Source organism: Klebsiella sp. 2019SCSN059, assembly GCF_021739525.1.
Classification (GTDB): Bacteria; Pseudomonadota; Gammaproteobacteria; order Enterobacterales; family Enterobacteriaceae; genus Klebsiella; species Klebsiella quasipneumoniae.
In genome coordinates this window covers 224,657-269,302 of record NZ_JAKKOM010000005.1, presented here as the reverse complement: position 1 = coordinate 269,302, position 44,646 = coordinate 224,657, and the positions used below count along the sequence as shown (strand labels likewise).

Genomic DNA, 44,646 nt, shown 5'->3' with positions numbered 1-44,646 from the left:
CGGCTCACCCCTTCGGGGCCAGCGCGACACGCGCGCTGTTCAACGCCTGCGGCGTTAGTCCGAGTCCGGGCACCACTATTTAAAGAACCTGCCCAATCTTGTGAACCTGCTGTGTATCAACAGAAATTTTGAATACATCCATTGGTATGCCTCATGACGAGTATCCCAACGCAGTATGGTTAGCGATAAGACACCACCGGTCCGCGCCGATTTCAGGTACATGGCCGTGTTCCTCAGCCACCTTCAAACATGAGAGTAGCGTGTCAAGGGAAACGGCGAAATGATCACGACCATTATCAAGCACATAAACTGTACAACTGTCATCATCAGTATGCATAAGCATTACAGCAGGAATGTTTTAACCGCCATATGCATTTTAATCACCGAACTGGCACGCCATGGATAGAGTAAATTAATTCACCAAATTAGCAGGGAGATTTATGAGGACCGAACGGTGCTCCCTGTCGCCAGCTACTACCCTAAGCACGGCTTCTCCAAGGCATCTTCCAACCTCTTCATGATCTACAGTAAAAAGACAGGTTGAAGACATTATCCGCGAAGAAAAATCACTGCTCGCAGTGGCACATATCATGGACTGGTCATCAAGGCTACCCACATTAAGCGATCGCAGATAATGGCTAGCCCCCATCAATAAAAAGTCATTGATGAAAATGATAAAGTCCGGCTTTATTTCTTGCAGCATGAATTGCTGCACAGCTTTCTCCCCGGACAATTCATCGACTGTTCCAAAGAAAACTAATCCTTTACCCGGTGTTAGTCCACATTCGCGCATTTCATGTAAACAGCCATCCAGAAACTGTTGGCCGTGCATACTATCAGGACCCAGCGTGGCAATAGCGATACGCTTCGCGCCCTGACATAGAGCAAAACGAACGCACTGACGCCCCATATCTTCATGATAAAAATCGACCCAGTTGAACAGCCCGTTCATTGCTCGACTCTGCCCCATTGTAACAAACGGGAACTGGAGGTCATTTAGTAGCAGAATACGTTCATCGACAATTCGCGTATCAGTGAGAATTACGGCATCTGCGCGGTTTTGTTCAACAATCTTACGTAACAACTGATGTTCACCTTGCCGATCGGTAGTGACATGAATAACAGGATCAATACCACTGTCTTTAAGGCTGGCCTGAAGACCTCTGGCAATACGCATAAAGAACGAAGCAGTATGCACGTTACCATCCTTCGCTACAGGTAGAAGCAAGGCGACAACGCCCACTTTACCACTCCTTAAATGCCGGGCAGAAGCATTGGGCCTGTAACCTAGCGTTTCTGCTGCCTTAAGCACCTTCTCACGAGTATGACTACTTATATCGCTTTTATTGTTTAACGCTTTCGAGACCGTGGCTGTTGATAGGTTTAGGTACTCCGCCAATTCTTTAATATTCATTTTTCGTTATGGATTAAATGGCTTCCTGTAAGGATATTATTGCTACTTTAAACCTTTATTTTCCTTGTGACAATATAAAAACCCTTACCCCATCATTTCATTGTGCGACATCGATCACATACAGAATAAAAAGCCTATTGCGTAACTTATTTTAAAGATCAAGAATGAAAAATACGAAATCGATTAAGTATTATTTTTTAAAAAATATTTCACATAACAATCTGGATAAGGGTACTTTCTCATGCAATTAGATAGAGTCATGCCTGCCTCTGTATCAAGAGGTAAAAAAAGGCCACAAATAATCTGGATATGTCTTCTGGCAGCACTTGCAGGTTTACTATTTGGGTTAGATATCGGTGTCATCTCAGGCGCATTACCCCTTATCGCCAAAGAATACAATCTTATCGATAGTCAGCAGGAATGGATTGTCAGTTCAATGATGGTAGGTGCTGCTGCAGCCACATTGTGCAGCGGCGTTCTGGCATATCGTCTGGGCCGCAAATATGCGTTACTGATTGCCGCAGCCTCCTTTAGCCTGGGAGCAATATTTTGCACGTTTGCTACTAACGTCGAGATGTTGATTATTGGTCGGCTTATTCTCGGTGTCGGACTCGGCGTCGCTTCCTACGCCACACCGCTTTATCTCTCTGAAATTACGCCCAAGAGTATTCGGGGAGCAATGATTTCTGCCTATCAGTTGATGATTGCCCTGGGAATTTTAATCGTATTCCTCACCAATACTGCTTTCAGCTATAGCGGCAACTGGCGAGGAATGCTGCTCGTCGTGGCAATACCTTCCCTGATTTTTCTGTTTGGCGCATTGTTTTTGCCTCGCAGCCCACGCTGGCTCATGATGCATGGTCGGGAAGAAGCAGCTTATGAAGTGCTCATGCGATTACGAAGTAGTCATGCAGAGGTAGAAAGTGAATTACGGGAAATAAAAGAACAACTCAGGATAAAGCAACAGGGATGGCATTTATTCCTGGAAAACAAAAATTTTCGCCGCACTGTTGGTTTAGGCATTGTTTTGCAAATCATGCAACAATTCTCTGGCGTCAACGTTATGATGTATTACGCCCCACGTATTTTCCATGAAATAGGTTTTACTTCCACATCAGACCAAATGTGGGGCACTGTCATCGTAGGTGTTGTTATGACCATTGCGACATTTATTGCCGTTGGTTTCGTGGACAGATGGGGTCGCAAGCCCATGCTGTATATAGGTTTTCTTACCATGAGTCTCGCAATGGGGGTGGTCGGGGCACTACTCGGTGGCGAAGTATTATCCGTGCCAGGAAAAATTGTCACTGTTGCCATGCTGCTGATATTTATCGTTGGTTTTTCAATGTCCGCCGGTCCGCTCATCTGGCTGTTGTGTTCTGAAATTCAACCACTTAAAGGGCGTGAGTTTGGTATCACCTGCTCGACTTTTACCTGCCATATAGCCGGAATGATTGTCAGTGCGACGTTCCTGTCACTTCTGAACTCATTAGGAAGCGCTCATACATTTTATTTATATGCGTTACTGAACGTCGTAGCCATTGTTATTATTAATCGCTTCGTTCCTGAAACGAAAAACATATCTCTGGAACAGATTGAACAGAATCTGATGGCTGGTAATAAATTACGCAATATTGGACGATGATAGACAGAGGTATCGCACATGGGTTTTTTAGAGTTTAAAGAAGAAGGTTTTTATATTTCCTTTTCGCTGAATGAAGAAGGAGTTATCTATATTGACCAATTTTCCACTACGGATCATGGTGAGTCACACGGTGAGTTTCCATTGATTCAGGTTCATGCCAGCGGATATAATCAAAATGATCATCATGCACGTAAACATACTGGCTGCGAACCAGGGTCATCTTTACGCTATAAGACGCACCGGTGTTACGATAATGACCTTGGAAAGAAACTTGAAGTCGCGCTAACCGGGGACGTCATATCTGCATATTGGCATCTCCAGCATTTTCAACACCTGAAAACAGCCAGAATATGGTGTGAAATTCATAATCACAGCCAGGAGTCTATTGGGCTTGAATATGTCAGTTCCCTGACACTGTTTGCCATTAGTAGCCTTCCGTGGGAAAAGAACAGCGTTCTTCATCTTCCACATAATAACTGGTATGGCGAAGCGCAATGGAAGAGGGCGACACTTCCTGAGCTTGGGCTTGATAAGGTAAACCGCTTCTCTTTGGATAGATTTTCCATAGAAAATACCGGGACCTGGTCAAGCATCGGCTACCTGCCTTGCGCTGCTTTTGAAGATTTAGCCGCAGGTACTACTTTGTTATGGCAGATTGAGCATAATGGCTCATGGCAGTGGGAGATTGGCGACTTCCGTGAGCATCTTTACTTACAAATCAGCGGTCCTACTGAAAACGAAAATCACTGGTGGAAACAGCTCATGCCTGGTGAAACGTTCACCTCTGTCCCGGTAGCCGTATCGCTGGTTCAGGGTGGACTGCAAGAAGCGCTACAGGAAATCACCCGTTACCGCCGCCGGATCCTCCGGCCTTCTCAGGATAATATTGTTTTACCGGTCATTTTTAATGATTATATGAACTGTCTCTTTGGTGATCCTACGACAGAAAAACTGTTGCCGCTCATCGATATTGCAGCAGTTGCAGGTTGCGAATACTTCTGTATCGACTGCGGCTGGTATTCAGACGGTGAATGGTGGGATGGTGTCGGAGAATGGCAACCTTCAGTTACGCGCTTTCCACGCGGGATAAGAGAGCCCATCGATTATATTGCTGCAAAAGGCATGAAACCAGGCCTGTGGCTGGAGCTTGAGGTCATAGGTATTACGTGCACTCTGGCACAGAAACTTCCTGATGAATGCTTTTTCCAGCGCCATGGTAAACGAGTTATTGACCATCAGCGTTATCAGCTTGATTTCCGCCATCCCCTGGTTCAGGAACACGCCGATCGGGTTATTGCCCGGTTGGTTGATGAATACGGTATTAGTTATATTAAAATGGATTACAACATTAATGCCGGTAGTGGTACCGACTATCAGGCCGACAGCACAGGTGACGGACTGTTGCAGCATAACCGCGCCTACCTTTCCTGGCTGATTAAAACAATGAATCGTTATCCACACCTGGTGATAGAAAACTGCGGAAGCGGTGGACTCAGGATGGATTATGCTTTGCTGCAACATCACAGCATCCAGTCTGTTACCGATCAAACAGACTATCGTTTAATGGCTGTTATCGCATCGTCTGCTGCTTCTGCTGTTACGCCGGAACAGGCTGCTATCTGGTCTTATCCGCTGCGTGAGGGTGACCGGGAAGAAGTAGTGATGAATATGATTAATTCGATGTTATTACGCATACACCAAAGTGGCCATCTTGCGGAGCTTAGCGAGGAACGCTTTTTACTGGTTAAAGAAGGTATCGCACTATATAAAACCTTCCGCGAAAAGATCCCCCACATGACACCTTTCTGGCCGTTGGGAATGCCATCAATGTCATCGCCATGGCTTGCCTTCGGGCTTTACGATGATAATGATATATGGCTTGCGGTTTGGCGAATGGACAGCACTGAAGATACTATTTCACTCCCTCTCCCCATTCCTGAAGCAGAATACTTAAAAGTGAATTACGCTTACCCTCATTTTGATAAAAGTGAATACGCTTCCATTCGGGAAAATAACAGAGTGGAAATAACACTTCATAAAAAGTTCATGGCGAGGCTATTACACTGCCACCATTAAAAAACAACAGGAAAAATTAACATAAGAAATATATTCTTTTGTGACTTACATGTCACAAAAGAATGTTACCACTGCCACAACCCTTAATTAAAAGCTGTCAATTACTTTTATCTTAATCTTACATCTTATCTTTAAGAGGTTAAAATGAATTTCCTAAAAAAAACGTTCTACATTGCAGCATTGTTTTGTATGGCATTCTCCATTCCGGCATTGAGTGCCGGCCCCTGGATCGAAGCGCGTGATGGATACGAAACAGCCTATAATCGTCATGAACTAGCCTTTCGGGGAGGATATGATTTCAATAATGGTGCAGGTGTCATGTTAACCAATGCCTATAATTTAGAGGCATATGAACAACTCAAACATAGCTGGAATGAACTTGAAGGTTGGTATCCATTTTTATCTCTTTCTGAATTGACAATTTTTGTTGGTGCTATTGTCAATGAAAATACAGAGGGTTCAGGTGGGGCAGGATATTTTGACTTCAGATATACAGTTGCCCCTTCTCTAAGCTTTACGCTACGAACTCGTTATAATTATCGTAATTATGATTCTGTAAATTACCTTGGGAAAAAAGATTCCGATAATAACATGGAAACTCATATAGGAATGAATTATGTAATTAACAATGAATGGAATTATTACCTGGAGCCTGCTTATTATAGTCATTTTAATGACTTTCATGCCAGCAATGATAAAAACTATCACTGGGAAGTTGATAATGTTTTTACGTACACGGGGTTCAAGCATGCACAGCCATATTTTTCGGCAGCCTATATGGATCGCGTAACGGCGAAGCATGACGATAACTATCGAATTCGAATTGGTTTACGCTATAATTTCTGAACGAAAACATCCTGAATTTCCTCTACGAGGAATTCAGGATACCGTGACTACCACTGTTCAATATGATCGGTTGTGTGGTGAATCGTACTACACACATGGTCTACCACCCCGTATCCTCTGTATCTTTAAGCTCCGTCTCCCATAGAATCTTTTCGCAAATACATTGCCAGATATCAGATAACACGCTGATTAAAATCGCCTTTTTGTCGCCAAAAGCGGCTAAAAACGCCCTTTTCTGGCAATCGATCCGCCCAGGCGGCTACCCTGCTTTCCCTCCGGATGGCTGAACAGCATCTTATATTCCATTTTGCGCTAAATGACAGAGAAATATTCTTTAAATAACCGATTTCACAGACCTACCATGCAAAAATATCTTAAACGAGTGGGTAAATGGTTATGTCACTGTTTCATTCCGTGAGCGACCTGATCGGTCATACTCCCCTGCTCCAGTTGCACAAACTGGATACCGGCCCCTGCAGTCTGTTTTTAAAACTGGAAAATCAGAACCCGGGCGGCTCAATTAAAGATCGGGTTGCGCTGTCGATGATTAACGAAGCCGAGCGCCAGGGAAAACTGGCGCCCGGCGGGACAATTATCGAAGCCACCGCCGGCAATACCGGCCTCGGCCTGGCGCTGATTGCGGCGCAGAAAAATTACCGCCTGATCCTGGTGGTGCCGGACAAAATGAGCCGCGAGAAAATCTTTCACCTGCGGGCGCTGGGCGCGACGGTGCTGCTCACCCGCTCCGACGTCAATAAAGGCCACCCGGCCTACTACCAGGATTATGCCCGCCGCCTTGCCGATGAAACGCCGGGGGCTTTTTACATCGACCAGTTTAACAACGACGCTAATCCGCTGGCGCACGCTACCTCCACCGCGCCGGAACTTTTCCAGCAGCTGGAGGGCGACATAGACGCCATCGTCGTCGGCGTTGGCTCCGGCGGCACGCTGGGCGGGCTTCAGGCCTGGTTTGCAGAACATTCGCCGAAAACGGAATTTATCCTCGCCGATCCGGCGGGCTCGATCCTTGCCGATCAGGTTGATACCGGACGCTACGGCGAAACGGGATCCTGGCTGGTCGAAGGGATTGGAGAAGATTTCATCCCGCCGCTGGCCAGGCTGGAAGGGGTGCATACCGCCTATCGCGTCAGCGACCGCGAAGCGTTCCACACCGCGCGCCAGCTGCTGCAGGTCGAAGGCGTGCTGGCCGGCTCCTCCACCGGCACCCTGCTCAGCGCCGCGCTGCGCTACTGCCGGGCGCAAAGCCGTCCGAAGCGGGTGGTGACCTTCGCCTGCGACAGCGGCAATAAATACCTGTCAAAAATGTTCAACGACGACTGGATGCGCCAGCAGGGGCTGATCGCCCGCCCCGAACAGGGCGATCTCAGTGATTTTATCGCCCTGCGCCATGACGAAGGCGCCACCGTCACGGCCGCGCCGGACGACACCCTGGCCGCAGTCTTTACCCGCATGCGGCTGTATGACATCTCCCAGCTGCCGGTGCTGGAGGATGGCCGCGTGGTCGGCATCGTCGATGAGTGGGATTTGATCCGCCACGTAAGGGGCGATCGCCAACGCTTCTCTCTGCCGGTCAGCGAAGCGATGAGCCGCCATGTTGAAACTCTCGATAAGCGTGCGCCAGAGAGCGAACTGCAGGCCATTCTCGATCGCGGTCTGGTGGCGGTGATCGCTGACAACGCGCGTTTTCTTGGCCTGGTCACCCGCAGCGATGTACTGACCGCCTGGCGTAACCGAGTCGCACAATAAGGAATTTTTTATGTCATCTATCCACACCCTGAGCGTACATAGCGGAACCTTCACCGACAGCCACGGCGCAGTGATGCCGCCGATTTACGCCACCTCCACTTTTGCTCAGCCGGCGCCGGGGCAGCATACCGGCTATGAATATTCCCGTAGCGGGAACCCTACCCGCCACGCGCTGGAGACGGCGATCGCCGACCTGGAAAACGGCACGCGCGGCTACGCGTTCGCCTCCGGGCTGGCCGCCATCTCCACCGTGCTGGAGCTGCTGGATAAGGACAGCCACCTGGTGGCGGTCGATGATGTGTATGGCGGCACTTACCGCCTGCTGGAAAACGTTCGCCGCCGTAGCGCTGGTCTGCAGGTGAGCTGGGTGAAACCCGACGACCTGGCGGGGATTGAAGCGGCGATCCGCCCCGATACGCGCATGATATGGGTGGAGACGCCCACCAACCCGCTGCTGAAGCTGGCGGATCTCAGCGCCATCGCCGCCATCGCGCGCCGCCATAACCTGATCAGCGTCGCCGATAACACTTTCGCCTCGCCGGCGATCCATCGCCCGCTGGAGCATGGGTTTGATATTGTGATCCACTCCGCGACCAAGTACCTCAACGGCCATTCCGATGTCGTCGCCGGCCTGGCGGTGGTTGGCGATAACGCTGAGCTCGCGGAAAAGCTTGGCTACCTGCAGAATGCGGTAGGCGGTGTACTCGACCCGTTCAGCAGCTTCCTGACGCTACGCGGCATCCGCACCCTGGCGCTGCGGATGGAGCGACACAGCGCGAACGCGCTGCAGCTCGCCGAATGGCTGGAACAGCAGCCGGAGGTGGAGCGAGTCTGGTTCCCCTGGCTGGCCTCGCACCCGCACCATCAGCTGGCGCGCCAGCAAATGGCCCTGCCCGGCGGCATGATTTCCGTCGTGGTGAAGGGCGATGACGGTTACGCCGAACGCATTATCAACAAGTTGCGCTGGTTCACCCTTGCGGAGAGTCTGGGCGGCGTGGAGAGCCTGGTAAGCCAGCCCTTCAGCATGACCCACGCCTCGATCCCGCTGGAGAAGCGCCTGGCGAACGGCATCACGCCGCAGCTGATCCGCCTGTCGGTCGGGATCGAAGATCCTCACGATCTGATTGCCGACTGGCAGCAGGCGCTACGGGAGGAGTGATTATTCCGACGCGCGGGTCATCGCCAGCGCGTCGGCCATTCCCTGCTGAAGGTGGGCGATAAACTGCGTCAGCTTCGGCAGGGGCCGGCGATCCTGGCGCCAGAGCAGATGCACGGGCCTCGGCTGTGGGGTCCACGCGTCCAGCACCCGCATCAGGCTGCCGCTGGCCAGCGCATCGGCCAGCAGCACCTCCGGCTGCATCAGCAGCCCGGCCCCGGCGATCGCCGCCTGGCGCAGCGCATAGCCATCGTTGCAGCGCAAAACCGCATCGCGCTTCCAGCGCACTTCCCCCTCCATGCCCGGCAGCCGCCACTCGTTGCGCGCGGTCCAGACCGTATGGGACAGGCAGAGATGATCGGCGAGATCTTCCGGCGTCCCTGGCGTTCCGTAACGCGCCAGATAAGCCGGCGCGGCGCAGATCACCATCCGATAGGGCGCCAGATAGCGGGCCACCAGATCCTCCTGATGGATCTCGCCAATGCGGATCGCCAGATCGAAACCTTCATCCACCAGATCGACCATCCGGTTGGTCAGATCCAGTTCAACCCGAACCGCTGGCCAGGCCTGCAGAAAGGTGGCGGTCAGAGGCGCGATCACGCTGGCGCCGAACGAGGTGGGCGCGCTCACCCGCAGGGTGCCGGCGGGCGCCAGCCGCAGCCGCTCAACGGCGCTTTCGGCGATGGAGACCTGCTCCATCACCCGTTTCGCTTCGTCAAAATAGACCCGCCCGGCGTCGGTAAGGCTCTGGCGTCGGGTGTTACGCTCCAGCAGACGCGTCGCCAGCTGGGTTTCCAGCTGGGCGATGTATTTCCCGACCATTACCGCCGACAGCCCCAGGCGCGACGCCGCCCCGGTAAAGCTGCCGCACTCCACCACGGCAATAAACGTCTCCATCCCTCGCAGCTTATCCATATTGCTAACCTCTGGTTAGTAATGTTCTAACTTTTAGCCAGTTTATCCGATATCCGTTTTATTAAAGAATAGGCTTTCACCTCACCAGGAGTCAGCCATGAAAATTATCGTTATCGGTGCCAGCGGCACCATTGGTCGCGCGGTCAGCGAAGAACTGGGCCAGAGACATGACGTTATCCGCGTCGGCCGCACCCGGGGGGATTATCAGGTGGATATTACCTCCCAGGGGAGCGTCGAGGCGCTGTTTGCGCAGACCGGCGAAGTAGACGCCATCGTCTCCACTACCGGCAATCTGCACTTTGGGCCGTTAAGCACCATGACCGATAGCCAGTTCAACCTCGGTCTGCAGGACAAGCTGCTGGGGCAAATTCGCCTGGCGCTGATCGGCCAGCATTTCCTGCGCGACGGCGGGTCGATTACTCTGGTCAGCGGCATTGTCGCGCAGGAGCCGATTGCTCAGGGCGTCAATGCCACGACGGTTAACGCCGGTCTGGAAGGCTTTGTGCGCGCCGCCGCCTGCGAACTACCGCGCGGGATCCGCATTAATCTCATCAGCCCCACCGTGCTCAGCGAGTCGCTGGCGGCCTACGGCGACTTTTTCCCGGGCTTTGCCAGCGTCCCCGCCGCCGCCGTGGCGCAGGCCTATCGCCGCAGCATTGAAGGGGTGCAGACCGGCTGCATCTACCCGGTCGGCTACTAGCCTCTGCCGGCCCGCCGGGGCCGGCGCTTACATCCTGACGTCGTTGCAGGTACACTGACGGCTGAATGTCTCCGGCCTAAAAACTGATGTTGAAAAAATTACCCTTTATTATCCCGCTGCTGGCGCTTACCGCGCTGCTGCTCTGGTGGTTCACCCCCCATTACACAGAGGAAGACGAAGCTTACTACCGGGCGGTATTTTGCGTGATCGATCATGACGACAGCCGCCAGTTCCTCGACGATATGCAAAACATCGTCGAGGGGGGGAATTCTGACTACGCGCTGCATAAAGCGCATTACCTGCCGGCGCTGGGGCAGCGGATGCTGGACACCTGGCATCAGCTCAGCCCGCAGGAACAGCAGACGCTGCGTCAGGACCGGCAGCGCTGCGGCGAGATATTACGGGCAAAACAGCAGGGTGAATAATCCCGGCGGGCTGGCGAAACAGCAGCCCGTCCCAGCGTCCGATAAGATCCCGCTGTTGATGAGCCGATCGCTGTCACAAAATCCTCCTCTATCGCCGAGCCACGGGATGACGTTTTTTTCTGCGGTCGCATACGATAAAAAGTAGTTGATCTGGTACGAACTAACTCTTATTTTGCTTATCAGTTTTCAAAATGAGATAAAACTGATGCCTGTCATTATTGCCAGTAGTGTTAAAGAAGCCAAAGCGTTAATTAACGGTGGGGAATACAGGGAAATTATTCTTAACTTCGATATTGATGCCGATGACTTTTTCTCTCTCGCCAGCCATTCGACTGGGACAAAAATCTCCATCTCCGACCGAAACGATCGCTCTCCGGTAAAATCAGCAAAATAATTAACCCGTGAGGGACATCTATGTGGTTGTTTATTGGTACCTTTGCGGTGGCTTTTCTCGCAGCGCTGATGTTGGTCTGGCTGGATGATCGCATCGCCGATACGGAGTGACCCCAGCGCTGAACGCTAGCGTCACCCCCTCTCGCTACTGAGGCGAAGAGGGTGCGCCGCCGCTAAGCGGCGCACTGCAGGGTCGTTACAGGGAGGCCGCCAGCCGCTCAACGGCGGTCAGCAGCCCCGCTTCCGACACGGTGGAGTAGGAAAGGCGCAGGGTACGGGTATCCGGATTATCGTGATAGAACGCTTCCCCCGGGACGTACACAACGCCGTTTTCCAGCGTTTTCTTCATCCATGCCATGGTATCGAACGGATAGCGGAAACGCGCCCACAGGAACATCCCACCCTGTGGGCGGCTGAATTCCAGATGCTCGCCAAGGCGACTCTCCAGCGCGTCGGCCAGCGCCACGCACTTCTTGCGATAGTCTTCGCGAATCAACGCAATCTGATTTTGCAGCCGGTTCAGGCTGAGGTATTCCGCGGTGATCACCTGCGACAGCATATTGGTATGCAGATCCGCCGCCTGCTTAACGATCACCGTCTGCTGCGCCAGCCAGTCCGGCATGACGATCCAGCCGATACGCATCCCCGGCGCGAGGATCTTTGAAAACGTCGAGGTGTAAACCACCTGATCTTCACAGCCCAGCTCAACGGCGTGCTGATAGAGCGGACGTCGCACGGCGTCAGTAAAGCTAATTTCACCGTAGGGATCGTCTTCCAGAATGACGAAGTCATATTTTTTCGCCAGCTCGACCAGCCGGCGACGACGCGCCTCGCTCAGCGTTTTACCGCCGGGGTTGCCGAACGTCGGCACCAGGTAGACAGCTTTGACGCGGGTGGTCTCCAGCAGGTCGGCCAGTTGCTCCACCAGCATCCCGTCATCATCGGTATCGACGCTGAGGATATTGGCCTGCGCCAGCTGAAACACCTGCAGCGCCGCCAGATAGGTGGGTCGCTCAACGACGATAGTATCGCCTGGATCGAGCAGCGTGCGGGCAACGATATCCAGCGATTGCTGGGAGCCGGAGGTAATATAGACCTGAGCGGCTGAACAGGTCACGCCACGGGCGTGGCAGATTTCACTCACCGCCTGACGCAGCGGCGGGTAGCCTTCGGTCAGACCGTACTGAAATGCGTCATGAAAACGCTCGCTCATCACCTTCTGCACCGCCAGCTCCAGGCCTTCGGTATCAAACAGTTCCGGGGCCGGAATGCCGCCGCCAAGCGAGATCACGCCCGGCAGTTTACTGTGTTTGAGAAGTTCGCGGACGGCGGAGGGCTTGAGTTCACCCGCGCGGGCGGCGAGACGCCGATCGTGCATACTATTTTCCTTTTCTGTCTTGTTGTTGTGTTAATTATCTTGGCTTTGTTGCAGGTGGTCCCCGGCGGCGCTTACCAGACCGGGCTATCCTGGTTCGTGTCTCTGCGCTCTCCCCGGACAGGGCGCGAGCCGCTATCCGGGGTCAGCACATCACGCTTTATCTTTCAATACGATCAGCGGCTCTATGTCGCTCTCTTTTTTCACCACCAGCGACGAATCGCCGCGCAGGCAGGTACCGCCGTAGTTACCGCCGACGGTAAAGGTGCACACCTGGATATACTTGCCATCCACTTTCGGCAGGCACCACAGCTGCTGGTAGATATTCTTACGATCGACAAACTGGCCGCTGGTCTGATCCAGAACCTCATCCTGCGGCCCGATCAGGTCGATATTGTTCCCGCAGCGTCCGGAAATGGGCTTCACGGCATAACCGGTTTTCGCCAGCTCGTCGTTAACCACGAAATCGGTATCCAGCAGATAGCGATGATGCGGGAACAGCGACCACAGCACCGGCAGGATCGCTTTGTTGCCCGGGATCACCGTCCACAGGGGTTCGAATACCAATACTTCAGGACGCAGCAGGACGTCAATCAGTCGCACCTCATTCTGCGGATGTCCGGTACGAATCGGCACCGCCGCGTACTCATCGGCACTGACTTCGCGCACCTGCTCAATGGCGGTTTCCCATGCCCAGGTTTTCCAGACGCAGTTGACCAGCCGCCCGTCGGCGTCGATCAGCTGGCCGGCGGCATCCCAGCGCAGTTCATCGAGGCCAAAGAGAATTTTGCTCTCAAAACCGGCCTGGGTCAGCGAACGCTGGATAAACTTCGCGTGGTAATTCTCTTCCAGATCCTTGTCCTGCATGATGTGCACGAAAGGCCGCGCCCGGCTGTGTTTCCACGCCCCCGCCAGCTCATCGAGCAGACCTTCGGCCGGATTGTGACCCGTGCCGTAGTAGCCCTGCTTCAGCCACTGCTCGAGGATCAGCCCGCCTTCGGTATGGCAGGAGGCGGAGTCGGCATTGTACTCGTACACCTTCAGCCCGCGCTCGTCCATGCAAAAATCCATGCGCCCGGTGATCATATGATGACGCCGGCGCTGCCACGAGAGACGCAGACGCGGCCAGAGGATTTTCGGGATATCAAACAGCGCCAGCAGGTTATCATCCTTCATTACCTTATCGGTGGCGTGCAGATACATCAGGTGCAGCTCGTTGGTGGCTTTAATCAGCTCCTGTTCGGCGCTTTCGCTGATGGTGAAATACTGATAGGGATCCTGATTGATAAAATGGCCGTTGGCCGCCACGTAGGCTTTCTGCAGCGGATCTTTCTCGTTCAGCCATTTGCCGCGGAACTGGCCGTTGTTCGGCAGCCGCGCGCCCTTGATCGCCATCGCCTCGCCCGGCAGTACCGGCTGCGGCAGGCTGTGTTCGGTATCGGCGGTCTGGATCATCCAGCCTAAAATTTCGGTATCGGCAAAGGTATCTTTGATGGTGTACCGGCCGGCGTTGACCTCGAGGGTCAGCTCGCGGGTCCACTGCTGGCCCTGCGGCAGCGGCGAGTGAATGACGTTCTGCTCGGCGATACGCACCTTATTGCCGACAAGCTGGGTGATCACCGCGACGTGGCCGGTGTGCTTAAACTCGCCGCCCTTCTGCCAGATCAGCAGCGAACCGGCGATCGGCGGACGACGGGCGCCGTTGGCGAAGGCCTGCAGCGGGAGAATATTGTCATTGACCACTTCGCGCAGAAAGCGCAGGGAGAAGATTTCATAGGCCATCCCCACATCGGTAAAGACAAACCCGTAGGTCAGGAACAGAAAGCGGCGCGCAAATTCAACGCACTGCCATTTATGCCCCATATACTCATTGCCGATGTAGCTGCGAAACGTCGCATCATCCGGATAGTCCTGCGGATTTAAGCTACTGTAATTCGATGAATAAATTGCCACGCCGCCGGGCGCGTAGCCTAACAATGTCCCAAACGGGGCGTCACTGCTTGTCGATCCTTTGCTCATTTAGCCTGACCTCAAATAAATGCAGCCCGGGCAGTTGGCGAAACAAAACTCCCTCTTCTTATCCTGCCGCAGGCACTTACCAGACAGAGGTGTAACGATGATACCACTCATTCGTTTCGCTAATCGTGCCGTTAAGGAAAATAACCCTGCAGCCGAAAGCAGAAGTGATATCGTTATCGGTGATATAACAAAAAAACAACGCAACATCAGGAGTCGACAATGAGCACACCCTCGCATCTGAATGCCCAACCGCTGGTCTGGGGACACGGCCCGCGGACGTTTGAGGTGTTCCTTGAGCCCACCTGCCCCTACTCTGTCCGCGCGTTTAATAAACTCGACGATCTGCTCGATGAGGTCGGCGCCGATAACGTAACCATCAAGATACGGCTGCAGTCGCAGCCGTGGCATCTGTTCTCCGGGGTGATTGTCCGCTGCATCCTCGCCGCGTCCACCCTGCCGCATGGCAGAGAGCAGGCGCATAAGGTGATGCAGGCCGTGGCAGACCATCGGGAAGAGTTTGAATTTACCGATCACTGCAGCGGGCCGAACATGAACGCCACGCCGCAGCAAATCATTGAACGCATTGAGCGCTACAGTCACGTCCTGCTGGGGGCCGCCTTTGCCCGCCCGGAGCTGCAGGACGTGATCAAGTGGCACAGCAAATATGCCCGCCAGAACGGCATCCATGTCTCGCCGACCTTTATGGTCAATGGTCTGGTGCAGCCGGATCTGGGCAGCGGCGATGATGTCAGCGTGTGGGCCGCGCGGATTATGGCCTGAGGTCACCTGCTACACTTTTTGTACATCCACGAAAAAGGCAAACCAGCATGTCAGAGCAAAACTACCAGCCACCAAAAGTGTGGGAATGGAAGCAAAACAGCGGCGGCGCGTTCGCCAACATCAACCGTCCCGTTTCCGGCGCGACTCATGAACGCGTCCTGCCGGTGGGAACCCATCCGCTCCAGCTATACTCACTTGGCACGCCCAACGGCCAGAAGGTGACGATCATGCTGGAGGAGCTGCTGGCGCTGGGCGTCAGCGGCGCGGAGTACGACGCCTGGCTGATACGCATTGGCGAAGGCGATCAGTTTTCCAGCGGCTTTGTCGACATCAACCCGAACTCGAAGATCCCGGCGCTAAGCGATCACTCCACCACGCCGCCCACCCGAGTATTCGAATCCGGCAACATTCTTCTCTATCTGGCGGAAAAATTTGGCTTCTTCCTGCCGAAGGATCCCGCTGGCCGCACTGAAACCCTTAACTGGCTGTTCTGGCTGCAGGGCGCCGCGCCCTTCCTCGGCGGCGGCTTCGGCCACTTCTATAACTATGCGCCGGTGAAGATCGAGTACGCGATCGATCGCTTTACCATGGAAGCCAAACGCCAGCTCGACGTGCTGGACAAACAGCTCGCCCGCGGTCGCTATGTGGCCGGCGAGGAGTATACCATCGCCGATATGGCGGTCTGGCCATGGTATGGCAACGTAGTGCTGGGCAACGTCTATAACGCGGCGGAGTTCCTCGACGCCGGGAGCTACACCAACGTGCTGCGCTGGGCGCAGGATGTCGGCAACCGCCCCGCCGTCAAGCGCGGACGTATCGTTAACCGCACCAACGGCCCGCTCAATGAGCAACTGCATGAGCGCCACGACGCCCGCGACTTTGACACCCAAACGGAAGATAAGCGCCAGGCGTAGCGCGCTGACCCACCGGAGGCGCCCGCCTCCGGTTTTTAGCTTTCCAGCCGATAGCCTGCCATAAGCGAGCGGTAGCGCTATTTATGACGTTTGCGCTAGCGTAAATACTTCTCAAACCATGCCAGCGTGCGTTGCCAGGCCAGGTCCGCCGCAGCCCGATCGTAGCGCGGCGTGGAATCATTATGAAAGCCGTGATTCACGCCCTGATAGAGATAGGCCTCATAGACTTTATGGTGTTCCTTCAACGCCTGTTCATAGGCGGGCCAGCCTTCATTAATGCCGCTATCGAGTCCGGCGTAATGCAGCAGCAGCGGCGCTTTAATTTTATCGACCTCCTTCAGCGGCGGCTGGCGGCCGTAAAACGGCACCGCGCAGGCCAGCTCCGGAATGGCGACCGCCGCCGCGTTGCTGACGCCGCCGCCGTAACAAAAACCGGTGATACCAACCTTCCCCGTCGCCTGCGGATGCTTCGCCATAAACGCGACCGCGGCAAAAAAGTCATTCATCAGCTTCACGGGATCGACTTTCTGCTGCAGCGCGCGGCCTTCATCATCATTCCCCGGATAGCCGCCGACGGAGCTCAGGCCATCCGGCGCCAGCGCGATATACCCCGCTTTCGCCACCCGCCGGGCGACGTCTTCAATATAGGGATTCAGGCCGCGGTTCTCATGCACCACCACCACGGCGGGCGCTTTGTCGGCTATTTTCGTCGGCGTCACCAGGTAAGCCCGCACTTCGCCGTGGCCGTCAGGAGAGGGATAATGAATATACTCCGGGCGGATATCCGGGTCGGTGAACGGTACCTGCTCTGCCAGGGCATAGTCGGGCTTCAGCAGATTAAATAGCGCCAGCGCGGTCATCCCGCCGACGGTATATTTCCCCGCCAGCTGGAGAAACTCGCGTTTGCTGATTTTACCGTGGGCATAGTAGTCATAATACTCGAGCAGCTGCTGCGGGAAATCTTTGGCCGTTAATCGCGTCATCACCCTGCCTCCGTTGTTAAGCGCCCTTTAAGCAAAGCAGAAGCCCGGACATACGCCAGCCCAGAACAGCAGAAACGGGGAGAAACAGCCCAGCGGCTAACGCCGCCGGGAGAGAAAGGATCAGTGTTTCACTTTGGTCAGACGATCGAGGTAGCCCATCACAAAGGCCGACAGCACAAAGGTCAGATGGATGATGACATACCACATCAGCTTATTGTCCGGGACGTTTTTCGCATCCATAAACACCCGCAGCAGGTGAATAGAGGAGATCGCCACGATGGAGGCGGCAACCTTATTTTTCAGCGACGTCGCGTCCATTTTGCCCAGCCAGCTGAGTTTTTCTTTACCCTCGTTAATATCCAGCTGCGAGACAAAATTTTCATACCCGGAGAACATCACCATCACCAGCAAACCGCCCACCAGGGTCATATCCACCAGCGACAGCAGGGTCAGAATCATATCCGACTCACTGACGCTAAAAATATGCGGCAGTATGTGGAAGATCTCCTGAAAAAATTTGATGGTCAGCGCAATCAGACCGAGCGAGAGGCCAAAATAAACCGGCGCCAGCAGCCAGCGCGAGGCGTACATAGCATTTTCCAGAAAGCGTTCCATAAGATCCTGTCAGTTAACAAAAAGAAGCGACATTATATCTCAGACAGATAACGTGATGGCAACGCCAGGCCAACACTTCGCTGGCAGAGGACAATAAAAAAGGCCGGCGCGCGGCCAGCCTTTTCAGGAAAAGCATCGGGTTATTTGGCTTTGACGGTCTCTTCGCCCACCAGCCCGATCTTGAGATAGCCCGCCTGATGCAGGGTATCCATCACTTTCATCATCGTCTCGTAATCGACGGTTTTATCCGCGCGGAAGAAGACGGTGGTATCTTTTTTGCCGGCGGTCAGGCTATCCAGGGCGTTAATCATATTCGCTTCGGTCACCGGGTCGTTGCCGAGGAACATGCTCTTATCCGCCTTCACCGACAGGTAGATAGGTTTTTCCGGTCGCGGTTGCGGCTGGCTGGAGGAGGCCGGCAGATTCACCTTCACGTCGACCGTCGCCAGCGGCGCGGCTACCATGAAGATAATCAGCAGAACCAGCATGACGTCGATAAACGGCGTCACGTTGATCTCATGCATTTCGCCGTTATCGTCCAGATTTTCATTAAGACGCATCGCCATAGCCGATCAACCTACCCGTAATTTCTGCGCGCTGCGCACCGGCTTCACGCCGCTGGCGCTGAGGTCCAGGTCGCGGCTTTGCAGCAGGAGGACCTGAGCGGCGACGTCGCCAAGCGAGGCCTTATAGCTGCCTATCATGCGGGCGAAGATGTTATAGATGACCACCGCCGGGATGGCGGCGAACAGACCGATAGCTGTCGCCAGCAGCGCTTCCGCGATGCCCGGCGCCACCACCGCAAGGTTGGTGGTCTGGGTCTGGGCGATGCCGATAAAGCTGTTCATGATGCCCCAGACGGTCCCGAACAGGCCCACGAACGGCGAAATGGCGCCGATGGTGGCCAGATAGCCGTTGCCGCGCCCCATATGGCGACCGACGGCCGCGACGCGGCGCTCAAGGCGGAAACCGGTTCGCTCCTTGATGCCTTCATTGTCTTCGGCACCGGCGGAGAGTTCGAGTTCGTTCTGCGCTTCATTGATAAGCTGGGTGGTGAGGCTTTTCGCCTCAAAGGCGCTGGCGATATCGCTGGCCTGATCGAGAGAGCGGGCTTCCGCCAGCTGCTGCTGTTCACGTTTGAGGCGACGCTTGCTGGCGAGGATTTCCGCCCCTTTACCGAAGAAGATGGCCCAGGTGACGACCGACGCCAGAATCAGGCCTATCATCACCACCTTAACGACAATATCGGCATGATGATACATACCCCAAACGGAGAGATCCGCCTGCATCAAATTATTACCCACGCTCTATCTCCACGACGATAATCACAAAATCTGCCCACAATAATATCAAAACGACATCGAATTGATAGTGGTTCTCATTAGTATTTACACTGTGCAGCAAATCACGTTTATTTTCCTTGCGCTTACGCAGTAAAAAAGTGGCTAACCGCGGGCCTGGTAAAATTTTCGCCTGTATCGGCAGCGCGCTGGTACAGAAAAGAAGATTCATGCTAGTTTAGACGTCCAGACGTATAAAAACAGGTTCATCAACATGGCTGATAAACATCTTGATACCGCGCTGGTCAACGCCGGGCGGAGCAAAAAATATACCCAGGGCTCAGTGAACAGCGTGATCCAGCGCGCGTCATCGCTGGTTTTCGACACCGTAGAGGCCAAAAAGCACGCCACCCGCAATCGGGCCAACGGCGAGCTGTTCTACGGGCGTCGCGGCACCCTGACCCACTTCTCGCTGCAGGAAGCGATGTGCGAGCTGGAGGGCGGCGCCGGCTGCGCCCTCTTCCCCTGCGGCGCCGCCGCGGTGGCCAACACTATCCTGGCGTTTGTCGAGCAGGGCGACCATGTGCTGATGACCAATACCGCCTATGAGCCAAGCCAGGATTTTTGTACCAAAATTCTCGCCAAACTCGGCGTGACCACCAGCTGGTTCGATCCCTTAATCGGCGCCGATATTGCCCGTCTGGTTCGCCCTGAGACCCGCGTGGTGTTCCTGGAATCGCCCGGCTCCATCACCATGGAAGTGCACGATGTGCCGGCGATTGTCGCCGCCGTGCGTCAGGTCGCCCCGGAAGCGATTATCATGATCGATAACACCTGGGCGGCGGGGATCCTGTTCAAAGCGCTGGATTTTGGCATTGATATTTCTATTCAGGCAGGCACCAAATACCTGATCGGCCACTCCGACGCCATGGTCGGCACCGCGGTGGCGAACGCGCGCTGCTGGCCGCAGCTGCGTGAGAATGCCTATCTGATGGGGCAAATGCTGGACGCCGATACCGCCTATATGACCAGCCGCGGCCTGCGCACGCTGGGCGTCCGCCTGCGTCAGCATCATGAAAGCAGCCTGCGCATCGCCGAGTGGCTGGCGCAGCATCCGCAGGTGGCGCGGGTCAACCACCCCGCTCTGCCCGGCAGTAAAGGCCATGAGTTCTGGAAGCGCGATTTTACCGGCAGCAGCGGGCTGTTCTCTTTTGTGCTCAACAAGCGTCTCAACGACGCTGAGCTGGCAGCGTATCTCGACAACTTCAGCCTCTTCAGCATGGCCTACTCGTGGGGCGGCTTTGAATCGCTGATTCTGGCCAATCAGCCGGAGCAAATCGCTCACATCCGACCGGATGCGGAAGTCGACTTCAGCGGCACGCTGATCCGTTTGCACATCGGTCTCGAAAATGTTGACGATCTGCAGGCGGATTTAGCAGCGGGCTTCGCGCGTATCGTGTAAAGTGACAGTCAGTGGCAACAATAGCGGACGCTTTTTATCGGAGCGGCCGCTTTTGTTGCGCCCGGGATCAAGGTGCTCGGGTCTCTTCAGGAGTACACTAGTCAACAATACGGTACCACTTAGGAAAGTCCATGGTTGTCATTCAAGAGATTGTCGCCGCGCTGTGGCAACATGATTTTGCCGCACTGGCGAACCCTCATGTTGTGGGCGTTGTATATCTGGTTATGTTCGCGACCCTGTTTCTGGAAAACGGGCTGCTGCCTGCCTCCTTTTTACCTGGAGACAGCCTGCTGCTGCTCGCCGGCGCGCTGATTGCTAAAGGCGTCATGGACTTTGTGCCCACTATCGCCATTCTGACCGCCGCCGCCAGCCTCGGCTGCTGGTTGAGCTATGTACAGGGGCGCTGGCTGGGCAATACGCAAACGGTGAAAGGCTGGCTGGCGCACCTGCCGCATAAGTACCATCAGCGCGCCACCTGCATGTTTGACCGCCACGGTCTGCTGGCGCTGCTCGCGGGCCGCTTTCTGGCATTTGTCCGTACCCTGCTGCCAACCATGGCGGGGATTTCCGGTCTGCCGAACCGCCGCTTCCAGTTCTTCAACTGGCTGAGCGCCCTGCTGTGGGTCGGCGTGGTCACGGGCCTCGGCTATGCGCTGAGCATGATCCCATTCGTGAAGCGTCATGAAGATCAGGTGATGACCTGCCTGATGATCCTGCCGATTGCCCTGCTGCTGGCTGGCCTGCTCGGCACGCTGTTCGTGGTGATCAAAAAGAAATACTGCAGCGCCTGATGTCGACTGCCGGGGGGCTGCGCCCGCCCGGCCTGCTCCCTCCCCGGTATTACATTCCCTGCATCGTACGAATACGCGCGGCGTCTTCCCCGGGCGTCATCCCGAAGTAGCGCTTAAACTCACGACTGAACTGGGAAGGGCTTTCATAGCCCACCTGTATCGCCGCCGCGCTGGCCTTCATCCCGTCATGGATCATCAGCATGCGCGCCTTGTGCAGACGGTAGGTTTTCAGATACTGCAGCGGCGAAGTACTGGTCACCGATTTAAAATTATGGTGAAACGCCGATACGCTCATATTCGCTTCCGCCGCCAGCCGATCGACGCTGAGGTTTTCGGTGTATTGACTCTCGATATGCTTGAGTACGCGGCTAATCAGGCTGAAGTGGGTCTGCCGGCTGACCAGCGCCAGCAGCGCGCCGCCGCAGGGTCCCGTCAGCACATAGTAGAGGATTTCGCGGACGATCTGCTTGCCAAGGATCCGCGCGTCCAGCGGCCGCTCCATCACGTCGAGCAGCCGTTCAGCAGCGCACAAGATATCCTCCGAGAGCACTGCGGAGTTTATCCCGCTGGAGGCGACGGCGGGCTGAAACAGCGGATCCTCGCCAATATCCATCAGCAGCTCCTGCAGCTGCAGGATATCGACGTTCAGGCGCATGCCGGCCAGGGGCACCTCCGGGGTGGCAAAGGTTTCGCATTCGAAAGGCAGCGGTACGGTCAGCAGCAGATATTCGTTTGTATCGTAGCGAAACGTCCGCTCATTGATATAACCAATTTTATGGCCAGAAAAGAGAAAAACGATCCCCGGCTGGTACATCACCGGCATCCGCGGTCCCGGCTGCGTCCCGTACAGCAGGCGGACGTCGGGTAGTAGCGAACTTAACATTTCGTGCTTATCTTTCAGCTGGTTAACCTTTTCTGTCAGAGTCTGACATATCTCTGCGTGTTGCATTGCCACCGTCTCTCCCGATGTTTCTTCACCCGTACATTGTGCGCAGGCCGCCGCGAATTCTCCAGCCATATGGAGAAATAGGCAAGACATAGGCAGAAATGTGCATTGAGGGGCAACGGCGCCAGGACCACAATAACCGTCATCGGGCAGCGGTATCGTCCCTGTCGGCGGTTTTACTCTTTTGAGGACTCAAGCAATGAATAATTTTGACCTGCATACCCCAACCCGCATTCTGTTTGGCAAAGGCGCGATTGAAAAACTGCGTGAACAGATCCCGGCGGAAGCTCGCGTACTGATCACCTACGGCGGCGGCAGCGTGAAAAAAACGGGCGTCCTGGATCAGGTACTGACCGCCCTGAATGGCCTGGACGTCCTTGAATTTGGCGGCATCGAGCCGAACCCGTCTTACGAAACCCTGATGAACGCGGTGAAGCTCGCCCGCGAAGAGAAGGTCACCTTCCTGCTGGCGGTCGGGGGCGGTTCGGTGCTGGATGGCACCAAATTTATCGCGGCAGCAGCCCACTATGACGCCAACATCGATCCGTGGGAAATTCTGGAAACCTATGGCAGTAAGATCGCCAGCGCCATTCCAATGGGCTCGGTTCTCACCCTGCCGGCGACCGGTTCTGAATCAAACAAAGGGGCGGTGATTTCGCGGAAAACTACCGGCGACAAACGCGCGTTTATGTCTTCCCATGTTCAGCCGCAGTTCGCGATCCTCGATCCGGTCTACACCTATACCCTGCCGCCGCGCCAGGTCGCCAACGGCGTGGTTGACGCCTTCGTCCATACCGTCGAACAGTACGTCACCTACCCGGTTGACGGTAAAATTCAGGACCGCTTCGCCGAAGGCATTCTCCTGACCCTGATCGAGGATGGCCCGAAAGCGCTGCAGGAGCCGGAAAACTATAACGTGCGCGCCAACATTATGTGGGCCGCGACCCAGGCGCTGAACGGCCTGATCGGCGCAGGCGTGCCGCAGGACTGGGCAACGCATATGCTTGGTCACGAACTGACGGCGATGCATGGTCTCGATCACGCCCAGACGCTGGCTATCGTTCTGCCGGCGCTGTGGAATGAGAAGCGTGATACCAAGCGCGAGAAGCTGCTGCAATATGCGGAGCGCGTGTGGCATATCACCGAGGGCTCAGACGACCAGCGCATCGATGCCGCCATCGCCGCGACGCGCCAGTTCTTCGAGCAGATGGGCGTGCCGACCCGCCTCTCCGATTACGGTCTCGACGGTAGCTCCATCCCGGCGCTGCTGGCGAAACTGGAAGAGCACGGCATGACCAAGCTGGGCGAGCACCAGGATATCACCCTGGACGTCAGCCGTCGTATCTACGAGGCTGCCCGCTAAGTTACCCTGCCTGATTCACCTCCCCTTACGTTAAACAAACGTCGGGGAGAGGTGTTTTTACTACCGTTTTTAGCTATTTCGTCCAGACTTAATGCTACCCCTCGGCGGATCCTGCTTCGCCGAGTTCATTAACAGGAGGAAGGCATGACACATCCAACCGTTATAAAACTACACGACGGCAACCTGATGCCGCAGCTGGGTCTCGGCGTGTGGAAAGCTGGCAACGAGGAAGTCGTCTCCGCCATTCATAAGGCGCTGGAAGTCGGTTATCGCTCTTTTGACACCGCCGCCGCGTACCAAAATGAGGCTGGCGTCGGCAACGCCCTGCAAAGCGCTGGCGTCAATCGCGATGAGCTATTCATCACCACCAAGCTGTGGAACGACGATCAAAAACGGCCGCACGAGGCGCTGAAAGAGAGTCTCAGCAAGCTGAAGCTGGACTATGTGGATCTCTATTTAATCCACTGGCCGGTGCCGGCGATCGGCCATTATGTCGAGGCCTGGCAGGCGCTGATTGAGCTGCAGCAGCAGGGGCTGGCGAAGAGCATCGGCGTGTGTAATTTCCAGGTGCCGCATCTGCAGAAGCTGATTGATGAAACCGGCGTCGCGCCGGTGATCAACCAGATAGAGCTGCATCCGCTGCTGCAGCAGCGGCAGCTGCACGCCTGGAACGCCACCCACAAGATCCAGACCGAATCCTGGAGCCCGCTGGCCCAGGGCGGTAAGGGCGTCTTCGATCAGAAAGTTATCCATCAGCTGGCTGATAAATATGGCAAAACGCCGGCGCAGATTGTCATCCGCTGGCATCTCGACAGCGGTCTGGTGGTGATCCCCAAATCCGTCACGCCGTCGCGCATCGCCGAAAACTTTAACGTCTGGGATTTCCGCCTGGATAAAGAAGAATTGGGGGAGATTGCCAGGCTGGATCAGGGCAAGCGTCTGGGGCCCGACCCGGATCAGTTCGGCGGATAACAGGTAAAAAAGCCGGGCAGCGCTGACGCGTGTCCGGCTTGAGAAACCGCTCGGCCAGCGAAACGCTGCCGGGCGCAAAGTCAGGCTTAACGCCCGGCGACTTTACCCCGTTTAACGGGCTTTTTCGCCGTTGCGCCACCGTTAGAACGCTGATGCACAATCGGCGTGTGCTTGGTCAGCGCCGGGCGGGTATGACGGTGCTGGCGACGCGCTTCGCGCATCTCATCGAGAGTCGGCGCCGGCACCAGGCAGTCGCGACGTGAGCCAATCAGGTGTTTCTTGCCCATCGCCTCCAGCGCCTGACGGATCAGCGGCCAGTTGGCCGGATCGTGATAGCGCAGCAGCGCTTTGTGCAGACGGCGCTGTTTATCGCCCTTCGGCACCACCACCTCTTCACTCTTATAGCCGATCTTGCCCAGCGGGTTTTTGCCGGTGTAATACATGGTGGTCGAGTTCGCCAGCGGCGACGGATAGAAGTTCTGCACCTGGTCGAGACGGAAGCGGTGCTTCTTCAGCCACAGCGCCAGGTTCACCATGTCTTCATCACGGGTCCCCGGGTGGGCGGAGATAAAGTACGGGATCAGATACTGCTCTTTACCCGCCTGCTTCGAATAGGTGTCGAACAGCTCTTTAAAGCGGTCGTAGCTGCCCATTCCCGGCTTCATCATCTTCGACAGCGGGCCCTCTTCGGTATGCTCCGGCGCGATCTTCAGATAGCCGCCGACGTGGTGGGTCGCCAGCTCTTTGATATAGCGCGGATCTTCTACCGCGATGTCATAGCGTACCCCGGAGGCGATAAGGATCTTCTTGATGCCCTTCAGCTCGCGGGCGCGACGGTAAAGGTTGATCGTCGGCTCATGGTTGGTATCCATGTGCGGGCAGATATCCGGGTAGACGCAGGAGAGTCGGCGGCAGGTCTGCTCGGCGCGTGGCGATTTGCAGCGCAGCATATACATGTTGGCGGTGGGTCCGCCGAGATCGGAGATCACGCCGGTAAAGCCCGGCACCGTGTCGCGAATGGCTTCGATCTCATTGATGATCGAATCCTCTGAACGGCTCTGGATAATGCGTCCTTCGTGCTCGGTGATCGAGCAGAACGAACACCCGCCGAAGCAGCCGCGCATGATGTTGATCGAGAAACGGATCATCTCATACGCCGGGATGCGCGCATCGCCATAGGAAGGATGCGGCACGCGCTTGTAAGGCAGGGCGAAGACGCTGTCCATTTCTTCAGTGGAGAGCGGGATTGCCGGCGGGTTGATCCAGATGTAGCGCTCGCCGTGCTTTTGCATCAGCGCCCGGGCGCAGCCGGGGTTGGTTTCATGGTGCAGAATGCGCGAGGCGTGTGCGTACAGGACCTTATCGCCTTTCACCTTCTCGAAAGAAGGCAGCAGCACATAGGTTTTTTCCCACGGTTTTGGCCGCGGCGGCTGCACAGTGATGCTTTTCGCTTCCTGTTTCTTCGGCGCGACCGGTTTGTTATCGGCGCACGGCAGATCTTCACCATACGGGTGCGGGATGGGGTCGATTTTGCCCGGGGTATCCAGACGGGTGGAGTCTACGCCGCTCCAGCCCGGGAGAGCCTCTTTCACCATGATGGCGGTATTACGCACATCGCGGATCTGGTCGATGGTTTCGCCCATCGCCAGGCGATGAGCCACTTCCACCAGCGGACGCTCGCCGTTGCCGAACATCAGCATATCGGCCTTGGAGTCCACCAGCACCGAGCGGCGCACGGTATCGGACCAATAATCATAATGCGCGGTACGGCGCAGGCTGGCTTCGATACCGCCGAGGATCACGGGCACATCTTTCCACGCCTCTTTACAGCGCTGGGTATACACCAGGGTGGCGCGGTCCGGGCGCTTGCCCGCCACGTTGCCGGCGGTGTAAGCGTCGTCATGGCGCAGCTTACGGTCGGCGGTGTAGCGGTTGATCATCGAGTCCATGTTGCCGGCGGTCACCCCGAAGAACAGGTTCGGTTTGCCCAGACGCATGAAGTCGTCTTTGGTGTTCCAGTCCGGCTGGGAGATGATCCCCACGCGGAACCCCTGCGCTTCCAGCATGCGGCCGCAGATAGCCATCCCGAAGCTCGGGTGGTCGACGTAGGCGTCGCCGGTTACCAGAATAATGTCGCAGCTATCCCAGCCAAGTTGATCCATCTCTTCACGCGACATCGGTAAAAATGGCGCAGGGCCAAAACAGGCAGCCCAGTATTGCGGCCAGGAAAAAAGGTCACGATCCGGTTGGATCAGGGATATTGCGCTCATATTGCTTCCGGGGAAATGATAAAAAAATAACCAAAAGGGCGTGGATTATAAGCCGGAATGATAGTGGAAATGAAGGAGGATTTTCTCAAACCCTGACCGTATGCCGGCCAGGGTCGAACAGTTTACGGTGCGGGATTCACCAGCATCTGGCCAATCGAACCGCGGTCGGCCAGCTCCAGCGTCTGGCTCAGATACTGGAACGGGAAGTGCGGCCACGACGGCTGGGCGTAGTAGACCAGCAGTTCGACCTGCCCGTCGACCCACACGGTGTCCTTCCAGCCGCGGTCTTCCGGGAAAGGGGTCGAGCCGTTGACGTTACGGATCTGGAACATCACCCCTTCAATATGGAACGACTGCGGGCGGTCGGCGCGCACCGTCCAGCGCTCCCAGGTCCCCTGCTGCGCCGTGATATCGATACGCTGCGGATCCCACAGCTGGCCGTTAATCCCCGGATCGTCGCCGAGCGTGATATCCCGGCTGCGGATCGGCGTGCCGGAGAGCAGCTCAGTCGGCAGCAGACGCGCCGGCAGGCTGTCGGTGACCAGCGGCAGCAGCCCGGTCGGGCGCAGGGTCAGCACCAGCGTGGAGACCAGAATGCTGGACGGTTCAAAAAAGCCGCGGATACGGTCGACGATGCTCGCCGCTTCACCGCAGGTAATGGACACTTCATCGCCGTTGGTCATATCGACCAGAATTTCACGCCGTTCCCCCGGCGCCAGCGACAGCTGCTTGAGCGAAACCGGCGCCGGCAGGAACCCCTGGTCGCCGGAAATGACATGCAGCAGTCGGCCATCGCTCATCTGTAGCTGATAGCGCCGGGAGTTGGAAGCGTTCAGCAGGCGCAGACGCACCCAGCCGCGGGACACTTCGACATAGGGGCTCTGCACGCCATTGACCAGCAGCGTATCGCCGACGAAGCCGCCGCTGCCCGGTTCGCTATATTCCGGCGTGCCGAAGTTATCCAGCCGTTTGTCCTGAATTATCACCGGGAAGTCATCGACGCCATAGTGGTTAGGGATCGGCAGGTTCTTGCTCACCTCATCCTCCACCAGCCACATGCCGGCCAGACCGTTATAGACCTGCTTCGCCATCCGGTTCGGCGTATTGGCCTGGTACCACAGCGTCGCCGCACTCTGACGGATCGGCAGCACCGGCGCCCAGTCGGCGTTCGGCGACATCATGCGCGCCGCGCCGCCGATCAGCGGGCCAGGCACCTGCAGGCCGCGGATGGTCATCGCGACGTTCTCCGTCAGACGGTTGCTGTAAATAAGCTTGACGTCGTCCCCGCTCCAGACGCGGATCGTCGGCCCCATATAGCGGCCATTGATCCCCCAGACGGGGGCGCGGGTGCCTGGCGTAAACGACCAGTGCGAACGCTGCAGCGTCAGAAACAGCGGCTGACCGCGACGGGACTCCAGCAGCGGCGGAACCGGCAGCGCAGGCTGCTGGCCGGCGGCATGGGCCTTCAGCGGCGCGGCGCCAGCGCACAGCGCTACGCCGGAAGCCTTAATAAACTGACGCCGACTGAGTGACATATTAACTCCATGACATACTGACAAATGAAAAAGGGAATTCGTTTCCCGCCAGCAATACGCGCGCGTTGGCGGCGTTTCCTGTCTTATTGCTTACCGGCCGCTTCGCGCTCGGCCACTTCGTTGTCCAGCTCAGCGATTTTGGCGGCCATCAGCTCGCGGCAATGCGTCGCCAGCGCGCGCACGTTGTCTTTACCGAACTGGCTGGTATCCACCGGCGGCAGCATTTCCACAATCACCAGACCGTTGTTCCAGCGATTGAGCTTTATTTTATTCGATGTATTCGAGACACACACCGGAATAATCGGCACGCCGGCGGCAATAGCCGCGTGGAAGGCGCCGGTTTTAAACGGCAGCAGACCGCGACCGCGGCTGCGGGTCCCTTCCGGGAACATCCAGAACGAAATTTTACGCTTTTTAAAGGCGTTGACGACCTCGGCAATGGTGCCGTGCGCTTTGGTTCGGTTATTGCGGTCAATCAGCAGATTACCGGTCAGCCAGTACAGCTGGCCAAAGAACGGGATCCACAACAGGCTCTTTTTCCCCACGGTGACCGTCGGGGCCTGCACGATGTTAGATGCCGTCACCATATCATAGTTGTTCTGGTGGTTAGCGATGTAGATCGCATTGCCATAGCTTTCCGCATCGGCAGGTTTGCGCAGCTCCACCTTCAGACCAAACACCGGGGATAAGCGGCCAAACAGATGGCCGAAAGTGGCAACGTGTTTTGGATTACGCGGGCTGAACAAGCAGTACAGACAGCCAAGTATGCACACTACGATGCAATAAATGACCACGAAAATTACTCGAAAAATGAATAGCATAGCTACCTCTAAAACCCAAACCGCTTAGAATTATTCGCTGCTGGCAGAAGGCAGGCTCACAAGTTCTGCGCAGGCCGGGACCGTTCTTCCTGGGCCCCTGATGATGGACATTGTTAATCGCAACGCCTGAATAAACAACGATTTTGCGGCTTTTTTTCGCCTCCTCCCGTCAAAGACGGGAGGAGAAGCGCTTACTCTTCGCTATCGCCTGCCGCGGCGCGGCGCGGCGAGTCAATTTCAACACGGTCAATCTTCTGCAGACCGCGCATCAGCGAACCGCGGCGGCCGCGCTCGCCGGTGACTTTTTGCAGCTCTTCCGGACGCAGTTTGATCTTCCGTTTGCCGACATGAATGGTCAGCGTACTCTGCGGCGGCAGGACAAACAGATGTGCGAGACCGTCCTGGCCGGCGGCGGCTTCCGCCGCAGGAATGTTGATGATTTTGTTGCCCTTGCCTTTCGACAGCTGCGGCAGATCGCTGACCGGGAACATCAGCATTCGCCCGGCGGCGGTGATGGCCAGCAGCATATCGGACTCGTCCTCAATGACCAGCGGCGGCATCACATGCGCGTTGTCAGGCAGGGTGATCAACGCTTTGCCGGCGCGGTTGCGCGCCACCAGATCGTTGAAGGTGCAGACAAAACCGTAGCCGGCGTCGGAGGCCATCAGCAGTTTCTGATCGTCGCCTTCCATCAGCATATGTTCCACGGTCGCGCCCGGCGGCAGCGTCAGCTTGCCGGTCAGCGGCTCACCCTGGCCACGCGCCGAGGGCAGGGTAATCGGATCGATGGCATAGCTGCGCCCGGTGGTATCGATAAACACCACCGGCTGGTTGCTCTTGCCCTTCGCCGAAGCTTTCCAGCTGTCGCCCGCTTTATAGCTCAGCCCCTGGGCGTCGATGTCGTGCCCTTTGGCGCTGCGCACCCAGCCCATCTGCGACAGAACGATGGTGACCGGCTCAGACGGCAGCATATCATGCTCGCTCATCGCTTTCGCTTCTTCACGCTCGTGAAGCGGCGAGCGGCGATCGTCGCCGAAAGCATCGGCATCGGCCTGCAGCTCTTTCTTCAGCAGGTTGTTCATCTTACGTTCAGAGGCCAGAATCGCCTGCAGCTGATCGCGCTCTTTTTCCAGCTCGTTCTGCTCGCCGCGGATCTTCATCTCTTCCAGTTTGGCGAGATGGCGCAGTTTCAGTTCCAGAATCGCTTCCGCCTGGGTTTCGCTGATGGCAAAGCGCGACATCAGGGCTGGCTTCGGCTCATCTTCCGTGCGGATGATCTCGATGACTTCATCAATATTGAGGAACGCCACCAGCAAACCTTCAAGGATGTGCAGGCGTTTAAGGACCTTCTCTAACCGGTGGTTCAGACGGCGACGTACGGTATCGCGACGGAACACCAGCCATTCGCTGAGGATCTCCAGCAGGTTTTTTACCGCCGGGCGGCCGTCGAGACCGATCATATTGAGGTTGATGCGGTAGCTCTTCTCCAGATCGGTGGTGGCGAACAGGTGGTTCATCACCTGCTCCATATCCACCCGGTTGGAGCGCGGGACGATCACCAGGCGGGTCGGATTTTCGTGGTCCGATTCGTCGCGCAGGTCGTCCACCATCGGCAGCTTTTTATTGCGCATCTGCGCGGCAATCTGCTCCAGTACTTTGGCGCCGGAGACCTGGTGCGGCAGCGCGCTGATCACTACCGCGCCGTCCTCTTTGCTCCATACCGCGCGCATGCGCACCGAGCCGCGTCCGTTCTGGTAGATTTTGCGAATTTCCGCCCGCGAAGTGATGATCTCCGCCTCGGTCGGGAAATCCGGTCCCTGCACGATATCCAGCAGTTCGTCGAGGGTCGTTTTCGGCTGCTCAATCAGCGTAATCGCCGCTTTCGCCACTTCACGCAGGTTGTGAGGCGGAATATCGGTCGCCATGCCCACCGCGATGCCGGTGGTGCCGTTGAGCAGGATGTTTGGCAGGCGCGCCGGCAGCATTTTCGGCTCCTGCAGCGTGCCGTCAAAGTTTGGCACCCAGTCGACCGTCCCCTGCCCCAGCTCGCTGAGCAGCAGCTCGGCATACTTCGACAGGCGGGATTCGGTGTAACGCATGGCGGCGAAGGATTTCGGATCGTCCGGCGCCCCCCAGTTCCCCTGGCCATCCACCAGCGGATAGCGATAGGAGAAGGGTTGCGCCATCAGCACCATCGCTTCATAGCAGGCGCTGTCGCCGTGTGGGTGATATTTACCCAGCACGTCGCCGACGGTGCGGGCGGACTTTTTGAATTTGGCGCTGGCGTTCAGCCCCAGTTCGGACATCGCATAGACGATGCGACGCTGGACCGGTTTTAAGCCATCGCCAATAAACGGTAATGCCCTGTCCATGATCACGTACATGGAGTAGTTCAGGTAAGCATTTTCCGTAAATTCATGCAGCGCAAGGCGCTCTGCCATATCGCTCATTAATCGTGGATCCTCAATCTGGGTACCGACCGTTCGGACGGCAAAACTACCCGCGATAATACCCGATCTCACGCCCTGAGTCACAGGCCGTGAGATCGGTTGAGGATTCCGTCACCTTAATCAGGCCAGCGGCAGATAAATATCGGTTTGCAGCTCATGTTCAGCCACCTGGTGGACAAAATTGTGGTAACGGAAGTAGACCGGAAAATCCCGTAACGTCTCGCCTGAAGCGGGTAACCAGTCGCGATAGAGATACCAAACGCTGTTCGCCAGGGTGTCCAGCGAGCCGTGATGGCGCACGACGGCGCAGCGTCCGCCGGGGATTTCGCCATTAATCACGCCAAAGGCGTTTTCACCAACCGGCCGTTCGACCGTACCGCAGAGATCAAAACGAAATGCCTCCTGCGGGGTAGTCTGCGGATCGTCCCAGGCGATCCCCCAGGTTTCGCTGGTGGCAACGGGCGATAATCCGCTCGTCTTACGCCAGGTGATAAAACGCGCGGCGGTGGCGTTGACAAGGTCCGGGCTGCCACGATGTTGCAGGACGGCTACCCGGGTGGTGGGGAACGAAATGATATTGACGTCCATCGACGTTTGCTCCTGTAGCGTATGTTTCGGTACGCGTCGATGCCACTCGGCCCAGTCCGGTTGCTGACGGAACTGGGTCGGGCTTTGGTCAAACGCGGTACGGAAGGCACGGCTGAACGACTCCGCATTCTGAAATCCGGCATCAAGGGCAATGTCGATGATTTTATCGCGGGGGTTGAACGCCAGGCGCCAACAGGCGCGTCGCAGACGTAACCACTGAATATACCGGTACAAGGGAATGCCGGTATACGCGCTAAATTGCCGGTGAAAATGGTAAGGCGAACTGTGCGCTATCGCGCTCAGCGCCTCCAGCGACAGCGGCTCATCAAGATGACGCGCAATGTATCTACAGACGCGCTGGAAGCGCCCGGCATACGCCGGGCTGGCCTTAATATCGTTCATCGTCTCCTCCTCGCGACATACTCTGACAGAGCGAGGATAGCGATTCCTGACCGATCTTGCGCTTATCCGCCGGAGACTTATGGCGTGATTTTACGGATCTGTTTAACGTCGATCTCCACCGAGTTCCAGTCCTTATCGACTTCCCCCTGAATTTCTACCGTGTCCTGCGGGCCGACGGTGACGCCGTTCCAGCGTTTGTGGTCGATATCGACATTGATCACCCCGGTAGCATCCTGGAACTTATACAGATCGTCGGACACGCGCTCGGTAATTTTGCCCCGCAGGGTCACCCAGGTATCGTCCCGCAGCGATTTGACATTGGTGACGGTGGTGACCGCGCCGCTCGGGCCGGTAAATCCGCCGCCCTGGGTGGTCGAACTTGCCGGCGAGGTCGCAGAAGGACCGGTATACCCGCCCTGTCCGGCAGCCAGCACCGGCATGGAAACCAGGGCAACGATCGCGGTCATCGCAGCAATTTTCTTCATGATGTGTTCTCCCTTCGTGTTGATATGGCTCCTATTACGCCCGACAAAACTTAACGACTTCTTAAGGGGAAAAAAGAAATTTTAATGCTGTACAACCCCGGTCGCAACGCGGTTTACTGCGCAGAGCAGCCGGGTTGGCAGGAGGGAAAATGCGCATATTATTGGTGGAAGATGACAAGTTAATCGGCGATGGCGTCAAGGCCGGGCTGAGCAAAATGGGCTTCAGCATCGACTGGTTTACCGCCGGGCTGGAGGGCAAAAACGCCTTATACAGCGCCCCCTACGACGCGGCAATTCTTGATCTCACCCTTCCCGGCATCGATGGCCTCGATATTCTGCGCGAGTGGCGCGACAAAGGCCGCCATGAGCCGGTGCTGATCCTCACCGCCCGCGATGCGCTCAGCCAGCGGGTGGAGGGACTGCGCCTGGGCGCCGATGATTATCTGTGCAAACCTTTCGCCCTGATTGAGGTAGCGGCCCGCCTCGAAGCATTGATCCGCCGCGCCCACGGCCAGAGCAGCAGCGAGCTGCGCCACGGCAAGGTGAGCCTTGACCCGAACCGCTTAACCGCCAGCCTCGACGGCGAAAGCCTGACGCTGAAGCCGAAGGAGTTCGCCCTGCTGGAACTGCTGCTGCGTAACGCCGGGCGCGTACTGCCGCGTAAGCTTATTGAAGAAAAGCTCTACACCTGGGACGACGAGGTCTCCAGCAACGCCGTGGAAGTTCACGTCCATCATCTGCGCCGCAAACTCGGCAGTGAATTTATCCGCACCGTCCACGGCATCGGCTATACCCTGGGTGACGCATGAAACGACTTGCCCGCCTGAGCCTGCGCCTGCGTCTGACGCTGCTGTTTGCCGTGCTGACCGCCGCCGCCTGGGGGGTGGCCAGCGTGATCGCCTGGCAGCAGACCAGTAAAAAGCTGGATAAGCTGTTTGATACCCAGCAGCTGCTGTTCGCCCGCCGCCTGAGCGTCATGAATTTCGAAGAGCTCCGCGCCCCGCCGACATCGCTCGGGGAAAAGAAAAAGGTGCGCCACGGGCATATCGACGACGATGCGCTGGCGTTCGCCATCTTCACCCGCGACGGCAAAATGGTGCTTAACGACGGCGAAAACGGGGAGGATATTCAATGGCACTCGCAGCGCGAGGGCTTCAGCGATGGCTACCTGCGCGGCGATGATGACGAGTGGCGCTTCCTGTGGTTAACCACCGCCGATGGCCGCCACCGTATCGCCGTCGGCCAGGAGTGGGATTATCGCCGCGAAATGGCGATGGACATTGTTACCTCGCAGCTAACGCCGTGGATGATCGCCCTGCCGCTGATGTTCGTGCTGCTCATCGTGCTGTTAAGCCGCGAACTGGCGCCGTTGAAACATCTGGCGCGCATGCTGCGCCTGCGCGCGCCGGACTCGGCGGAATCGCTCAGCGTGGAGAAGATCCCCACTGAAGTCCGCCCGCTGGTCGAGTCGCTGAATCAGCTGTTCCAGCGCACCCACGACGTCATGCTGCGCGAGCGTCGGTTTACCTCTGATGCCGCCCACGAGCTGCGCAGCCCGCTGGCGGCGCTGAAGGTGCAGACTGAAGTCGCCCAGCTCTCTCTGGACGATCCACAAGGGCGTGAGAAAGCCCTGGCTCAGCTCCATCAGGGGATCGATCGCGCCACCCGTCTGGTGGATCAGCTGCTGACGCTGTCGCGGCTGGACTCGCTCGCCCAGCTGGACGACGTGCAGCCGGTCGCCATCGACGATCTGCTGCAGTCGGCGGTAATGGAGATGTACCACCCGGCGCAGCAGGCCGGGATTGAGCTGCGCCTGCATCTTAATGTCTCTGGCATCTCCCGCACCGGCCAGCCGCTGCTCCTTAGCCTGCTGGTGCGCAATCTGCTGGATAACGCGGTGCGCTACAGCCCGCGCGGCAGTCAGGTCGATATCACCCTCAACGCCCGCGAGTTTCGGGTACGCGATAACGGCCCCGGCATCAGCCCGCAGGCGCTGGCGCGCATCGGCGAGCGTTTCTACCGCCCGCCGGGTCAGGATGCTACGGGCAGCGGCCTGGGCTTGTCGATCGTCCGGCGCATCGCCTCGCTGCACGGCATGCGCGTCGAGTTTGCCAATGCCCGCGACGGCGGCTTCGAAGCCCGCGTTGACTGGTAGCGATATTATTGCTCATTTAGCAAAAGACTTTGCACATTTTGCTCATTTTACTGCCCCGCTTCGCGGGGTAAGATCGTCGGCAAATTTTCAAGATTGAGGACAAATGATGAGCAACATCCTGATTATCAATGGCGCAAAAAAATTCGCGCACTCGAATGGCCAGCTGAACGACACCCTGACCGAGGTCGCGGAGAGTTATCTGCGCGACGCCGGACACGATGTTAAAAGCGTTCGCGCCGACAGCGAGTACGACGTAAAAGCCGAAGTGCAGAATTTCCTCTGGGCCGATGTGGTGATCTGGCAGATGCCGGGCTGGTGGATGGGCGCCCCGTGGACGGTGAAAAAATATATGGATGACGTCTTTACCGAAGGCCACGGCTCACTGTACGCCAGCGACGGCCGTACCCGCTCCGACGCCAGCAAAAAATATGGCTCCGGCGGCCTGGTGCAAGGGAAAAAATATATGCTCTCCCTGACCTGGAACGCGCCGATGGAAGCCTTCACCGACGAAGAACAGTTCTTCCACGGCGTCGGCGTTGACGGCGTTTACCTGCCGTTCCATAAAGCCAACCAGTTCCTGGGTATGGAGGCGCTGCCAACCTTTATCGCCAACGACGTGATTAAAATGCCTGATGTCCCACGGTATATCGCAGAATATCGCAAGCATCTGGCGGAAATTTTTGGTTAACTAGGGGTCTATGCTCTACATATTTCGAGTTATTCGAACCTGGAGTATGACAAGATCCACACAGAAGGAGTTGAGTTAACCATGTTAACAGTGATTGCAGAAATCCGTACCCGCCCGGGCCAGCACCACCGCCAGGCGGTTCTCGATCAGTTCGCGAAAATTATTCCGACCGTTTTGCAGGAAGCCGGCTGCCACGGCTATGCGCCCATGGTGGATCATGCCGCTGGCGTCAGCTTCCAGACCACCGCTCCTGACTCTATCGTCATGGTGGAGCAGTGGGAAAGCGTCGCGCATCTTGAAGCGCACCTGCAGACCCCGCACATGAAAGCCTGGTCGGAAGCGGTCAAAGGCGATGTGCTGGAGACCAACATCCGTATCCTGCAGGCCGGCGTCTAAGCCCGCTGACGCAGAAACGAAATAAGAAAAGGGAGCCTGAGGCTCCCTTTTACGTCTGGCGCAGCGCGCGGTCTTACACTTCCAGGTCCGCCATATCGCCCTTCTCCTGCAGCCAGTTGCGACGATCTTCGGAACGCTTCTTGGCCAGCAGCATATCCATCATCGCCGTGGTCTGCTGCTCATCCTCATCGCTGATCACCAGCTGCACCAGGCGGCGGGTATTCGGGTCGAGGGTGGTTTCCCGCAGCTGCATCGGGTTCATCTCGCCGAGACCTTTAAAGCGCTGGACGTTTGGCTTGCCCTTCTTACGCTTCAGCTGCTCCAGCACGCCGGTTTTTTCTTCTTCCGTCAGCGCGTAGTAGACCTCTTTGCCGAGGTCGATACGGTACAGCGGCGGCAGCGCCACGTAGACGTGCCCCTCTTTCACCAGGGTACGGAAATGTCTCACAAACAGCGCGCACAGCAGCGTGGCGATGTGCAGACCATCGGAGTCCGCATCCGCCAGAATACAAATTTTGCCGTAGCGCAGCTGGCTTAAATCATCGCTATCCGGGTCAATCCCGATCGCCACCGAAATGTCGTGTACTTCTTGCGAAGCTAACACTTCATCGGAAGAGACTTCCCAGGTATTCAGGATCTTGCCTTTCAGCGGCATGATCGCCTGATATTCACGATCGCGCGCCTGCTTGGCTGAACCGCCCGCCGAATCCCCTTCGACGAGGAACAGCTCGGTACGGTTCAGATCCTGGGCGGTGCAGTCGGCCAGCTTACCCGGCAGCGCCGGACCGCTGGTCAGCTTTTTGCGCACCACTTTCTTGGCGGCGCGCAGACGGCGCTGGGCGCTGGAAATGGCCATCTCCGCCAGCAGCTCCGCGGCCTGCACGTTCTGGTTCAGCCACAGGCTGAAGGCGTCTTTCACCACGCCGGAGACGAACGCCGCGCACTGGCGCGACGACAGGCGCTCTTTGGTTTGCCCGGCGAACTGCGGATCCTGCATCTTCACCGACAGCACGTAGGCGCAGCGATCCCAGATATCTTCCGCCGACAGTTTCACACCGCGCGGCAGGATATTACGGTACTCGCAGAACTCACGCATCGCGTCCAGCAGCCCCTGACGCAGGCCGTTGACGTGCGTCCCGCCCTGCATGGTCGGGATCAGGTTGACGTAGCTCTCGGTCAGCAGCTCGCCGCCTTCCGGCAGCCACAGCAGTGCCCAGTCCACCGCTTCCGTCTCACCGGAGAAGGTGCCGACGAAGGGTTTTTCCGGCAGCAGCGGCAGGCCGTTCACCGCTTCGCTCAGATAGTCGTTAAGGCCATCGGCATAGCACCAGCTCTGCTCGCTGTTGTTGACCTGGTCGCGGAAAACAATTTCCACGCCCGGGCACAGCACCGCTTTCGCTTTTAACAAGTGGGTCAAACGCGAAACGGAGAAGCGCGGGCTATCGAAGAAGCTTTCGTCCGGCCAGAAATGGACGCTGGTCCCGGTGTTGCGTTTACCGCAGGTGCCGGTGACGTGCAGGTCCTCTACTTTCTCACCATTCTCAAAGGCGATGCTGTAGACCTGACCGTCGCGACGCACGTTGACCTCCACGCGTTTTGACAGGGCGTTGACCACCGAAATCCCCACCCCGTGCAGACCGCCGGAAAACTGGTAATTTTTGTTGGAAAACTTACCGCCCGCGTGCAGCCGGCAGAGGATCAGTTCAACCGCCGGCACCCCCTCTTCCGGGTGAATGTCGACCGGCATCCCGCGCCCGTCGTCAATCACCTCAAGGGACTGGTCGGCGTGCAGGATCACTTCCACGCGTTTGGCATGGCCTGCCAGCGCTTCGTCCACACTGTTATCAATCACTTCCTGACCAAGATGGTTAGGACGGGTGGTGTCGGTATACATGCCCGGACGGCGGCGCACCGGCTCTAGCCCGGTGAGTACCTCAATGGCATCAGCGTTATATGAAGATTGCGTCATGGTGTGTATTCGTAGGTCGTTCAGGGCCGTTTAGCGCAGGCCGAGAAATTCGATAATCTGAGTGAAATGATCGTCAAAGCCGACAAATGCGTGATTACCGCCCTCCTCCACCGTCTGCCGGCAGGAGGCGTAGTAATGAACGGCCTGGCGGTAATCAAGCACTTCATCCCCGGTCTGCTGCAGCAGCCAGAGTAAATCCGGCGCTTCGAGCGGGTCGATTTGCATGACTTTGAGATCGTAAATATGGCGAGACTCTAGCACATATTGCTGCCCGGTGTACGGATTCTCATTGTGGCCGAGAAAATTGTTCAGCAGCTCAAACGGCCGCACCGCCGGGTTAACCACTACCGCTGGCAGCATAAAGCACTGCGACAGCCAGGTGGCGTAGTAGCCGCCCAGCGACGACCCTACGACCCCCAGCGGCTCGCCGCCGTGCTCCAGCACGATGGACTCCAGCAGGTCCGCCGTTTCCGCCGGGTAAGGCGGCAGCTCCGGCACCACCATGGCGATCTCAGGATAGTGCTGCGCCAGCCAGGTCTTTAACGCCGTCGCCTTCGCCGAGCGTGGAGAACTGTTAAAGCCGTGCAGATAAAGGAGCGTCGCCATCAGTAGCCTTCTGAAGCAATATCCGGATGAAACGCCGCGCCTTCCAGGCGGCACACTTCGGTGGTCAGCGTTCCGTCAGGGTGAAGCTCCAGCCAGCGCCAGCCCGGCGACACCGTATCGAGGGTGAAATTGGCGCAGTGCGGTTTGAACTGAACGCAAGTCGACGGCGTCGCCATCATACGTCGGCCATTCCAGTCGAGATCCAGCTCCTGATGAATATGGCCGCACAGCAGATGCTTCACCCGCGGCCAGGCGCTCAGCGCGCTGTCCAGCGCGCCGGCGTTGCGCAGACTGTGTTGATCCAGCCAGCTGCAGCCGGCCGGCAGCGGATGATGATGCAGCAGGAGTAAGGTATAACGCTCCGGCGCCTCCGCCAGCTTATGTTCGAGCCATTCCAGCTGGAAGTCGCTCAGCTCGCCATGGGGAACGCCAAACACCTGGCTGTCCAGCAGCAGGATCTGCCAGTGGTCGCCGAGAAACACGCGCTTGGCGGGGGAAATGCCCGACTCCTGCAGGGTGCTGTACATCGCCGGCTGGAAATCATGGTTGCCCGGTAGCCAGACGCAGGGTGCAGCGAAACTCGCGATGCCCTCAGCAAAATGCTGGTAGGCCGCGGAGGAGTGATCCTGCGCCAAATCGCCTGTTGCGACAATCAAATCGCATGGACGCTGTGAGGCATGAATGGCCGACAGTACGGCCTGATAGCTTTCCCAGGTATTGATGCCTAACAACGTTTCATGTTTTTCAGCAAACAGGTGAGTATCAGTAATTTGTAAGATCCTGACTCTGGCCTCACCAGCCAGAGGTAGGTTTAACAGGCTTTCCAAATGGTGTCCTTAGGTTTAACGACGCTAACAAACCGGAATCGCCATCGCTCCATGTGCTAAACAGTAACGCAGCCAGTCGGCCAGAAACTGGTTAATTTGATGCTTTTCGTCGCGTTGATGCAACTTTTTATTAGGATAATCATATCGCGCTTTGAAGCGAAAGATCTGCTGACTCGAACACACTTCGGCCACCATGGCGTCATGGTAGAGGCGAACGGTCATCGACGGCAGACTCCAGTAGCTCACCGCTGGCAGAGTCTGCTCTATCGCCACCAGAGTAGTGTAGCGGGTTGATTCCGTTATCGTTAACCGATATTGCGCGCTTCCCACCTGATAGCTCACCTTCTCACCCGCTGCATCCGTTCGCGGCAACAGGCGGCGCAACTGGGCGAAATTGGTCTCGCACAGGCGCATCATCTCAGGGAAGTCAGGTGTATAACGCTTCATTTTGTCCACTCGTTTCGTAAATTGTGATAATGCAATTGCAGCCATTGCAAGGCGATGACAGAGGCTGCGTTGTCGATTTTCCCCTCTTCTACCCACTGGTAAGCCTGCTCCCGGCTCACCACATGCACCCGAATATCCTCATTTTCCTCGGCCAGGCCGTGAATGCCTTTTGCCGTCGATGCATCAACTTCGCCCACCAGGATCGATAACCGTTCGCTGGTGCCGCCAGGACTGGCCAGATAGCTTAATATTGGTTTCGTCCGCCCAACTTCAAGGCCGGCCTCCTCCAGCGCTTCCCGACGGGCGACATCTTCTACCGTCTCACCCGCCTCGATCATGCCGGCGACCATTTCCAGCAGCCAAGGGCTCTCGCTGGTATCATAGGCGGCGATACGGATTTGTTCGACCAGCACCACTTCGTCCCGCACCGGGTCAAAGGGTAGCAAGACGGCGGCATGCCCGCGCTCAAAAATTTCACGGGTGACTTCGCCGCTCATGCCGCCGTTAAACAGACGGTGGCGAAAACGGTATAAATCGAGCGAAAAAAAACCACGATACAGCGTTTCGCGTGCAATAATTTCTACATCATTTTTGGAGAAGGTAATTCCCTGGTGAATGGGTTTGCTCATTGTCATGTCCTGCTAATCCGAAATGAGGGATTTCCAGACCGTTTGGCTACCGTTTTACGGTCCGTATGTTAGATTGGTGCAAATTACCGCCGGATGGCACGTAACGCCAACTTTTTACGGCGGCAGAATCGATACAATCAGCGGAATTTTTCTTAGAATTAGACCAGCGCTAAATGCTTCACAACAAGGAATGCAAATGAAGAAATTGCTCCCCATTCTTATCGGCCTGAGCCTGACCGGGTTCAGCGCCATGAGCCAGGCGGAAAACCTGCTTCAGGTTTACCAGCAGGCGCGCATCAGCAACCCCGATCTGCGTAAATCGGCAGCCGATCGTGACGCCGCGTTCGAAAAGATCAACGAAGCGCGCAGTCCATTACTGCCTCAGCTCGGGCTGGGAGCGGATTATACCTATACCAGCGGCTTCCGTGATTATAAAGACCAGAATTCTAACGTCACCAGCGGCTCGCTGCAGTTAACGCAGGTTCTGTTTGATATGTCGAAATGGCGCGCCCTGACGCTGCAGGAAAAAACGGCAGGCATTCAGGATGTCACGTATCAGACCGATCAGCAAACGCTGATTCTGAATACCGCGACGGCCTACTTCAAAGTGCTGGCCGCCATCGACACGCTCTCTTATACCGAAGCGCAGAAACAGGCTATTTACCGCCAGTTGGATCAAACCACCCAACGCTTTAACGTCGGTCTGGTGGCGATCACCGACGTGCAGAACGCCCGTTCACAATACGACGCCGTGCTGGCGAACGAAGTGACCGCGCGTAACGATCTCGACAACGCCGTGGAAGAGCTGCGCCAGGTTACCGGCAACTACTACCCGGAGCTGGCCTCCCTGAACGTAGACGGCTTCAAAACCAGCAAACCGCAGGCGGTGAACGCCCTGCTGAAGGAAGCGGAGAACCGCAACCTGTCGCTGCTGCAGGCGCGTCTGAGCCAGGATCTGGCCCGCGAGCAGATTCGCCAGGCGCAGGACGGCCATTTGCCGACCCTGGATTTGAACGCCTCGTCGGGCGTTTCCAACAACCGCTACAGCGGCTCAAACAGCATCGCGCAAGATGCTGATATCGGTCAGAACAAAATCGGCCTGAGCTTCTCCATGCCGCTGTATCAGGGCGGGATGGTTAACTCGCAGGTTAAACAGGCGCAGTACAACTTCGTCGGCGCCAGCGAGCAGCTGGAAAGCGCTCACCGCAGCGTGGTCCAGACCGTGCGTTCTTCGTTTAACAACGTGAATGCCTCTATCAGCAGCATCAACGCCTACAAACAGGCGGTGGTCTCTGCGCAAAGTTCCCTGGATGCGATGGAAGCTGGCTACTCGGTGGGTACCCGTACTATCGTTGACGTCCTCGACGCCACCACCACGCTGTACAACGCCAAACAGCAGCTCTCGAATGCGCGCTACAACTACCTGATCAACGAGCTGAACATCAAGTCGGCGTTAGGTACGCTGAACGAGCAGGATCTGGTCGCCCTGAACAACACCCTGGGCAAACCGATCTCCACCTCCGCGGACAGCGTCGCGCCGGAAAATCCGCAGCAGGATGCCACTGCCGACGGTTACGGCAACACGACCGCGGCCGTGAAGCCGGCGTCTGCACGGACGACGACCCAAAGCAGCGGCAGCAATCCGTTCCGTCAGTAATTCTCATACTGTGACGCGCATCGCCTGTCCGCCGGACAGGCGATGCGTTAAACGTAAGGCAACGTAAAGATCCCCCGCTTAGCGCCCCTCTTCGCTTCATTTTCCACCACTCATCCTCTATCCTGAGCGTTAACACACGCCATACCACTGGGTCCTGGAAGACAAATATGAAACGGACAAAAAATATTAATCATTCGTCGTTCCGCAAAAGCTGGAGCGCACGCCACCTGACGCCGGTCGCCCTGGCCGTCACCGCGGTCTTTATGCTTGCCGGTTGTGAAAAAAGCGACGAAACGGTCTCGCTGTACCAGAACGCCGATGACTGCTCCGCCGCCAACCCGGGCAAAGCAGCCGAATGCACCACGGCCTACACCAACGCGGTAAAAGAGGCAGAGCGCACCGCGCCGAAATATGCCACCCGCGAAGACTGCGTCGCCGAGTTTGGCGAAGGCCAGTGCCAGCAAACGCCTGCCCAGGCGGGCGTCGCCCCGGAAAACCAGGCGCAGGCGCAAAGCAGCGGCAGCTTCTGGATGCCGCTGATGGCCGGCTACATGATGGGCCGCCTGATGGGCGGCGGCATGGCGCAACAGCAGCCGCTGTTCAGCTCCAAAAACCCGGCCAGCCCGGCCTACGGTCAGTACACTGACGCCAGCGGCAAGAGCTATGGCGCCGCCCAGCCGGGCCGCACCATGAACGTGCCGAAAACCGCGATGGCGCCGAAGCCAGCGACCACCACCACCGTCACCCGCGGGGGCTTCGGCGAGTCGGTGGCGAAGCAGTCGACCATGCAGCGTAGCGCCGCAGGCTCCACCTCCTCTTCTCGCTCAATGGGCGGCTAAGCAACATGGAAAGAGTCAGCATTACCGAGCGCCCGGACTGGCGCGAGAAAGCGACCGAATACGGCTTCAACTTCCACACCATGTACGGCGAGCCCTACTGGAGCGAAGAGGCTTATTACAAGCTGAGCCTCGCTCAGGTGGAAAAGCTGGAGGAGGTCACCGCCGAGCTGCATCAGATGTGTCTTCAGGTGGTGGAAAAAGTGATCGCCAGCGATGAGCTGATGGCCAAATTCCGCATCCCTAAACACACCTGGGGCTTTGTGCGCCAGTCGTGGAAAACCAACCAGCCGTCACTCTACTCACGTCTCGACCTGGCCTGGGATGGCGTCGGCGAGCCGAAGCTGCTGGAGAACAATGCCGACACGCCGACCTCGCTGTATGAAGCGGCCTTCTTCCAGTGGATCTGGCTGGAAGACCAGCTCAACGCCGGCAAGCTGCCGGCGGGCAGCGATCAGTTCAACAGCCTGCAGGAAAAGCTAATCGATCGCTTCGGTGAGCTGCGCGAGCAGTTTGGCTTCCAGCTGCTGCATATGGCCTGCTGCCGCGATACCGTTGAAGATCGCGGCACCGTGCAATATCTGCAGGACTGCGCCGCCGAGGCGGGGCTGGCGACGGAATTCCTCTACATCGAAGATATTGGTCTGGGTGAAAAAGGCCAGTTTACCGATCTCCAGGATCAGGTGATTGGCAACCTGTTCAAGCTCTATCCGTGGGAGTTTATGCTGCGGGAGATGTTTTCCACCAAGCTGGAAGACGCCGGCGTCCGCTGGCTGGAGCCGGCGTGGAAGAGCATCATCTCCAACAAAGCGCTGCTGCCGATGCTGTGGGAAATGTTCCCTAATCATCCGAATCTGCTGGCGGCTTACTTCAGCGAAGATGCCCATCCGGAGATGGAGAAGTACGTCATTAAGCCAATCTTCTCCCGCGAAGGCGCCAACGTGTCGATCGTTGAGAATGGCAAAGTTTTGGAAGCCGTGGAAGGCCCGTACGGAGAAGAAGGCACAATCGTGCAGGAATTTTACCCGCTGCCGAAGTTTGGTGACAG

General features: G+C 56.8%; 41 protein-coding genes and 1 pseudogene (1 of these 42 running past the window's edge). 21 read left to right on the top strand and 21 right to left on the bottom strand.

Features of this window, described 5'->3' with window-relative positions; genetic code table 11:
• Positions 1 to 412: 412 nt before the first annotated feature.
• Positions 413 to 1,414, bottom strand: coding sequence for a LacI family DNA-binding transcriptional regulator (locus L2I46_RS09085; protein ID WP_032454055.1), 1,002 nt, complete (start codon positions 1,412 to 1,414; stop codon positions 413 to 415).
• Between the two features lie 259 nt (positions 1,415 to 1,673).
• Between L2I46_RS09085 and L2I46_RS09080 the strand changes: the two genes are divergently transcribed.
• From L2I46_RS09080 to L2I46_RS09060, 5 genes are all read left to right on the top strand, one after another.
• A complete protein-coding gene (locus L2I46_RS09080; RefSeq protein ID WP_032454077.1) occupies positions 1,674 to 3,059 on the top strand; it encodes a sugar porter family MFS transporter in 1,386 nt (461 codons plus the stop codon).
• Positions 3,060 to 3,077: 18 nt separating this feature from the next.
• On the top strand, positions 3,078 to 5,135 hold the full coding sequence (locus L2I46_RS09075) for a glycoside hydrolase family 36 protein (RefSeq protein ID WP_085551367.1): 2,058 nt from the start codon (positions 3,078 to 3,080) through the stop codon (positions 5,133 to 5,135).
• Positions 5,136 to 5,324: 189 nt separating this feature from the next.
• Positions 5,325 to 5,981 carry an oligogalacturonate-specific porin KdgM family protein gene (locus L2I46_RS09070; RefSeq protein ID WP_158238854.1) on the top strand — a complete coding sequence of 219 codons (657 nt, stop codon included), beginning with the start codon at positions 5,325 to 5,327 and terminating at the stop codon, positions 5,979 to 5,981.
• Between the two features lie 390 nt (positions 5,982 to 6,371).
• Positions 6,372 to 7,748 carry a pyridoxal-phosphate dependent enzyme gene (locus L2I46_RS09065; RefSeq protein ID WP_072096605.1) on the top strand — a complete coding sequence of 459 codons (1,377 nt, stop codon included), beginning with the start codon at positions 6,372 to 6,374 and terminating at the stop codon, positions 7,746 to 7,748.
• A gap of 10 nt (positions 7,749 to 7,758) precedes the next feature.
• Positions 7,759 to 8,907: a trans-sulfuration enzyme family protein gene (locus L2I46_RS09060; RefSeq protein ID WP_085551365.1), complete on the top strand. Its 1,149-nt coding sequence runs from the start codon at positions 7,759 to 7,761 to the stop codon at positions 8,905 to 8,907.
• On the opposite strand, the gene L2I46_RS09055 is transcribed toward L2I46_RS09060, so the two are convergent.
• On the bottom strand, positions 8,908 to 9,819 hold the full coding sequence (locus tag L2I46_RS09055; RefSeq protein WP_032454057.1) for a LysR family transcriptional regulator: 912 nt from the start codon (positions 9,817 to 9,819) through the stop codon (positions 8,908 to 8,910).
• A gap of 97 nt (positions 9,820 to 9,916) precedes the next feature.
• Between L2I46_RS09055 and L2I46_RS09050 the strand changes: the two genes are divergently transcribed.
• The 3 genes from L2I46_RS09050 (at position 9,917) to L2I46_RS09040 (ending at position 11,338) form a co-directional block, all read left to right on the top strand.
• Positions 9,917 to 10,519 carry a short chain dehydrogenase gene (locus L2I46_RS09050; RefSeq protein WP_236947771.1) on the top strand — a complete coding sequence of 201 codons (603 nt, stop codon included), beginning with the start codon at positions 9,917 to 9,919 and terminating at the stop codon, positions 10,517 to 10,519.
• Positions 10,520 to 10,605: 86 nt separating this feature from the next.
• The gene (locus L2I46_RS09045) at positions 10,606 to 10,944 is read left to right on the top strand and encodes a hypothetical protein (RefSeq protein WP_236947769.1); all 339 of its coding nucleotides are present in this window, start codon (positions 10,606 to 10,608) and stop codon (positions 10,942 to 10,944) included.
• A 205-nt stretch (positions 10,945 to 11,149) separates the two neighbouring features.
• The gene (locus L2I46_RS09040; protein WP_236947766.1) at positions 11,150 to 11,338 is read left to right on the top strand and encodes a hypothetical protein; all 189 of its coding nucleotides are present in this window, start codon (positions 11,150 to 11,152) and stop codon (positions 11,336 to 11,338) included.
• Positions 11,339 to 11,533: 195 nt separating this feature from the next.
• Here the strand turns inward: L2I46_RS09040 and L2I46_RS09035 are convergent, their stop codons facing one another.
• The 3 genes from L2I46_RS09035 to L2I46_RS09025 form a co-directional block, all read right to left on the bottom strand.
• Positions 11,534 to 12,715, bottom strand: a complete 1,182-nt coding sequence (locus L2I46_RS09035) for an aminotransferase-like domain-containing protein (RefSeq protein ID WP_023291014.1) — start codon at positions 12,713 to 12,715, stop codon at positions 11,534 to 11,536.
• Between the two features lie 150 nt (positions 12,716 to 12,865).
• A complete protein-coding gene (gene gss, locus L2I46_RS09030) occupies positions 12,866 to 14,731 on the bottom strand; it encodes a bifunctional glutathionylspermidine amidase/synthase (RefSeq protein ID WP_032454060.1) in 1,866 nt (621 codons plus the stop codon).
• A 76-nt stretch (positions 14,732 to 14,807) separates the two neighbouring features.
• Complete coding sequence (locus L2I46_RS09025) at positions 14,808 to 14,930, bottom strand: hypothetical protein (protein WP_032454061.1); 123 nt, start codon at positions 14,928 to 14,930, stop codon at positions 14,808 to 14,810.
• A 20-nt stretch (positions 14,931 to 14,950) separates the two neighbouring features.
• Between L2I46_RS09025 and L2I46_RS09020 the strand changes: the two genes are divergently transcribed.
• Positions 14,951 to 15,511: a DsbA family protein gene (locus L2I46_RS09020; protein WP_004150918.1), complete on the top strand. Its 561-nt coding sequence runs from the start codon at positions 14,951 to 14,953 to the stop codon at positions 15,509 to 15,511.
• A gap of 47 nt (positions 15,512 to 15,558) precedes the next feature.
• Positions 15,559 to 16,425, top strand: a complete 867-nt coding sequence (yghU, locus tag L2I46_RS09015) for a glutathione-dependent disulfide-bond oxidoreductase (RefSeq protein WP_032454062.1) — start codon at positions 15,559 to 15,561, stop codon at positions 16,423 to 16,425.
• 95 nt (positions 16,426 to 16,520) lie between these two features.
• Here yghU and yghX read toward each other — a convergent pair whose 3' ends face one another.
• The 4 genes from yghX to exbB all read right to left on the bottom strand — a co-directional run bounded on the left by yghX (position 16,521) and on the right by exbB (position 19,327).
• Positions 16,521 to 17,408, bottom strand: coding sequence for a YghX family hydrolase (gene yghX / locus L2I46_RS09010; RefSeq protein ID WP_060590333.1), 888 nt, complete (start codon positions 17,406 to 17,408; stop codon positions 16,521 to 16,523).
• Between the two features lie 120 nt (positions 17,409 to 17,528).
• Positions 17,529 to 18,023 carry a TIGR00645 family protein gene (locus L2I46_RS09005; protein WP_004105804.1) on the bottom strand — a complete coding sequence of 165 codons (495 nt, stop codon included), beginning with the start codon at positions 18,021 to 18,023 and terminating at the stop codon, positions 17,529 to 17,531.
• Between the two features lie 140 nt (positions 18,024 to 18,163).
• Entirely contained in the window at positions 18,164 to 18,589 is a 426-nt protein-coding gene (gene exbD / locus L2I46_RS09000; protein ID WP_002916785.1) for a TonB system transport protein ExbD, read from the bottom strand.
• A gap of 6 nt (positions 18,590 to 18,595) precedes the next feature.
• The gene (exbB, locus tag L2I46_RS08995) at positions 18,596 to 19,327 is read right to left on the bottom strand and encodes a tol-pal system-associated acyl-CoA thioesterase (RefSeq protein WP_004174395.1); all 732 of its coding nucleotides are present in this window, start codon (positions 19,325 to 19,327) and stop codon (positions 18,596 to 18,598) included.
• Positions 19,328 to 19,577: 250 nt separating this feature from the next.
• Here exbB and metC point away from each other — a divergent pair, with 250 nt between their 5' ends.
• Entirely contained in the window at positions 19,578 to 20,765 is a 1,188-nt protein-coding gene (metC, locus tag L2I46_RS08990) for a cystathionine beta-lyase (RefSeq protein ID WP_032454065.1), read from the top strand.
• A gap of 131 nt (positions 20,766 to 20,896) precedes the next feature.
• Positions 20,897 to 21,556: a DedA family general envelope maintenance protein YghB gene (gene yghB, locus L2I46_RS08985; RefSeq protein WP_004205217.1), complete on the top strand. Its 660-nt coding sequence runs from the start codon at positions 20,897 to 20,899 to the stop codon at positions 21,554 to 21,556.
• 49 nt (positions 21,557 to 21,605) lie between these two features.
• On the opposite strand, the gene L2I46_RS08980 is transcribed toward yghB, so the two are convergent.
• A complete protein-coding gene (locus L2I46_RS08980; RefSeq protein WP_032454066.1) occupies positions 21,606 to 22,505 on the bottom strand; it encodes an AraC family transcriptional regulator in 900 nt (299 codons plus the stop codon).
• A 196-nt stretch (positions 22,506 to 22,701) separates the two neighbouring features.
• On the opposite strand from L2I46_RS08980, the gene yqhD reads away from it, so the two are divergent.
• Positions 22,702 to 23,865 (top strand): alcohol dehydrogenase, encoded by a 1,164-nt coding sequence (gene yqhD, locus L2I46_RS08975; protein ID WP_044524721.1) that lies wholly within the window; start codon positions 22,702 to 22,704, stop codon positions 23,863 to 23,865.
• A gap of 144 nt (positions 23,866 to 24,009) precedes the next feature.
• Positions 24,010 to 24,837 (top strand): 2,5-didehydrogluconate reductase DkgA, encoded by an 828-nt coding sequence (gene dkgA / locus L2I46_RS08970; protein WP_032454068.1) that lies wholly within the window; start codon positions 24,010 to 24,012, stop codon positions 24,835 to 24,837.
• Between the two features lie 119 nt (positions 24,838 to 24,956).
• Here the strand turns inward: dkgA and L2I46_RS08965 are convergent.
• The 6 genes and pseudogenes from L2I46_RS08965 to L2I46_RS08940 form a co-directional block, all read right to left on the bottom strand.
• Positions 24,957 to 27,196, bottom strand: a pseudogene (locus tag L2I46_RS08965) (YgiQ family radical SAM protein); the annotation flags it as partial.
• 33 nt (positions 27,197 to 27,229) lie between these two features.
• Positions 27,230 to 28,642, bottom strand: a complete 1,413-nt coding sequence (gene ftsP, locus L2I46_RS08960; RefSeq protein WP_023291023.1) for a cell division protein FtsP — start codon at positions 28,640 to 28,642, stop codon at positions 27,230 to 27,232.
• An 83-nt stretch (positions 28,643 to 28,725) separates the two neighbouring features.
• Positions 28,726 to 29,463, bottom strand: a complete 738-nt coding sequence (gene plsC / locus L2I46_RS08955) for a 1-acylglycerol-3-phosphate O-acyltransferase (RefSeq protein ID WP_004205223.1) — start codon at positions 29,461 to 29,463, stop codon at positions 28,726 to 28,728.
• A gap of 191 nt (positions 29,464 to 29,654) precedes the next feature.
• A complete protein-coding gene (parC, locus tag L2I46_RS08950; RefSeq protein WP_004205224.1) occupies positions 29,655 to 31,913 on the bottom strand; it encodes a DNA topoisomerase IV subunit A in 2,259 nt (752 codons plus the stop codon).
• 120 nt (positions 31,914 to 32,033) lie between these two features.
• Positions 32,034 to 32,903 carry an AraC family transcriptional regulator gene (locus L2I46_RS08945; RefSeq protein WP_032454070.1) on the bottom strand — a complete coding sequence of 290 codons (870 nt, stop codon included), beginning with the start codon at positions 32,901 to 32,903 and terminating at the stop codon, positions 32,034 to 32,036.
• A gap of 77 nt (positions 32,904 to 32,980) precedes the next feature.
• On the bottom strand, positions 32,981 to 33,388 hold the full coding sequence (locus tag L2I46_RS08940; protein WP_032454071.1) for a YgiW/YdeI family stress tolerance OB fold protein: 408 nt from the start codon (positions 33,386 to 33,388) through the stop codon (positions 32,981 to 32,983).
• A gap of 149 nt (positions 33,389 to 33,537) precedes the next feature.
• Between L2I46_RS08940 and qseB the strand changes: the two genes are divergently transcribed.
• From qseB to L2I46_RS08920, 4 genes are all read left to right on the top strand, one after another.
• Positions 33,538 to 34,197: a quorum sensing response regulator transcription factor QseB gene (gene qseB / locus L2I46_RS08935; protein ID WP_032454072.1), complete on the top strand. Its 660-nt coding sequence runs from the start codon at positions 33,538 to 33,540 to the stop codon at positions 34,195 to 34,197.
• Complete coding sequence (gene qseC, locus L2I46_RS08930) at positions 34,194 to 35,543, top strand: quorum sensing histidine kinase QseC (RefSeq protein WP_050533735.1); 1,350 nt, start codon at positions 34,194 to 34,196, stop codon at positions 35,541 to 35,543. The genes qseB and qseC overlap by 4 nt, the downstream gene beginning before the upstream one ends.
• A 106-nt stretch (positions 35,544 to 35,649) precedes the next feature.
• Positions 35,650 to 36,231 carry an NAD(P)H-dependent oxidoreductase gene (locus L2I46_RS08925; RefSeq protein WP_023291028.1) on the top strand — a complete coding sequence of 194 codons (582 nt, stop codon included), beginning with the start codon at positions 35,650 to 35,652 and terminating at the stop codon, positions 36,229 to 36,231.
• Positions 36,232 to 36,312: 81 nt separating this feature from the next.
• Complete coding sequence (locus L2I46_RS08920) at positions 36,313 to 36,627, top strand: putative quinol monooxygenase (protein ID WP_023291029.1); 315 nt, start codon at positions 36,313 to 36,315, stop codon at positions 36,625 to 36,627.
• Positions 36,628 to 36,700: 73 nt separating this feature from the next.
• Here the strand turns inward: L2I46_RS08920 and parE are convergent, their stop codons facing one another.
• The 5 genes from parE to nudF are packed head-to-tail and all read right to left on the bottom strand — an operon-like array spanning position 36,701 to position 41,105.
• On the bottom strand, positions 36,701 to 38,596 hold the full coding sequence (gene parE, locus L2I46_RS08915) for a DNA topoisomerase IV subunit B (protein ID WP_004205235.1): 1,896 nt from the start codon (positions 38,594 to 38,596) through the stop codon (positions 36,701 to 36,703).
• 30 nt (positions 38,597 to 38,626) lie between these two features.
• Positions 38,627 to 39,202, bottom strand: coding sequence for an esterase YqiA (gene yqiA / locus L2I46_RS08910; RefSeq protein ID WP_121936573.1), 576 nt, complete (start codon positions 39,200 to 39,202; stop codon positions 38,627 to 38,629).
• A complete protein-coding gene (gene cpdA / locus L2I46_RS08905) occupies positions 39,202 to 40,029 on the bottom strand; it encodes a 3',5'-cyclic-AMP phosphodiesterase (RefSeq protein WP_004205237.1) in 828 nt (275 codons plus the stop codon). The genes yqiA and cpdA overlap by 1 nt, the downstream gene beginning before the upstream one ends.
• A 24-nt stretch (positions 40,030 to 40,053) precedes the next feature.
• Positions 40,054 to 40,476: a DUF1249 family protein gene (locus L2I46_RS08900; RefSeq protein WP_004205239.1), complete on the bottom strand. Its 423-nt coding sequence runs from the start codon at positions 40,474 to 40,476 to the stop codon at positions 40,054 to 40,056.
• Positions 40,473 to 41,105, bottom strand: a complete 633-nt coding sequence (gene nudF, locus L2I46_RS08895; protein WP_004205241.1) for an ADP-ribose diphosphatase — start codon at positions 41,103 to 41,105, stop codon at positions 40,473 to 40,475. The genes L2I46_RS08900 and nudF overlap by 4 nt, the downstream gene beginning before the upstream one ends.
• 196 nt (positions 41,106 to 41,301) lie before the next feature.
• On the opposite strand from nudF, the gene tolC reads away from it, so the two are divergent.
• The 3 genes from tolC to L2I46_RS08880 all read left to right on the top strand — a co-directional run.
• Complete coding sequence (tolC, locus tag L2I46_RS08890) at positions 41,302 to 42,762, top strand: outer membrane channel protein TolC (protein WP_032454074.1); 1,461 nt, start codon at positions 41,302 to 41,304, stop codon at positions 42,760 to 42,762.
• A 167-nt stretch (positions 42,763 to 42,929) separates the two neighbouring features.
• Positions 42,930 to 43,601: a DUF1190 family protein gene (locus tag L2I46_RS08885; protein ID WP_002916849.1), complete on the top strand. Its 672-nt coding sequence runs from the start codon at positions 42,930 to 42,932 to the stop codon at positions 43,599 to 43,601.
• A gap of 5 nt (positions 43,602 to 43,606) precedes the next feature.
• Positions 43,607 to 44,646, top strand: partial view of a glutathionylspermidine synthase family protein gene (locus L2I46_RS08880; RefSeq protein ID WP_072420622.1) — the 5' portion only. It continues 121 nt past the right edge of the window; the window shows 1,040 of its 1,161 coding nt (coding positions 1–1,040); its start codon is at positions 43,607 to 43,609; its stop codon lies off the right edge, out of view.

Bases quoted from the DNA above. Each gene is read 5' to 3' on its own strand.
- L2I46_RS09085 (WP_032454055.1), bottom strand. From the start codon at position 1,414: ATGAATATTAAAGAATTGGCGGAGTACCTAAACCTATCAACAGCCACG.
- L2I46_RS09080 (WP_032454077.1), top strand. From the start codon at position 1,674: ATGCCTGCCTCTGTATCAAGAGGTAAAAAAAGGCCACAAATAATCTGG.
- L2I46_RS09075 (WP_085551367.1), top strand. From the start codon at position 3,078: ATGGGTTTTTTAGAGTTTAAAGAAGAAGGTTTTTATATTTCCTTTTCG.
- L2I46_RS09070 (WP_158238854.1), top strand. From the start codon at position 5,325: ATGGCATTCTCCATTCCGGCATTGAGTGCCGGCCCCTGGATCGAAGCG.
- L2I46_RS09065 (WP_072096605.1), top strand. From the start codon at position 6,372: ATGGTTATGTCACTGTTTCATTCCGTGAGCGACCTGATCGGTCATACT.
- L2I46_RS09060 (WP_085551365.1), top strand. From the start codon at position 7,759: ATGTCATCTATCCACACCCTGAGCGTACATAGCGGAACCTTCACCGAC.
- L2I46_RS09055 (WP_032454057.1), bottom strand. From the start codon at position 9,819: ATGGATAAGCTGCGAGGGATGGAGACGTTTATTGCCGTGGTGGAGTGC.
- L2I46_RS09050 (WP_236947771.1), top strand. From the start codon at position 9,917: ATGAAAATTATCGTTATCGGTGCCAGCGGCACCATTGGTCGCGCGGTC.
- L2I46_RS09045 (WP_236947769.1), top strand. From the start codon at position 10,606: ATGTTGAAAAAATTACCCTTTATTATCCCGCTGCTGGCGCTTACCGCG.
- L2I46_RS09040 (WP_236947766.1), top strand. From the start codon at position 11,150: ATGCCTGTCATTATTGCCAGTAGTGTTAAAGAAGCCAAAGCGTTAATT.
- L2I46_RS09035 (WP_023291014.1), bottom strand. From the start codon at position 12,715: ATGCACGATCGGCGTCTCGCCGCCCGCGCGGGTGAACTCAAGCCCTCC.
- gss (WP_032454060.1), bottom strand. From the start codon at position 14,731: ATGAGCAAAGGATCGACAAGCAGTGACGCCCCGTTTGGGACATTGTTA.
- L2I46_RS09020 (WP_004150918.1), top strand. From the start codon at position 14,951: ATGAGCACACCCTCGCATCTGAATGCCCAACCGCTGGTCTGGGGACAC.
- yghU (WP_032454062.1), top strand. From the start codon at position 15,559: ATGTCAGAGCAAAACTACCAGCCACCAAAAGTGTGGGAATGGAAGCAA.
- yghX (WP_060590333.1), bottom strand. From the start codon at position 17,408: ATGACGCGATTAACGGCCAAAGATTTCCCGCAGCAGCTGCTCGAGTAT.
- L2I46_RS09005 (WP_004105804.1), bottom strand. From the start codon at position 18,023: ATGGAACGCTTTCTGGAAAATGCTATGTACGCCTCGCGCTGGCTGCTG.
- exbD (WP_002916785.1), bottom strand. From the start codon at position 18,589: ATGGCGATGCGTCTTAATGAAAATCTGGACGATAACGGCGAAATGCAT.
- metC (WP_032454065.1), top strand. From the start codon at position 19,578: ATGGCTGATAAACATCTTGATACCGCGCTGGTCAACGCCGGGCGGAGC.
- yghB (WP_004205217.1), top strand. From the start codon at position 20,897: ATGGTTGTCATTCAAGAGATTGTCGCCGCGCTGTGGCAACATGATTTT.
- L2I46_RS08980 (WP_032454066.1), bottom strand. From the start codon at position 22,505: ATGCAACACGCAGAGATATGTCAGACTCTGACAGAAAAGGTTAACCAG.
- yqhD (WP_044524721.1), top strand. From the start codon at position 22,702: ATGAATAATTTTGACCTGCATACCCCAACCCGCATTCTGTTTGGCAAA.
- dkgA (WP_032454068.1), top strand. From the start codon at position 24,010: ATGACACATCCAACCGTTATAAAACTACACGACGGCAACCTGATGCCG.
- ftsP (WP_023291023.1), bottom strand. From the start codon at position 28,642: ATGTCACTCAGTCGGCGTCAGTTTATTAAGGCTTCCGGCGTAGCGCTG.
- plsC (WP_004205223.1), bottom strand. From the start codon at position 29,463: ATGCTATTCATTTTTCGAGTAATTTTCGTGGTCATTTATTGCATCGTA.
- parC (WP_004205224.1), bottom strand. From the start codon at position 31,913: ATGAGCGATATGGCAGAGCGCCTTGCGCTGCATGAATTTACGGAAAAT.
- L2I46_RS08945 (WP_032454070.1), bottom strand. From the start codon at position 32,903: ATGAACGATATTAAGGCCAGCCCGGCGTATGCCGGGCGCTTCCAGCGC.
- L2I46_RS08940 (WP_032454071.1), bottom strand. From the start codon at position 33,388: ATGAAGAAAATTGCTGCGATGACCGCGATCGTTGCCCTGGTTTCCATG.
- qseB (WP_032454072.1), top strand. From the start codon at position 33,538: ATGCGCATATTATTGGTGGAAGATGACAAGTTAATCGGCGATGGCGTC.
- qseC (WP_050533735.1), top strand. From the start codon at position 34,194: ATGAAACGACTTGCCCGCCTGAGCCTGCGCCTGCGTCTGACGCTGCTG.
- L2I46_RS08925 (WP_023291028.1), top strand. From the start codon at position 35,650: ATGAGCAACATCCTGATTATCAATGGCGCAAAAAAATTCGCGCACTCG.
- L2I46_RS08920 (WP_023291029.1), top strand. From the start codon at position 36,313: ATGTTAACAGTGATTGCAGAAATCCGTACCCGCCCGGGCCAGCACCAC.
- parE (WP_004205235.1), bottom strand. From the start codon at position 38,596: ATGACGCAATCTTCATATAACGCTGATGCCATTGAGGTACTCACCGGG.
- yqiA (WP_121936573.1), bottom strand. From the start codon at position 39,202: ATGGCGACGCTCCTTTATCTGCACGGCTTTAACAGTTCTCCACGCTCG.
- L2I46_RS08900 (WP_004205239.1), bottom strand. From the start codon at position 40,476: ATGAAGCGTTATACACCTGACTTCCCTGAGATGATGCGCCTGTGCGAG.
- nudF (WP_004205241.1), bottom strand. From the start codon at position 41,105: ATGAGCAAACCCATTCACCAGGGAATTACCTTCTCCAAAAATGATGTA.
- tolC (WP_032454074.1), top strand. From the start codon at position 41,302: ATGAAGAAATTGCTCCCCATTCTTATCGGCCTGAGCCTGACCGGGTTC.
- L2I46_RS08885 (WP_002916849.1), top strand. From the start codon at position 42,930: ATGAAACGGACAAAAAATATTAATCATTCGTCGTTCCGCAAAAGCTGG.